Origin of the sequence: Halomonas stenophila (genome assembly GCF_014192275.1) — a bacterium.
In the GTDB taxonomy this organism is placed as follows: domain Bacteria; phylum Pseudomonadota; class Gammaproteobacteria; order Pseudomonadales; family Halomonadaceae; genus Halomonas; species Halomonas stenophila.
In genome coordinates this window covers 285,875-330,209 of record NZ_JACHXR010000005.1, presented here as the reverse complement: position 1 = coordinate 330,209, position 44,335 = coordinate 285,875, and the positions used below count along the sequence as shown (strand labels likewise).

The 44,335-nt window shown below is 65.3% G+C and carries 40 protein-coding genes (1 of these 40 only partly in view); 23 read left to right on the top strand and 17 right to left on the bottom strand.

What is annotated here, in order from left to right; genetic code table 11:
- From FHR97_RS11570 to FHR97_RS11520, 11 genes are all read right to left on the bottom strand, one after another.
- Positions 1-722: pyruvate kinase (locus FHR97_RS11570; RefSeq protein ID WP_246403953.1), on the bottom strand; the 722-nt coding region annotated here is incomplete at its 3' end.
- Entirely contained in the window at positions 719-2,029 is a 1,311-nt protein-coding gene (locus FHR97_RS11565; RefSeq protein ID WP_183383955.1) for a glycerate kinase type-2 family protein, read from the bottom strand. The genes FHR97_RS11570 and FHR97_RS11565, both read right to left, overlap by 4 nt.
- A gap of 181 nt (positions 2,030-2,210) precedes the next feature.
- Complete coding sequence (locus tag FHR97_RS11560) at positions 2,211-3,098, bottom strand: 2-hydroxy-3-oxopropionate reductase (protein WP_183383954.1); 888 nt, start codon at positions 3,096-3,098, stop codon at positions 2,211-2,213.
- Positions 3,099-3,391: 293 nt separating this feature from the next.
- Positions 3,392-4,168, bottom strand: coding sequence for a hydroxypyruvate isomerase (gene hyi, locus FHR97_RS11555; RefSeq protein WP_183383953.1), 777 nt, complete (start codon positions 4,166-4,168; stop codon positions 3,392-3,394).
- Between the two features lie 91 nt (positions 4,169-4,259).
- The gene (gene gcl, locus FHR97_RS11550; RefSeq protein ID WP_183383952.1) at positions 4,260-6,035 is read right to left on the bottom strand and encodes a glyoxylate carboligase; all 1,776 of its coding nucleotides are present in this window, start codon (positions 6,033-6,035) and stop codon (positions 4,260-4,262) included.
- 251 nt (positions 6,036-6,286) lie between these two features.
- Positions 6,287-7,051 (bottom strand): 2-keto-4-pentenoate hydratase, encoded by a 765-nt coding sequence (locus tag FHR97_RS11545; protein WP_183383951.1) that lies wholly within the window; start codon positions 7,049-7,051, stop codon positions 6,287-6,289.
- A 2-nt stretch (positions 7,052-7,053) separates the two neighbouring features.
- Positions 7,054-8,484 carry a dihydropyrimidinase gene (gene hydA, locus FHR97_RS11540; protein WP_183383950.1) on the bottom strand — a complete coding sequence of 477 codons (1,431 nt, stop codon included), beginning with the start codon at positions 8,482-8,484 and terminating at the stop codon, positions 7,054-7,056.
- 66 nt (positions 8,485-8,550) lie between these two features.
- Positions 8,551-9,852, bottom strand: a complete 1,302-nt coding sequence (locus FHR97_RS11535) for a TRAP transporter large permease (protein ID WP_183383949.1) — start codon at positions 9,850-9,852, stop codon at positions 8,551-8,553.
- The gene (locus FHR97_RS11530) at positions 9,849-10,475 is read right to left on the bottom strand and encodes a TRAP transporter small permease subunit (protein WP_183383948.1); all 627 of its coding nucleotides are present in this window, start codon (positions 10,473-10,475) and stop codon (positions 9,849-9,851) included. Before FHR97_RS11530 ends, FHR97_RS11535 begins: the two co-directional genes overlap by 4 nt.
- Before the next feature lie 52 nt (positions 10,476-10,527).
- Positions 10,528-11,571, bottom strand: coding sequence for a TRAP transporter substrate-binding protein (locus tag FHR97_RS11525; RefSeq protein WP_221187776.1), 1,044 nt, complete (start codon positions 11,569-11,571; stop codon positions 10,528-10,530).
- Between the two features lie 88 nt (positions 11,572-11,659).
- On the bottom strand, positions 11,660-12,427 hold the full coding sequence (locus FHR97_RS11520; protein WP_183383947.1) for a maleate cis-trans isomerase family protein: 768 nt from the start codon (positions 12,425-12,427) through the stop codon (positions 11,660-11,662).
- A 146-nt stretch (positions 12,428-12,573) separates the two neighbouring features.
- Here FHR97_RS11520 and FHR97_RS11515 point away from each other — a divergent pair, with 146 nt between their 5' ends.
- The 6 genes from FHR97_RS11515 (at position 12,574) to FHR97_RS11490 (ending at position 17,972) form a co-directional block, all read left to right on the top strand.
- A complete protein-coding gene (locus tag FHR97_RS11515) occupies positions 12,574-13,272 on the top strand; it encodes a GntR family transcriptional regulator (protein ID WP_183383946.1) in 699 nt (232 codons plus the stop codon).
- 182 nt (positions 13,273-13,454) lie between these two features.
- Positions 13,455-14,453, top strand: coding sequence for a TRAP transporter substrate-binding protein (locus FHR97_RS11510; protein ID WP_183383945.1), 999 nt, complete (start codon positions 13,455-13,457; stop codon positions 14,451-14,453).
- The gene (locus FHR97_RS11505) at positions 14,450-15,007 is read left to right on the top strand and encodes a TRAP transporter small permease (RefSeq protein WP_183383944.1); all 558 of its coding nucleotides are present in this window, start codon (positions 14,450-14,452) and stop codon (positions 15,005-15,007) included. The genes FHR97_RS11510 and FHR97_RS11505 overlap by 4 nt, the downstream gene beginning before the upstream one ends.
- Positions 15,004-16,284, top strand: coding sequence for a TRAP transporter large permease (locus FHR97_RS11500; protein ID WP_183383943.1), 1,281 nt, complete (start codon positions 15,004-15,006; stop codon positions 16,282-16,284). Before FHR97_RS11505 ends, FHR97_RS11500 begins: the two co-directional genes overlap by 4 nt.
- Positions 16,285-16,393: 109 nt before the next feature.
- Positions 16,394-17,158, top strand: coding sequence for an aspartate/glutamate racemase family protein (locus FHR97_RS11495; protein WP_183383942.1), 765 nt, complete (start codon positions 16,394-16,396; stop codon positions 17,156-17,158).
- 118 nt (positions 17,159-17,276) lie between these two features.
- Positions 17,277-17,972, top strand: a complete 696-nt coding sequence (locus FHR97_RS11490) for a GntR family transcriptional regulator (protein WP_183383941.1) — start codon at positions 17,277-17,279, stop codon at positions 17,970-17,972.
- Positions 17,973-18,273: 301 nt separating this feature from the next.
- Here the strand turns inward: FHR97_RS11490 and FHR97_RS11485 are convergent, their stop codons facing one another.
- On the bottom strand, positions 18,274-19,110 hold the full coding sequence (locus FHR97_RS11485; RefSeq protein WP_183383940.1) for a bifunctional allantoicase/(S)-ureidoglycine aminohydrolase: 837 nt from the start codon (positions 19,108-19,110) through the stop codon (positions 18,274-18,276).
- Positions 19,107-19,640: an ureidoglycolate lyase gene (locus FHR97_RS11480; protein WP_183383939.1), complete on the bottom strand. Its 534-nt coding sequence runs from the start codon at positions 19,638-19,640 to the stop codon at positions 19,107-19,109. Before FHR97_RS11480 ends, FHR97_RS11485 begins: the two co-directional genes overlap by 4 nt.
- Before the next feature lie 431 nt (positions 19,641-20,071).
- Between FHR97_RS11480 and FHR97_RS11475 the strand changes: the two genes are divergently transcribed.
- Positions 20,072-21,520, top strand: coding sequence for a YfcC family protein (locus FHR97_RS11475; RefSeq protein ID WP_183383938.1), 1,449 nt, complete (start codon positions 20,072-20,074; stop codon positions 21,518-21,520).
- A gap of 125 nt (positions 21,521-21,645) precedes the next feature.
- Here FHR97_RS11475 and puuE read toward each other — a convergent pair whose 3' ends face one another.
- Positions 21,646-22,584, bottom strand: coding sequence for an allantoinase PuuE (puuE, locus tag FHR97_RS11470; RefSeq protein WP_183383937.1), 939 nt, complete (start codon positions 22,582-22,584; stop codon positions 21,646-21,648).
- Between the two features lie 738 nt (positions 22,585-23,322).
- Between puuE and FHR97_RS11465 the strand changes: the two genes are divergently transcribed.
- From FHR97_RS11465 to FHR97_RS11445, 5 genes are all read left to right on the top strand, one after another.
- Positions 23,323-24,069, top strand: coding sequence for an aspartate/glutamate racemase family protein (locus FHR97_RS11465; protein ID WP_183383936.1), 747 nt, complete (start codon positions 23,323-23,325; stop codon positions 24,067-24,069).
- Positions 24,070-24,185: 116 nt separating this feature from the next.
- Positions 24,186-25,580, top strand: a complete 1,395-nt coding sequence (locus FHR97_RS11460; RefSeq protein WP_183383935.1) for an NCS1 family transporter — start codon at positions 24,186-24,188, stop codon at positions 25,578-25,580.
- Between the two features lie 116 nt (positions 25,581-25,696).
- Positions 25,697-26,485 (top strand): aspartate/glutamate racemase family protein, encoded by a 789-nt coding sequence (locus tag FHR97_RS11455; protein WP_183383934.1) that lies wholly within the window; start codon positions 25,697-25,699, stop codon positions 26,483-26,485.
- A 160-nt stretch (positions 26,486-26,645) separates the two neighbouring features.
- Positions 26,646-28,106, top strand: coding sequence for an NCS1 family nucleobase:cation symporter-1 (locus FHR97_RS11450; protein WP_183383933.1), 1,461 nt, complete (start codon positions 26,646-26,648; stop codon positions 28,104-28,106).
- A 150-nt stretch (positions 28,107-28,256) separates the two neighbouring features.
- Positions 28,257-29,171, top strand: a complete 915-nt coding sequence (locus FHR97_RS11445) for a MurR/RpiR family transcriptional regulator (protein ID WP_183383932.1) — start codon at positions 28,257-28,259, stop codon at positions 29,169-29,171.
- A 17-nt stretch (positions 29,172-29,188) separates the two neighbouring features.
- Here FHR97_RS11445 and FHR97_RS11440 read toward each other — a convergent pair whose 3' ends face one another.
- Positions 29,189-30,097 carry a DMT family transporter gene (locus tag FHR97_RS11440; RefSeq protein WP_183383931.1) on the bottom strand — a complete coding sequence of 303 codons (909 nt, stop codon included), beginning with the start codon at positions 30,095-30,097 and terminating at the stop codon, positions 29,189-29,191.
- Between the two features lie 449 nt (positions 30,098-30,546).
- On the opposite strand from FHR97_RS11440, the gene FHR97_RS11435 reads away from it, so the two are divergent.
- From FHR97_RS11435 to FHR97_RS11425, 3 genes are all read left to right on the top strand, one after another.
- Positions 30,547-31,059: a TRAP transporter small permease subunit gene (locus FHR97_RS11435; protein ID WP_221187775.1), complete on the top strand. Its 513-nt coding sequence runs from the start codon at positions 30,547-30,549 to the stop codon at positions 31,057-31,059.
- Positions 31,060-31,068: 9 nt separating this feature from the next.
- Positions 31,069-32,355, top strand: coding sequence for a TRAP transporter large permease (locus FHR97_RS11430; RefSeq protein WP_183383930.1), 1,287 nt, complete (start codon positions 31,069-31,071; stop codon positions 32,353-32,355).
- Between the two features lie 86 nt (positions 32,356-32,441).
- A complete protein-coding gene (locus FHR97_RS11425) occupies positions 32,442-33,491 on the top strand; it encodes a TRAP transporter substrate-binding protein (protein WP_183383929.1) in 1,050 nt (349 codons plus the stop codon).
- A 79-nt stretch (positions 33,492-33,570) separates the two neighbouring features.
- Here FHR97_RS11425 and FHR97_RS11420 read toward each other — a convergent pair whose 3' ends face one another.
- Complete coding sequence (locus tag FHR97_RS11420) at positions 33,571-33,849, bottom strand: hypothetical protein (RefSeq protein ID WP_183383928.1); 279 nt, start codon at positions 33,847-33,849, stop codon at positions 33,571-33,573.
- Between the two features lie 1,037 nt (positions 33,850-34,886).
- On the opposite strand from FHR97_RS11420, the gene FHR97_RS11415 reads away from it, so the two are divergent.
- From FHR97_RS11415 to FHR97_RS11380, 8 genes are all read left to right on the top strand, one after another.
- The gene (locus FHR97_RS11415) at positions 34,887-36,461 is read left to right on the top strand and encodes an ABC transporter substrate-binding protein (RefSeq protein WP_183383927.1); all 1,575 of its coding nucleotides are present in this window, start codon (positions 34,887-34,889) and stop codon (positions 36,459-36,461) included.
- A gap of 84 nt (positions 36,462-36,545) precedes the next feature.
- Positions 36,546-37,535 (top strand): ABC transporter permease, encoded by a 990-nt coding sequence (locus FHR97_RS11410; protein ID WP_183383926.1) that lies wholly within the window; start codon positions 36,546-36,548, stop codon positions 37,533-37,535.
- Between the two features lie 11 nt (positions 37,536-37,546).
- A complete protein-coding gene (locus FHR97_RS11405; RefSeq protein ID WP_183383925.1) occupies positions 37,547-38,482 on the top strand; it encodes an ABC transporter permease in 936 nt (311 codons plus the stop codon).
- An 11-nt stretch (positions 38,483-38,493) separates the two neighbouring features.
- On the top strand, positions 38,494-39,549 hold the full coding sequence (locus tag FHR97_RS11400; protein ID WP_183383924.1) for an ABC transporter ATP-binding protein: 1,056 nt from the start codon (positions 38,494-38,496) through the stop codon (positions 39,547-39,549).
- Positions 39,546-40,628 (top strand): ABC transporter ATP-binding protein, encoded by a 1,083-nt coding sequence (locus FHR97_RS11395; RefSeq protein WP_281380471.1) that lies wholly within the window; start codon positions 39,546-39,548, stop codon positions 40,626-40,628. Before FHR97_RS11400 ends, FHR97_RS11395 begins: the two co-directional genes overlap by 4 nt.
- 29 nt (positions 40,629-40,657) lie before the next feature.
- The gene (locus tag FHR97_RS11390) at positions 40,658-41,329 is read left to right on the top strand and encodes a flavin reductase family protein (RefSeq protein WP_183383923.1); all 672 of its coding nucleotides are present in this window, start codon (positions 40,658-40,660) and stop codon (positions 41,327-41,329) included.
- Positions 41,330-41,342: 13 nt separating this feature from the next.
- Positions 41,343-42,530, top strand: a complete 1,188-nt coding sequence (locus FHR97_RS11385) for an amidohydrolase family protein (protein ID WP_183383922.1) — start codon at positions 41,343-41,345, stop codon at positions 42,528-42,530.
- Between the two features lie 15 nt (positions 42,531-42,545).
- A complete protein-coding gene (locus FHR97_RS11380; protein WP_183383921.1) occupies positions 42,546-44,015 on the top strand; it encodes an amidohydrolase family protein in 1,470 nt (489 codons plus the stop codon).
- A 108-nt stretch (positions 44,016-44,123) separates the two neighbouring features.
- Here FHR97_RS11380 and FHR97_RS11375 read toward each other — a convergent pair whose 3' ends face one another.
- Positions 44,124-44,335, bottom strand: partial view of a hypothetical protein gene (locus FHR97_RS11375; protein ID WP_183383920.1) — the 3' portion only. Its footprint extends 361 nt past the window's final position; only the last 212 of its 573 coding nucleotides appear in the window; its start codon lies beyond the right edge, outside the window; it ends in the stop codon at positions 44,124-44,126.

The following is a 44,335-nucleotide window of genomic DNA, read 5'->3' as shown; positions in this document are numbered from 1 at the left end:
TCGGCCACCGCCTCGGCGCGCTCGAGCTTGGCCACCAGGCCGATCTCGGCGCCGGCCTCGCCGAGCAGCGCGCGGGCTTCCTGCATGTCGGCGGCATGGCGCGGGAAGGACACCGCCAGGTAGTCCACGCCGATAGCGATGGCGGTCTCGAGGTCGGCCTTGTCCTTGTCGGTCAGCGCCGGCGCCGAGAGGCCGCCGCCCTGCTTGTTGATGCCCTTGTTGTTGGACAGCTCGCCGCCCACCACCACGGTGGTGTGGATGGCGCTGCCGGCGACCCGGGCGACGTCGAGCACCACCCGGCCGTCGTCGAGCAGCAGGCGGTCGCCGGCCGTGACGTCGTCGGCCAGGGCCTGGTAGTCGCAGCCGACCCGCTCGGCATCGCCGTCCTCGCCATCGAGGGCCACGTCGATCACGAAGGGCGCGCCCTCGGCGAGGTCGACGGCGCCGTCGCGAAAGCGGGCGATGCGGATCTTGGGCCCCTGCAGGTCGCCCAGGGCGGCGACGCTCCGGCCCTGCCGGGCGGCGATCTCGCGCACCGCGGCGAGCCGGCGGCGGTGGTCGTCCGCCGAGCCGTGGGAGAAGTTGAGGCGCACCACGTCGACGCCGGCGGCGATCATCCGCTCGAGCACGCCCTCCCGGTCGCTGGCGGGACCCAGGGTGGCGACGATCTTGGTGCGACGGATCGGCTCGTGGATCGGAGCATGGGGGGGCAGTGTCGTCATGAGCTCCTCGGCAGTACCAGGATGGCACGAAAGTCGTTGACGTTGGTGCGCGTCGGCCCGGTCATGATCAGGTCGTCCAGCGCCTCGAAGAAAGTGTAGGCGTCATTGCGTGACAGATAGTCGTCGGGCTCGAGACCGAGCGAACACATGCGTGTCCAGCAGTCCGGGCCGAAGACGGCGCCGGCATTGTCCTCGGAGCCGTCGATGCCGTCGGTGTCGATGGCCAGGGCATGGATGCCCTCGGCGCCCTCGAGGGTGGCGAACAGCCCCAGCAGGAATTCGACGTTGCGCCCGCCGCGGCCGTCTCCCTTGACCGTCACGCTGGTCTCGCCACCCGACAGGATCACCAGCGGTCGCTCCAGGTCGTCCTGGGCGGCCAGGGCCATGCGGCCCTGGGAACGGCCCAGTTCGCGGGCCTCGCCCTCCAGATCGTCGCCCAGCAGACGCACCTCGACGCCGTCGCGCTCGGCGGCGGCCTGCCCGGCCGCCAGGGCATCCCGGGCGCGGGCCAGGATCTCGCTCTCGTCGCGGGCGAAGGCCGGATCCTCGGGGCGCGGCGCCTCGGTGTTGCCTTCCAACTGACGGCGTACCGCCGCCGAGACCTCGATCCCGTAGCGATCGAGGATCGCCAGGGCCTCGACCGGCGTGCTGGCGTCCGGCAGGGTCGGCCCGGAAGCGATCAGCGAGGCCTCGTCGCCGGGCACGTCGGAGATCAGCCAGGTCAGCACCCGAGCCGGATGGGCGGCGGCCGCCAGCCGGCCGCCCTTGATGGCCGACAGGTGCCGGCGCACGGTGTTGATCTCGCGAATCGGCGCACCGCTTCTCAGCAGCGCCTTGTTGATGGCCTGTTTCTCGGCAAGCCGGATACCGGGTGCCGGCAGGGTCATCAACGCCGAGCCGCCGCCGGAGATCAGGGCGATGACCAGGTCGTCCTCGCCCAGATCCTCGACGGCCTCGAGCATCCGGCGGGCGGCCTTCTCGCTCAGGTCGTCGGGCATGGGGTGCGAGGCCTCGAGGACCTCGATATGGCGACACTCGGCGCCATGGCCATAGCGGGTCACCACCAGGCCGGACAGCGGCGCCTGGGGATGGCGCGCCTGCCAGGCGCGCTCCAGGGCGGCCGCCATGGCGGCCGCCGCCTTGCCGGCCCCTACCACCAGGGTGCGGCCGGCCGGGGGATCGGGGAGCCGGTCGGGCAGCAGCGTGTCGGGATGCACGGCCTCGACGGCGATCTCGCCGAGCCGCGTCAGCCAGGCGCGCGCCGCCTCGGGCCGGTCGCAGGAAAGCAGGGGGGAAAGGGCATTCATTCGGGGGTCTCCTTCGAAAAAGGGCCCGATGACGAGCCGGGGAGCTACAGGGGAAGACTCGACACCGGGCAAGGGGCCGTCAAGCGACGACCCAGGCAGGCGACGACCCGACGCCTGCCATCAGGGAGCAGTCACCTCCCCTGTCCTCCGCCGGCCATCGGTGATGGCCGGCGGCACGGACTCAGCGGTTACCGACCTCGTGGTCGGAGAGCTTCTCCAGGGCACGGAGGATGCCGGCGTGGTCCCAGTCGGCGCCACCATGGGCGACACAGGCCTGGAACAGCTGCTGGGCGTTGGCGGTGCCGGGCAGCGCGAGGTTGAGGCTGCGCGCCCCTTCCAGTGCCAGGTTGAGGTCCTTCTGGTGCAGGCGGATCTTGAAGCCCGGATCGAAGGTGCGGTTGATCATGCGCTCGCCGTGGACGTCGAGGATCTTCGACTGGGCCAGGCCGCCGAGCAGCGACTCGCGGACCTTGGCCACGTCGGCGCCGGCCCGGGAGGCGAACAGCAGGCCCTCGGAGACCGCCTCGATGGTCAGGGCGACGACGATCTGGTTGGCCACCTTGCAGGTCTGGCCGGCACCGTGACCGCCGATGTGGGTGATGGTCTTGCCCATCACCTCGAGCAGCGGCTGGGCGCGCTCGAAGCCTTCCTCGGTGGCACCGACCATGATGGTCAGGGCCGCGTTGATGGCGCCGCCCTCGCCGCCGGAGACCGGGGCATCGACGTACTCGCCACCGGCCTCGGTGATGCGCTTGGCGAATTCCTGGGTGGCCAGCGGGGCGATGGAGCTCATGTCGATCACCAGGGTACCCGGCTTGAGCCCCTCGATGACGCCGCCCTCGCCGAACAGCACCTCATCGACGTCCGGGGTATCCGGCACGATGGTGATGATCACCTCGGAGGCCTCGGCGACCGCCTTGGGGTCGGCGAGCTCCTGCATGCCCTTGGAGGCCAGGGCCTCGTCCAGGGTGCCACGCTTGACGGTGGTCAGCTCGTGGCCGGCGTCCAGCAGGTGGCCCGCCATGGGACGGCCCATGATGCCCAGTCCGATAAAACCGATCTTGCTCATGGTTCTTCTCCTGTTCGTCTCTCGTGTCGTTGTGAACTCAAGCGTGCCGCAGCTGCCGTCATCGCTTGGGGCTGATCCGGCGGCAGGCCTACGAGGAGGCGCTGTAAACCCATCCCTGGGCGCTACCGATGCCATCCCTGGCATAGGACCTCCTCTTCGGCCTGCCCCCGGCGCCCCTCGCTTAGCGCTCACGACCTGTCTCTGGCGTCTATGATCGCGGGCAGTCAGGCAACGGGCTCCAGGTATCTTGTGTTGTCTCTGTCAGGGAAAAGCGGACCTCGAGAGCCAGGGCGTCAGCGCACGGCATCCAGCCAGCCCAGCCCTTCCCTGGTGCCCGCCCGGGGCTTGTACTCGCAGCCGATCCAGCCCTGATAGCCCAGGCGATCGAGATGGGCGAACAGGAAGGGATAGTTGATCTCGCCGGTACCCGGCTCGTGGCGACCCGGATTGTCGGCCAGCTGGACGTGGGCGATGCGATCGAAGTGCTTCTCGATGGTCGGCGCCAGGTCCCCTTCCATGATCTGCATATGATAGATGTCGTACTGCAGCTTCAGGTTGCCGCTGCCCACCTCGTCGAAGATCGCCAGCGCCTGCTCGGTGCGGTTGAGGAAGAAGCCCGGGATGTCGCGAGTGTTGATCGGCTCGGCGATCAGCAGGAGGCCGGCGGCCTCGAGCTTCTCGGCAGCGAAGCGCAGGTTGCTGACCAGGGTCTGGCGGGCCTCGTCGTCGCTCACGCCGGAGGGCTTGATGCCGGCCAGGCAATTGACCTGGGTGTTGCCCAGGACCCTGGCGTACTCGATGGCGCGGTCGACGCCGGCGCGGAACTCCTCGACGCGGTCCGGATGGCAGGCGATGCCGCGCTCGCCGGCACCCCAGTCACCGGCCGGCAAGTTGAACAGCACCTGGGTCAGGCCATTGTCGTCGAGGCGCCGCTTGATCTCGGCGGCCTCGAAATCGTACGGGAAGAGATACTCCACGCCCTTGAAGCCGGCCTCGGCGGCGGCCTGGAAGCGGTCGAGGAAGTCCACCTCGGTGAACAGCATGCTGAGATTGGCGGCAAACTTGGCCATGTGAATCTCCCTGTGTTGTCTCGTGTGTATCAGCGTACCTCTCGAGCCGCCCGGCCGCCGGTCCCCACCGGCGGTCGGGCGGTCGCCGTCCTCAGCGCAGGGCGGCGATGGAGGTCGGGGCGTCGGTAACGTTCTCGGCCAGGGCCTCGAACTCGTTGACGCCGCCCAGGTCGGTGCCCATGGAGATGTTGGTCACCCGCTCGAGGATGACCTCGACCACCACCGGCACGCGATGCTGCTTCATCAACTCGCGGGCCTGCTCGAAGGCCGGGGCGATCTGATCGGGCTCGGTGACGCGGATCGCCTTGCAGCCCAGCCCCTCGACCACGGAGACGTGGTCCACGCCATAGCCGTTGATCTCCGGGCAGTTGATGTTCTCGAACGACAGCTGCACCTGGTAGTCCATGTCGAAGCCGCGCTGGGCCTGGCGGATCAGCCCCAGGTAGGAGTTGTTCACCAGCACGTGGATGTAGGGCAGGTTGAACTGCGCGCCCACGGCCAGCTCCTCGACCATGAACTGGAAGTCATAGTCGCCGGACAGGGCGACGATCTCGGCCTCCGGGTCGGCGCGACGCACCCCGAGCGCGGCCGGGATGGTCCAGCCCAGTGGGCCAGCCTGGCCGCAGTTGATCCAGTGGCGCGGCTTGTAGACGTGCAGGAACTGGGCGCCGGCGATCTGCGACAGGCCGATGGTGCTGATGTAGCGGGTGTTCTTGCCGAACGCCTTGTTCATCTCCTCGTACACGCGCTGCGGCTTGACCGGCACGTCGTCGAAGTGCGTCTTGCGCAGCAGGGTGCGCTTGCGCTCCTGGCACTCCTCGGCCCAGGCGCTGCGGTCCTTCAGCCTGCCCTCGGCCTGCCATTCCCTGGCCACCTCGACGAACAGCTCGAGCGCCGCCCTGGCGTCGGAGACGATGCCGTAGTCCGGGCCGAAGATGCGCCCGATCTGGGTCGGCTCGATGTCCACGTGGACGAACTTGCGACCCTCGGTGTAGGTGTCCAGCGTGCCGGTGTGGCGGTTGGCCCAGCGGTTGCCGATGCCCATCACGAAGTCGGACTCGAGGAGGGTGGCGTTGCCGTAGCGATGCGAGGTCTGCAGGCCGACCATGCCCGCCATCAGTTCGTGGTCGTCGGGGATGGTGCCCCAGCCCATCAGGGTCGGGATGACCGGCACGCCGGTCAGCTCGGCGAACTCGGTGAGCAGGTCGCTGGCATCGGCGTTGATGATGCCGCCCCCCGCCACCAGCAGCGGCTTGTCGGCCTCGTTGAGCATGCCCAGCGCCTTCTCGATCTGGGCGCGGCTGGCGGCCGGTTTGTAGGCCGGCAGCGGCTCGTAGGTGTCCGGATCGAACTCGATCTCGGTCATCTGCACGTCGATGGGCAGGTCGAGCAGCACCGGCCCCGGACGCGAACTGCGCATGATCTGGAAGGCCTGCTGGAAGGCGCGCGGCACCTGGGCCGGCTCCCGCACGGTGATGGCCCACTTGGTGACCGGCCCGGCGATGGCCTGGATATCCACCGCCTGGAAGTCCTCCTTGTGCAGCTTGCTGACCGGCGCCTGGCCGGTGATGCACAGGATGGGGATGGAATCCGCCGAGGCCGAGTACAGCCCGGTGATCATGTCGGTGCCGGCCGGGCCGGAGGTGCCGATGCACACCCCGATGTTGCCCGGCTGGGTGCGGGTATAGCCCTCGGCCATGTGCGAGGCGCCCTCGACATGGCGCGCCAGCACGTGGTCCACGCCGCCGACCTTGCGCATGGCGGCGTAGAAGGGATTGATGGCGGCCCCGGGCAGCCCGAAGGCGACCTCGATGCCTTCCTTGCGCAGCACGTGAACGGCAGCTTCCGCAGCGGTCATGCGAGCCATGGCGATTCCTCCAGTGGTGGCTTTTATTCTTTGGAAAATATTTCTGTATACAGAGACTAGACCCGCCCGAGGAACGCCGTCAAGATTTTTTGGAAAACATTTCCAATCGATAGCAGACAAAAAAATACCCAAGCCATAACAGCAGCTTGGGGTATTGGAAAATTTATCCATGAATTCAAGGACCCCGGCGCCGGACGCCAACCCCCCGGAAGGGATAGGGACCGGCCCGGGCAAGCAACGCTCGTATACCCTCAGGGCTCGAGGCGCAGGCTCGCCTCGCCGATGCCGGCAAAGACCAGCCGGGCCTGCTGCCCGGCGAGCATCTCCACCACCCCGTCGAAGGTACCGGTAGTGATCACCTCTCCGGCAGCGAAGCCCTCGCCGTCCCGGACGAGGCGGGCATTGATCATCTCCACCAGCAGCGCAGCCGGGTCGCCGCCGGGATGACCACCCCGCCCGGCCAGGGCCACCTGGCCGTCGAGGGTCAAGCGGTACTCGGCATCGACCAGTCGATCCAGCGCCCCTGGCGCGACGCCGCTGCCGAGCACGAAACCGCCGTGGCTGAGGCCGTCCGCCAGCTGCCACAACGCCGGCACCTCGGGCCAGCTGTCGAAACGGCTGTCGACCACCTCGATGGCGGCATGCAGGCCACTGACCCGGGGGGCGATCTCGGCCAGGGTGTAGGGCGTGGCCCGGGCCGGGATCGCCTCACCCAGCACCACGGCGAGCTCCGGCTCGAGGAACACCACCTGGTGATCGCGGCGGTGGCAGACGCCGGGCGAGGCCTGGTTGAACTCGCGGAACAGCCGCGAGTAGCGCGGCGTCTCGCCGCGCACGATGCCACCGAGCTTCCAGCCGGCAGGAGTGCCCAGCGTCGCCGAGACCCGTTCCTGGATGGCGTAGGCATCGGCCTCCTCGGCCAGGGGGATATCGCTCGGTACCGGGGTCGGGCGACCCTGGCGGTGGGCCTGAATCAGGCGCTCGGCACCGGCGGCGATGATCTGGTCTCGTGTCATGCTCAGAACCCCTTGGCCGCGCCGCGCGGCCGGGCCGGCTGGGGCTTGTCGCACTTCAGGAACTGGCCATATCCCGGCTCGGCGCTGGGCCGGCCGTCCCTGGAGACCACCCGGCCCCGACACAGGGTCAGCACCGGCTTGCCGGTGAGCTCGAGTCCCTCGTAGGGGGTGTAGTCCACGGCATGGTGCAGGTCGGCGTTGCGCACCGTGGTGCGGGCGGCGGGATCCCACAGGGTCAGGTCGGCGTCGCTGCCGATGGCGATGGTGCCCTTGCGCGGATAGAGACCGTAGATCTTGGCCGGCTGGGTGGCGGTCAGCGACACGAAGCGGGTGGCGTCGATGCGCTCCTTGACCACCCCCTCGGAGAACAGGATCGGCAGGCGCGTCTCCAGCCCCGGGATGCCGTTGGGAATATGCGCGAAGCTGGCCGATTCACCGTGCAGCTTCTTGCCCTGGGGATCCTCGTAGCGGAAGGGTGCATGATCCGAGGAGAACACCTGGAAGACGCCGCTCTCCAGGGCCTCCCAGACCGCCTCCTGGGCGGCGGGATCCCGCGGGGGCGGGCTACACACGCACTTGGCGCCCTCGAAGCCCTCCCGGTCCAGGTCCTCGGCGGTCAGCATCAGGTACTGGGGGCAGGTCTCGCCGTAGACCCGCAGGCCGCGACCCTGGGCCCAGCGGATCTGCTCGATGGCCTCGGGGCCGGAGACATGCACGATCAACAGCGGCACGTCGATCAGCTCGGCCAGCGAGATGGCCCGATGGGTGGCCTCGCGCTCGGCGATACTCGAGTGCGCCACTCCGTGGTAGTAGGGCGCGGTCCGGCCCTGCTCCTCGAGCAGCTCGGTGAGATAGGCGATGCAGTCGGCATTCTCGGCGTGCACCATCACCATGCCGCCCTCGCGCCGGGCCATGGCCAGCACGCTGAGCACCTCGCGATCGTTGAGCTTGAGGTCGTCGTAGGTCAGGTAGATCTTGAAGGAGCTGTAGCCCTCCTCGATCAGCGCCGGCAGCTCCTCCTTGAGCACCGTCTCGGTGGGATCGGTGACGATCATGTGGAAGGCATAGTCGACGAAGGCCTTGCCCTCGCTGCGCCGGTGGTAGTCCCCCACCGCGGCGCGCAGACTGTGGCCCTTCTGCTGGGCGGCGAAGGGGATCACCGTGGTGGTGCCGCCGCAGGCCGCCGAGCGGGTGCCGCTCTCGAAGTCGTCGGCCATCACCGCGCCGTCGCCGAGCGGCTGGTCCAGGTGGCAGTGGGCATCGACGCCGCCGGGCATCACCCACAGGCCCCGGGCGTCGATGACCTCCTCGGCCTCGCCCAGGTCCTGGCCCAGGGCGACGATGCGCCCGTCCTTGAGGCCGATGTCGGCGGTGTAGCGGTCGGCCGCGGTGATGATCAGGCCGTTGGTGATCAGGGTATCGAAGCGTGACATGTCGTGTGCCTCGTCGGGAGTGTCAGGGTGTTGGGAAAGGAGTTCTAAACGGGCGTCAGGCATGGCCTAGCCCATGGCGTTGGGGAGCCATAGCACCAGGCCGGGCCAGAGCGTGATCAGCAGCACGAAGAGCAGCATGATGGCGAGGAACGGCAGGCTGCCGATCATGACATCGCCGATGGAGCCGCGGCCGCGTACGCCCTGGACCACGTAGAGGTTCATGCCGATGGGCGGGGTGATCAGCGAGATCTCCATCATGACCACCAGGAAGATGCCGAACCACACCGGGTCGAAGCCGAACTGCACCACCATGGGCACCACGATGGGCACGGTGGCGATCATCATCGACAGCGTCTCGAGGAAGCAGCCCAGCACCAGGTAGAAGATCACCAGCGCCAGGATCAGGCCCAGCGGCGACAGCCCCAGGTCGGCGACCCACTGGGTCAGGGTGTGAGGAATGCCGAGGATGCCCACGATGTAGTTGAGGAAGAACGCCGCCACGATGATCAGCATGATCATCGCCGTGGTACGGGCCATCGACAGGAAGCACTCGTGGAGCATGGTCAGGGTGAGCTTGCGATTCATCGCCGCCAGCACCAGGGCCGCGACCACCCCCAGCGCCGCGGCCTCGGTGGGCGTGGCCCAGCCGCTGTAGATGCTGCCGATGACGATGGCGAAGACGAAGGCCGGCGGCAGCAGATCCACCAGCGACGCCAGTCGCTCGCGCAGCGAGGCCCGCGGCTCGCGCTCGCCGGCCACGCCCGGGCGCAGCAGGCTGAAGGCCATGATCGCCAGCATGAAGGCCCCGGCCAAGGCCAGGCCCGGGAGGATCCCGGCGATGAACAGCTTGCCGATGGAGGTGTTGGTGATGGCCCCGTAGATGATCATGTTGATGCTGGGGGGGATCAGGATGCCCAGCGTCGCCCCGGCGGCCAGGGTGCCCAGCGCCAGGCGCTCGCTGTAGCCGCGCTCGGCGAAGGCCGGCAGTGCCACGGTGCCGATGGTGGCGGCGGTGGCCACCGAGGAGCCGGACATGGCGGCGAACACCGAGGAGGCGCCGATATTGGTGTGCAGCAGTCCCCCGGGCATGCGGTTCAGCCACACCGAGAGCGCGCTGTACATCCGCTCGGTGATGCCGCTACGCAGCAGCAGTTCCCCCAGCAGGATGAACAGCGGGATGGCGGTGAGGATGAAGTCGTTGAGCGTCCCCCAGAGGGCATCGCCGAAGGAGAACAGCAGCGGCGTGCCCAGGTACATCAGGGTGCCCAGGGCGGCCACCGAGAAGATGGCCACCGCCACGTGGATGCCGGCCGCCATCATGCCCAGCATGATGACAAAGCCCACCAGGACCTCGATTGCGGTGATCATGACGGATTCCCCTGCGGCGTGGTGGTCATGTCGTCGGCCTGATCCTGCCGAGCGTAGTCATGCCGGGCCTCGTCGAGCTCATCCCGGGCGCTGCGGGGACCGTAATCCCGGTTGAGCGCACGGAATCGACCGGTCACGAGCTGTCCCATGGCATGCAGGGCGAGCAGGCTGGTCAACACGGCGAAGACCCCCAGCCCCAGGACCCACAGGCTCTGCGGGATCCACAGCGGGGTCTGCAGCGGGGTGCTGGCGAGGCTGCCGAACTCCAGCGTCTCGTGCAGCGTCTCGACGGCCCGCCACAGCATGAACAGCGAGAAGCCGGCCAGCAGCAGCATGGCCGCGGCGTTGAGGGGGGCCTGGACGGGGCCCGGCAGACGTGACATCAGCACATCGACCCGGGTGTGGGCGCGATGCAGCAGGGCGTAGGCGAAGCTGAACGAGACGCCGATCGCCAGCACGTAGCCACCGATCTCGTCGACGCCCTGCAGGGAGAAGTTGAAGAGCTTGCGAGCGATCACCTCGAAGGTGATCAGCAGCGACAGGCCCAGCGCACCATAGCCGGCGGCGACGGCGGCGCCATGGGCCAGTCGGCGGGCGAACCAGTAGGGACTCCGGGATACCATCGGGCACCTCCACGGGCGCCCCGGCCACGGCCGGGGCGCGGGTTGACGACGCTTACTGGATGGTCAGGCCGGCGGCCTCGCCGACGGTGGCGTTCCAGTCCTCGACACAGGCGTCATACTGCCGGCTGCAGGTCTCGGCCCACACCGGCAGCACCGCCTCGCTGGTGATCGTCTCGACCAGCTGACGGGAGTCCGGGTCGATCTCTACCAGGTCCATGTCGTAGGCCTCGTGGCTGGCGCAGCTGTCCTGGCCGGTGTTGCAGGCGATGGCGTCATCGTTGACGTCGTAGGCCAGCTCCCACATCTGGTCCTCCAGGCGGGCGAAGGCCTCGGTGAGTTCGCGCTGCTGGGCCTCGCTGAAGCTGTTCCAGGTATCGAGGTTCATGAAGTGGCCCTGCACCGAGTAGGCCAGCGGCAGCGGCACGAAGGTGTCGGTGACCTCGGGCCACTTGCCGTTGTTGCCGGCGGAGGGCGCGGTCACGCCGCAATCGGCCACGCCGCGCTGCAGGGCCAGGTAGACCTCGCTGAACTGCAGGGTCACCGGTGTTGCCCCGAGCCCCTCCACCAGGCGGGACATGGAGGGTGTGAAGACGCGCACTTTCTTGCCTTCCAGGTCCTCGACGCCGTCGATGTCGCCGTTGCAGAACATCATCTGCGGCCCGAAGGGCCAGAGCGTCATCAGCTTGGCGTTGAAGCGTTCCTGCAGACGCGCATCGAACGTCTCGCGTACCGCGTCGACCGCCTCGCGCTGGGCATCGAGACCGGCGGCCACGCCCGCCAGGTCGATGCCCTCGAAGAAGGGCTCGTCCCGCGAGGCCATGCCGATCTGCACCGACATCACGTCGAAGGCGCCGGAGCGGATCAGGCGCAGGGCGTCGGCCGCCTCGACGCCGATGGCGTCCATGGGGTTGTAGACGACCGCCAGGTCGTCGCGGGCATCGAGCTCGCTGAAGAAGGGCCGCTCGACCTCCTCCACGTGGAGCTTGTTGCCGGAGAAGTTGCCGACCGTACGCAGCATGGTCTCGGCCTGGGCCAGCCCGCCGAGCAGCATGCCGCCGGCCAGCGACACGCCCAGTGCGATTGCCTTGGGAGTCATGGTTGGCATCGGGTCACCTCTTGATTGGGATTGTTGGTGGTCTTGCCGTTGCGTCTTGCCTGTCTCAGTGCCTGTTTCAAAATCGCATCTACGAGATACGCGTTAGCGCCTCCCGGGCCTGCGCCGCCAGGCGCGGGTCCTGGAAGAGTTGCCCCCAGCCCACGATCCGGGCGGGATCGACGCCGGCCAGGGCGAGCGTCTTCCATACCGTCACGCTGACCGAGTCGTAGATGGGGATGCCGAGCTCCCGCTCCAGCTCGGGCACGATGCGCGCGCCGCGCAGGTTGGTGCACAGAATGGTGATGGCCTGGGGCCTGGCCTTTGCCACTTCGCGCACCATCCGCGCCAGGGTGGCCTCATCGTATTCGGAGAAGGAGAAGTTGCCGCGATCGTTTAGGTGGCGCTCGGCGACCACCTCGATGCCCGCCTTTGCATAGTTGGCGACGATCGCCGCCTGGATGTCGTCGAGGTAGGGCGTCACCAGCCCCAGCCGGGTCACCCCGCTGCGTTCGAGCGCCTCGTTGAGCGCCAGCACGCTGGTGGTGGCCGGCACCCCGGTGGTCTCGGTGATGGCGGCGCACAGCTTGCTATCGGTCTCGAAGCCCAGCCAGCTGGCCGAGGTGCCGTTCCAGGCGATGACGTCCATACGCGCGTCGTTGAGCCGTCGGGCGGCCTCCAGCAGCGGGGCGGGATCGAACTGCGCGAGCGCCGCTTCGCTCAACGAGATCTCCTTGACCGTGAAGCGCTGGAAGTGGGCGGTCACCTCGGGCATCAGCTCGTGCAGCAGGGCCGCGGTGTAGGGCTCCAGCACGGTGTTGGAGGACGGCGTCAGCATGCCGATGAGGGTTCGGTTCATGGGCGAAATCCTTGTTTTTATCGTATCCTGCATTTTGAATTCAAAATACACGAACCCAAGCGTTGCACAAGTCCGAGATTTTGCAAGTACACTTTTCATCCCACGGCCCGCCCCCCACCTCGGCCGCGACACCCGCAGGAGATTCCATGGACGACACCACCGACCTCGCCACCCGCCAGGACACCCCGCCGCAGCCGCGACTACGGCGCCTGTCGCTCTACGAGGCGGTCGCCGAGCGCCTGCGCGAGATGGTGCTGGAGGGCGAGCTGCCACCGGGCAGCCGAATCTCGGAGAAACGGCTCTGCGAGACCTTCGAGGTCTCACGCACGCCGCTGCGCGAGGCGCTCAAGGTGCTGGCCAACGAGGGGCTCGTCGAGCTGCTGCCCAACCGCGGCGCCAAGGTGACCGAGGTGGAGCCGGGGGAAGTCGCCGACCTGTTCGAGGTCATGGTGGAACTGGAGGGGCTGTCCGGGCGGCTGCTGGCGAGCCGCGCCGGCGAGGCCGAGATCGCGGAGATCCGCGAGCTGCACCAGAGGATGATGGCGCACTACCGCCGCCAGGAGCGGCCGGAGTACTTCGCGCTCAACCAGCAGCTGCACCGGCGGCTGACCGAGATCGCCGGCAACGCCGTGCTGCTCGAGCTGGAGACGTCGCTGACGGTGAAGGTCACCCGGGCCCGCTATGCCGCGAACCTCCAGCTGGGACGCTGGGAGGAGTCGGCCCGGGAACACGGCGAGATACTGGCCGCCCTGGAGGCTCGCGACGGCGAGGCCCTGTCACGCGCCATGCGCGAGCACATGCGCCGGACCGGCGATGCGGTGATCCAGGGACTGGGCGGTGCCTGAGGGCGTGGTGCGGCACAGCGAGACGGACAATGCCGATAAATACAAATATTCAACTCTATGATTTTTATGTATTAATAAAAAAATCGTATTCTGTATTTTGTATTTATCCATATCCTGACCTATGGTTTTCCTTGACCGCGCCCCGGGCGCATCCACCGCCACCCACCGCGAAGGAAAACCGCATGACAACAACAACGCGCATCACCCGGATCTCCACCAGCCTGCTGCTCGCCCTCGGTCTCGGTTCGCCGCTGATGGCCAGTGCCGACACCCTGCGCTTCGGCGGCAACTTCACCGATGACCACTCCAGCAGCCGCGCCATGGCGATCTTCCAGGAGCAGCTCGCCGAGCGCACCGACGGCGAGCTGACCGCCCAGCTGTTCCCCAACATGCAGCTCGGTGGCGCCGGCGAGAACGTCGACCAGGTCGCCTCCGGCGCCATCATGGGCACCTGGATCGGGGTCTCCTATCTGTCGCGCACCGTACCGGAGCTCGAGGCCCTGAGCCTGCCCTTCGCCTTCGACAATCGCGAGGACGCCTTCGCGCTGATCGACGGCGAGATCGGCGAGCTGCTCGACGAGAAGCTCGCCGAGGCCGGCTTCACCGCCCTGGGCTACATGGAGCTGGGCTTCCGCCACGTCACCAACGACGTGCGACCCCTCGAGTCGCTGGAAGACTTCCAGGACCTCAAGATCCGCCTGCAACCCAACCAGACCCACCTGGACACCTTCCGCACCATCGGCGCCAACCCGGTCTCCATGGACATCAACGAGGTCTACGGGGCCCTGCAGCAGGGCGTACTGGACGGCCAGGAGAACCCCTACAGCATCATCAGCACCAAGCGGCTCGACGAGGTGCAGCAGCACCTCTCCGACACCGGCCACTTCTACGACTACATCGTGGTGGTCGCCAACCGCGACAAGTTCGAATCGCTGAGCGAGCAAGAGCGGCAGGCCGTGCAGGCCGCCATGGACGAGGCCGTGGCCTGGCAGCGTCAGACCGCCGCCGACGAGGACGAGGCCGCCCGCGAGACGCTGATCGAGCGCGGCATGGAGTTCACCCCCATCGACGACGAGACCCGCGGCGCCCTGCGTGAGGCCAGCCAGGGCGTGGTCGATGACCTGCGCGACAAGATCGGCGCGGACATCGTCGACCGGGTGCTCGAGGAGCTCGCGTCATGACACCCGTCTGGCACCGGCTGGAGGCGTATGCCTCCAGCCCCTTCAAGCGCCATTTCCTGCACGTCCTGGCGTTGCTCGATCGCAGCTCCTACTTCGCCATCCTGGTGGCCATGGGCCTGATGACCCTGCTGGTCTCGGCCCAGGTGTTCGCCCGCTACGTGCTCGGCACCTCCATCGACTCCGCCGACGAGCTGTCGCGCCTGTTCTTCGTCTGGGCGATCTTCCTGGCCATCCCCCACGGCATCAAGGTGGGCATCCACGTGGGCATCGACGCCCTGGTCAGCCTGCTGCCGAAGGCCCTCCAGGACCGGCTGGCGCAGTTGATGGCGCTGATCGCCGCCGTGTTCATGGCGGCACTGTTCTGGATCAGCCTCGGCGCCGTGGCCGACAAGTGGCAGGAGCTGATGCCGACCCTGCCGATCACCGCCGCCGTCTTCTACATCGCCGTGCTGATCTGTGCCGGCCACGGTTGCCTGCATCTGATCGCCCAGGCCGCTCGGCTCGAGCCGCTGTCCAGCGCGCCCCCCGGCCGTCAAGGAGGGAATGACTCATGACCCCCGCCATCGTCTTCACCTTCCTGGGCTTCGCCCTGCTGCGCATGCCGCTGGCCTTCGCCCTGGGGCTGGCCTCGCTGGTCGGCCTCTACATCGGCGGCATGGACTTCGCCGTGCTGCCCCAGCGCATGATGCACTCGGTCAACAGCTTCCCGCTGATGGCCATCCCGCTGTTCATGCTGGCCGGCGAGCTGATGGTCGCCGCCGGCATCCTGCAGCGCCTGGTGGACTTCGCCAACTCGCTGATCGGCCGCGTCCACGGCGGCCTGGCCCACGTCGCCATCGTCGCCGGCATGGTGCTGGCCGCGGTCAGCGGCGCCGCCGTGGCCAGCGCCAGCGCCCTGGGCAGCTCGCTGGTGCCCTCCATGCGCCAGCAGTACGACACCGGCTACAGCAGCGCCGTGGTCGCCTCGGCCGCCAACCTGGGCGCCATCATCCCGCCCAGCAACGCCATGATCGTCTACGCCCTGATGGCCGGTTCCTCGGTCTCGGTGGGCGGGCTCTTCATGGCGGGCGTGGTGCCCGGCGTCATCCTGGCGGTGGGTTTCATGGGCCTGGCCAGCTTCATCTCGATGCGCCGGGGCTATCCGCTGGCCGGCGGCGAGATCGGGCTCAAGCACGTCCTGGTCCAGACCTGGCGCGCCCTGCCGATCCTGCTGATGCCCATCGTGGTGGTCGGCGGCATCGTCGCCGGCGCCTTCACGCCCACCGAGGGGGCCGCCATCGCCGTGGTCTACGCCCTGCTGATCGGCTTCTTCGTGACCCGCCAGCTGCGCCTGTCGGACCTGCCCAAGGCGATGTTCCACGCGGCGGTGACCGCCGCCATGGTCGGAGCCCTGATCGCCTTCGCCTCGACCATGACCTTCGCCTTCACCATCGACCTGATCCCGATGCAGCTCACCAACTGGATCCAGGGCGTCACCTCCGATCCGCTGATGTTCCTGCTGCTGGTCATGGCCCTGCTGATCGGGGTGGGCATGTTCATCGAGTCCAACGCCGCCTACATCATGCTGGTGCCGCTGCTGGCACCCATCGCCCTGGCCTACGGCATCGACCCGCTGCTGTTCGGCTTCCTGTTCGTGATGAACCTGGTGGTGGGCATGATGACGCCCCCGGTGGGCGTACTGCTGTTCGTGATGTGCGGCATCTCCAACCTCAGCCTCAACGAACTGATGAAGAGTGCCTGGCCGTTCATCGCCTTCCAGTACGTGGTGCTGATCGCCTGCATCGCCTTCCCCGGCATCGTCACCTGGCTGCCCCGCGCCCTGGGCTACTGACCACCCCGAGAAACGAAAGAAAGACGACGCGCGTCCCCGCCCCACGGGTGGGGCCGGGCCCCTGCGCCTGGAACACCGACGCCAACAAGGAACGACAAGAGAACACGCCATGAAACTTCTGGTCATCAACCCCAACATCTCCGCGGACGTGACCCGTCTGATCGAGGCCGAGGCGCGGCGCAGCACCCGGCCCGGCACCGAGCTGACCATGGCCACCGCCCCCTTCGGCGTGGCCTATATCGAGACCCGGGCCGAGGCCCAGATCGGCGGCTATGCCGCCATGCAGGTCGCCGCCGAGGCCCATGCAGAGCACGATGCGGTGGTGGTCGCCGCCTTCGGCGACCCCGGCCTCACCGCGCTGCGCGAGATCCTGCCCATCCCGGTGGTGGGCATGACCGAGGCCGCCCTGGTCAGCGCCTGCCAGCAGGGCAGCCGCTTCTCGGTGATCGCCATCTCCCAGCGCATCCAGGCCTGGTATCGGGAGACCATCGCCGCCTACGGCTTCGCCGAGCGCCTGGCCAGCATCCGCGCCCTCGACGAACCGCTGGCCCATATCGGCCACGTCCAGGAGGACCAGGGCGAGCGCCTGGTCGCACTGGCCGAGCGCGCCGTGGCCGACGACGGCGCCGACGTGCTGATCCTGGCCGGCGCTCCCCTGGCGGGGCTGGCCCGCACGGTGGCGCACCGCCTGCCGGTGCCGGCCCTGGACGGGGTGACCTGCGCCCTCCACCAGGCCCAGGCCATGGTCGACCTGGCGCCCACCGCCCCCAGCGGCGGCAGCTTCGCCGCTCCCCCCACCAAGGACTGCCGGGGCCTGACCGACGCCCTGTCACGCCTGGTCGGCCGCCAGCCGCTCGCCACCCAGGGCGCCTGATCTCCGGCCCGCCGTCGCGGCGGGCCGGCGGCCTTCTCGGCTCGCGTCCGGACACCGTATACTGTACGCATCCTGGCCCTCGAGCCTCGCGACCCCTCGACCCAAGGAGACCATGCCCATGACCACGGACACCGAGGCGCCCGTCGCCGACGATACCGCCAACCGGCGACGCATCCAGACCACCTCGCTCGCCCAGGAGGCCTACCGGGTGCTGCAGCGGATGATCGTCCACGGCGAGCTGGCGCCGGGCGAGCGGATCGTCGAGCCGGCCCTTTGCGACCAGCTGGGCATCTCGCGCACCCCCTTGCGCGAGGCCCTGCGCATGCTGGCCAGCGAGGGACTGATCGCCACCCGCCGCAACCGCAACGCCGTGGTCACCCGCATCGATCCCCGGGAGCTCGAACACCTCTTCGAGGTGGAGGCCGGCATCGAGAGCCTGGCCGTGGCCCTGGCCGCCGAGCGCATGACCAACACCGAACTCAAGCAGCTCGAGGCCCTGCAGGAGCGCCTCGAGAAGCTCCACGAGAAGGGCGACCGGGACGCCTACTTCGAACTCAACCAGCGCATCCACGCCCAGCTGGTGGCGGGCGCCAAGAACCCGGTCCTCGAGGAGACCCACCGCCGCCTGCTCGGCCGTCTCGAGCGAGCCCGTTACCTGGCGCTGGACCGCATCGGCCGCTGGCAGGAATCCACCGACGAGCACCGCGCCATCCTCGAGGCACTCAAGGCCCGGGACGGCGAGCGCGCCCGGCGCCTGCTGGCCGACCACGTCCAGCACACCGGCGACTCCATCACCGATATCAATCGCAGCTGACGACGCCCCTCCCCCCTCTCCATGAACGACGACACCCGCCGAAGGGCGGGTGTCGCATATCCCAGGCAAAGCCTGAGAGCCTAAAGAAACATTTTGAGTAGTGCGGATTTATGTCGCGAGCGAAGAGAGGCTGGTCGCCGCCGGAGCACAGCCACCGGAGTGTAGCCTGCTACATGAGGATGGCGACGGTCCGACGCCTCGGCACCGCCGGCGGCCAGGATCGCTAGGCCCGTTCCGGACGGGCCAACGCACTTCCCACGTCCATGTGGGTCGTCGAGCGCAGCAATAAATCCGTGCTGACTCAACGACGCTTGCTGTAGGGCAGCGCCATATGCCGGTTGACGTCCTTGTAGAGCAGGTAACGGAAGGGGCCCGGGCCACCCGCGTAGCAGGCCTGCGGGCAGAAGGCGCGCAGCCACATGTAGTCGCCGGCCTCGACCTCGACCCACTGCTGATTGAGGTGGTAGACCGCCTTGCCCTCGAGCACGTAGAGGCCGTGCTCCATGACGTGGGTCTCGTCGAAGGGAATCACGCCGCCGGGCTGGAAGGTGACGATGGTCACGTGCATGTCGTGACGCAGGTCGTCCTGGTCGACGAAGCGGGTGGTGGCCCAGACCTCGTTGCAGTCCGGCATCACCGTCGGCGCGATGTCGTTCTCGTTGACCACGAAGGCCTCGGGCACCTCGATGCCGTCGACGAACTCGTAGGCCTTGCGGATCCAGTGGAAACGCACCGGGGCATCGGACTCGTTGCGCAGTTGCCAGTCGCTGCCCGGCGGGATGAAGGCATAGCCGCCGGGCTCCATGCGATGCTTCTCGCCGGCGATGGTCAGCACCATCTCGCCCTCCACCACGAAGAGCACGCCCTCGGCGCCCGGGTCGCTCTCGGGACGCTCGCTGCCGCCGCCGGGGGAGACTTCCATGATGTACTGGGAGAAGGTCTCGGCGAAGCCGGACAGCGGACGCGACAGCACCCACAGGCGGGTGTTCTCCCAGTGAGGCAGCTTGCTGGTGACGATGTCACGATAGACGCCCTTGGGAATGACCGCGAAGGCCTCCGTGAACATCGCGCGGTCGGTGGTCATCACCTTCTGGCCGGGGTGGCCACCCTGGGGGGCATAGTACTGACGCTGGCTCATGGGGTTTCCTCTTGTTCGCTGGTAGACGCGACGGCCAAGCCTTCCGGCAGGGTCACGCGGATGTCGATGGGGTACTCGTCGCAGTTGTTGCCCTCGCCGCCACGATCCACCACCAGGAACTCGCCCTCGCACCCCAGCACCGACTGGATGGCATGCCAGGTGCCGGCCCGGTAGTTGACGCCCTGGCGGCCGTCGGTGACGAAGGCACGTACCGCGTTCGGATCGATCGTGTCGCCGGGCGGCGCCACCACCACCAGGAAACGTTCCTCGTGCAGCGGCATGAAGGCCTGGCTGCCCTGGGGATGGCGCTCCAGGAACGACAGCTCGAGCGGCACCTCGATGGGCTGGCTGACGAAGATGCTGATCAGCGCCCTGGCCTGCTCGCCCAGGGTCTCGACCCTGGCCAGGTCGTGGTAGCGCCGGGTGCGACCGGCGTTGATATGGAAGTAGTCGGACGTGCGCGTATCGATCACGTCGCCGAACGGCGCGAAGGCCTCCGGGGTCAGGGGACGGGCCTCGAGTTCCAGCATACAACCTCCTCTCTGTGAGATGACCACCCCTCCCGGGCATGGCAGACGGTCCAGACGGACTGCCAATGGCGACGGGGGCCGAGCTCGAGGCGGAACCTCCCCAGCAACGGCCATTGACCTTCGGGTCAGCCCGTACGACCATCTTAGCCGTCGAAACGGAAATTTCAATATCGACAGATTGATGAAAAAATAATTGTGGAAATTCCTTCCACATTGAGCTTCAATCCGGCAATGACTCGACAGCCAAAGAGGAGGACGCACGACAACGCTCGCGACCCACAGCGTCGGTCGCGACTAATCAAGTGACCACTTCATTCGTGAGGACCGGCAACCCCTCAGCGACCGGTACCCACGCGATGTCCCGAGCCCATCCGCCCGGCAAGGGCGATGATGCGGCTCCCCCGAGATCCAACAACAACCCGAGGTCCCGCATGTCTCAACAACCTCAAGCCGGTGCAGCCGAAGTCGCCGACAACAAGCCCAAGCGAGCGCTTCAGATCCCCCACATCTATGTGATCCTGTTCTTTTTCATTGCTCTTGCGTCGATCGCCACCTACTTCGTGCCGGCCGGCGAGTACGAGCGCATCCCGGGGCCGAATGGCCGCACCACCATCGACGCCGAATCCTTCCAGTTCGTCGAGTCGACGCCGGTCGGGCTGACGGACTTCATGCTGGCGATCCCCAACGGCCTGATGAGCGCCGGCCAGGTGGTGTTCTTCACCTTCATGATCGGCGGCATGTTCATGGTGCTCAGGCGCACGGGCATCATCGAGATCGGCGTCGACAAGCTGAGCCGCAAGTTCGCCAACCAGCGGCTGCTGATGATTCCGGTCTTGATGACGGTATTCGCGGTGATTGCCACCATCATCGGCACCCAGGAACTGGCCCTGGTCTATGTGCCCGTCATACTGCCGCTGATGATCGCCCTGCGTTTCGACTCGGTGACGGCCGTCGCCGTGGCGCTTTGCGCCACCACCGCGGGCTTCACCACCGGCGTCCTCAACCCCATCAACACGGGGCTCGGCCAGCAGCTCGCCAACCTGCCGCTCTATTCCGGCTTCGGCCTGCGTGCCCTGGCGTTCGCCGCCGTGCTGGGCGCCGGCATCTTCTTCGTGATGCGCTATGCCCGCCGGGTTCAGCACGATCCGACCCAGAGCCTGATGCTGGATGACCCGGCCGAGGCCGAGAAACGCCATACCTATCAGCACGCCACCACCGAGGGCGCCCTGACCGCCTCGCCTCGCCAGAAGCTGGCCGCCCTGGCGACCTTCGCCTTCCTCGCCCTGCTGGTCTATGGCGTGCTGGCCCAGGGCTGGTTCATGATGGAGATGGCCGGGCTGTTCATCATCATGGGGATCGTCGTCGGCCTGATCGCCGGCCTGACCACCGTGGACATCTGCGAGGGCTTCAACAAGGGCTTCCGCGATGTGCTGGTGGGCGCCATGATCGCCGGCGTGGCACGCGGCGTCGCCGTGGTACTCGAGGATGGCCAGATCATGGACACCCTGGTCTTCGGGCTCGGCAACCTGGTCGGCGAGCTGCCCACCCTGCTGTCGGCCATCGGCATGTACTTCGCCCAGCTCGGCTTCAACTTCGTGGTGCCTTCCGGCAGCGGACAAGCCCTGGTCACCATGCCGATCATGGGACCGCTGGCCGATCTCATCGGCGTCACCCGTCAGACCGCGGTACTCGCCTACCAGCTGGGCGACGGGATCGGCAATATCCTCTACCCCACCTCCGGCTACTTCATGGCGACCCTGGCGCTGGCCGGTGTGCCCTGGCAGAAATGGGTCAAGTTCTTCTTCCCGCTGTTCTGCACCTGGGTGCTGATTTCCCTGGGCTTCCTGATGTTCGCCCAGGCCACCCAGTGGGTCGGCTGACGCCGCCAGGTCCCATGGGCTAGCAGACCCTGCCAGGCGCCGTGTCGGGCTCCGAAGTTCACCTCGGAGACCCGGCACGGCGCTTGCCGTTGGGATGAGCGCCCGCGCCGACATCTGTCTTTGCCTCAGCCCCGGGGAGCCGGATGGTGCTCGGCCCAGTGGCGGGCGATGTCCACGCGCCGGGTCACCCAGACGCGATCGTGAGCCTCGATATGGTCGAGGAAGCGCTGCAGCGCGCGGAAGCGCCCGGGGCGACCGAGCAGCCGGCAGTGCATGCCCACCGAGAGCATCTTCGGCGTGTCCTCGCCTTCCGCGTAGAGGACGTCGAAGGCATCGCGCAGGTAGGTGAAGAAGTGATCCGCGGTGTTGAAGCCCTGGGGCGCGGCGAAGCGCATGTCATTGGTATCCAGGGTGTAGGGCACCACCAGGTGCGACCGTGTCTGGCCCTGGCTGTCGGTCTCGCGGGTCCAGAACGGCAGGTCGTCGCCGTAGTAGTCGCTGTCGTAGAGGAAGCTGCCCTCGTCAAGCACCAGGCGACGGGTATTGGGGCTGTCGCGCCCCGTATACCAGCCCAGCGGCTTCTCGCCATAGAGCGACTCGAAGATCTCGATGGCCCGCTGCATGTGCTCGCGCTCGATGTGCTCGGGCACCTGCTGGTAGTGGATCCAGCGATAGCCGTGGCAGGCGATCTCGTGGCCGAGCTCCTTGAAGGCCTGGGCGACCTCGGGGTGACGCTCCAGGGCCATGGCCACGCCGAACACGGTCAGCGGCAGGCCGCGACGCTCGAACTCGCGCAGGATCCGCCACACCCCCGCCCGGGAGCCATACTCGTAGATGGACTCCATGCTCAGGTGGCGATCGGGATAGGCCTCGGCACCGATGATCTCGGACAGGAACTGCTCGGAACCACTGTCGCCATGGAGCACGCAGTTCTCGCCGCCCTCCTCGTAGTTGAGCACGAACTGCACGGCGATCCTCGCCTTGCCGGGCCAGTTGGCCTGGGGGGGCGTGCGGCCATAGCCGATCAGGTCGCGGGGGTAATCGTTGCGGGTCGGTGAGGTCATGGCGATGCGTCCTTCTTGTTCTGTGAGCGCTCGACGGCGCCGGGGCGCGAGGGTGAGCGACATCAACTGTATACAGAAATAGAATAGAGTGTACCCACTCCATGTTCAAGGGGGCATTCCGCCCTCCGCCAGGCGCATCGGCGCCAGGCTCTGAGGCAGGCCGGCGGCTGCCAGGGTGCGATCTCGCCGCGAGGCGGTAGAGGCACCGCGCGGCGGTCTCGGCCTGCACCTCGACCTGGTCGCCACAGAAGGCCCGGGCTCGTCCGGCGATCCAGTCGGTCCTGGCCTGGCTGGTATTGCCGTTGAGCATCAGCAGGCGCAGGCGCCCTCCTTTGCGGTGACTGTCTTCAGCCTCGTACTTTGTATACAAAAAATCAATCCCTCCCGCCAGCCGTTTTGTTATCCGGTCCCGACCGCCGCTGTCTCCTGGCCCGATGGCGGCCGCTCCCAAGGCGACCTCTGCCGTCACGGGCCGAAGCAGTCGGGCCCTTCAAAAGTGTATACATGTTTTTAGCCATTAATCTGCTTTATCATCGCAAAAATAGTCATCAATTAATGTATACAATATAGATTTTTCACTATTTATTCTTAGCCATTACGCAACCCATTGATTTCATGAGGAACCATGCGCCAGCACGCGATGGGGCGAGACCTTGATTTTTGGCGGGAGTCGCGCCTACTTTGTGTACAAAGACAAAAATCTTTGTTCACAAGAATAACCCCCCGACGGAGCTTTCCATGCACATACGCGTCATCAATCCCAACACCACCCGCGGCATGACCGAGACCATCGGTGCCGCCGCCCAGGGGATCGCCGCCCCCGGGACGGTGATCAGCGCCACCCAACCGGCCCATGGCCCGGTTTCCATCGAGAGCCATTTCGACGAGGCCATCAGCGCCGTGGGCGTACTCGAGGAGGTGATGGCCGGCGAGCGCGACGGGGCCGATGCCTATGTGATCGCCTGCTTCGGCGACCCCGGCCTGCTGGCGGCACGGGAACTGACCCGGGCCCCGGTCATCGGCATCGCCGAGGCCGCCTTCCATATGGCCGCCCTGATCAGCACCCGTTTCTCGGTGGTGACCACCCTGGGGCGCACCGGCATCATCGCCGAGCACCTGCTCGAGCAGTACGGCTTCCGCCATCACTGCCGCCGGGTGCGAGCCGCGGAGATCCCGGTGCTCGACCTCGAGGACGACGGCGACGCCGCCCTCTCCCGGATCATCGCCGAAGGCCGCCGGGCCCGGGACGAGGACGGCATCGGTGCCATCGTGCTGGGCTGTGGCGGCATGGCCGACCTCACCGACGAGATCGGCGAGGCGGTGGGCCTGCCGGTGGTCGAGGGCGTCACCGCCGCGGTCAAGCTGGCCGAATCGCTGGTCGGCCTGGGCCTCGGCACCAGCAAGCATGGCGATCTGGCCTTCCCTCGGCCCAAGCCCTTTACCGGCCGCTTCGAGCACCTGTCGGGCCTGACGCCTGGCGCATGATGGCAATGGCCGACCCGTACTGACCCATCGCCACGCGCGATACCGCAAGAGCACCCGCGCCCTGACCAGGCCGGACAACAACCACAAGTCAAGCAGACACTTGCGAGGACACCGAGATGAGCAATTCCACTCGCCACACTCCGGCCACCACGGCCACCCCGGCCATCCCGGCCGGCACCGCACCCCCGGAGGCCAGCTCGGGCCACAAGGCCCCCGGCCAGGAATCCCTCGCGCCCCAGCAGACCCGCATCATGGGGCGGGCCTCCTACTTCCTGGCCTGGTTCGGCGGCTGCGTCTCCATCGGCACCTTCGCCATGGGCTCCAGCGTGGTCGGCACCCTCAACCTGGTCCAGGCCACCCTGGCCATCGCCATCGGCTGCTTCGTGATCGGCATCGCCCTGGCCCTGAACGGCGCCGCCGGCTACAAGTACGGCATCCCCTTCATGGTCCAGGCACGCAGCGCCTTCGGCTTCGCCGGCACCCGCCTGCCGGGGCTGGTGCGCGCCGTGCCCGCCATCGTCTGGTACGGCTTCCAGAGCTGGATCGGTGCCGGCGCCCTGAACATGGTCTCGGCGACCCTGTTCGGCTTCGACAACCTGATCTTCTTCTTCATCACCTTCCAGTTCCTGCAGATCGGCCTGTCGGTGATGGGCTTCCAGGGCATCAAGTGGCTGGAGAACATCGGCAGCGCCTTCATCCTCGCCTCGCTGGTCTACATGTTCTATTCCACGGTGCAGCTCTACGGCGACGAGCTCTCCGCCAGCCTGCTGACCATGGAAGGCTCCTGGGGCATGCCCTTCTGGGGCGCCACCATGCTGTTCCTGGGCATCTACAGCACCATGATGCTCAACGTCAGCGACTATGCCCGCGAGCACAAGAAGGGCACCGGCACGGGGCTGCTCACCACCATCTACGCCATGTCCATCCTCCCCTGCACCCTGTTCATGGGCCTGATCGGCTTCATGGTCTCCGAGGCCACCGGCACCGCCGACCCCATCCAGGTGTTCACCAACGCCGTGGACAACACCCCGCTGCTGATGGCCACCCTGCTGTTCATCGCCTTCGCCCAGGTCACCACCAACGTGCTCAACAACGTGGTGCCGCCGACCTATGTGCTGATGGAGGTGTTCAAGATGAAGTTCCCGGTGGCCACCGTGCTTGTCGGCCTGCTGGCCTTCGCCACCTTCCCCTGGAAGCTGGTGCAGCCCGACTCCGCCGCCGGCCTGCAGCTCTTCGTGCAGACCTACTCGGCCTTCCTCGGCCCGATCTTCGCCGTCCTGGTGGTGGACTACTTCCTGATCCGTCGCCGCACCCTGGACCTCGACAAGCTGTATGACGAGAACGGCCCCTACCAGGGCGTCAACTATGCGGCCCTGATCGCCACCGCGGTGGGTATCGCCGCCGCCCTGAGCTTCTCGGCGGTCTCCTGGTACGCCAGCCTGATTCCGGCCGGCCTCACCTACTACCTGCTGATGAAGCATTGGGCCCCCTGCCAGCGCTTCCGCAGCTGATCGAGAGGCGCCCGGATAGCCGGGGCGCCGTCTCGGGACTTCCCCACCGACGGGCAGCTCGCTTCCCGTCGGTGGTTTCTCCCGACAAGAATGACAACGAACGGAGTCCTCCCAACATGCTCAAGCTCCCCTTCTCCACCGCAGGCCGCAAGCTGGCCACCTATGGCCTGCTGGGCGCCTGCCTCGGCGCCGCCGTCGCACCGGCCCAGCAGGTGAGCGCCGCGGATGACACCGAGGCCGACCGAGCCATCGTGCTGATCAACCCCAACTCGAATGCCGATGCCACCCGCTCGATGGCCGACCTCGCCCGGCTCGAGACGGAGGGCGTGGCGACCGTGATCGAGCGCAGCAACACCGGCGCCCCGGCCCTGCTGACCACGCCCCAGGACATGGTGGACGCCACGCCAGGCGTCGTCGCCATCGGCATCGAGGCCGCCCGCGATGAGCGGGTAGCCGCCATCATCGTCTCGGCCTTCAGCGACCCCGGTCTCGAGGAACTCAGGGCCGAAGTCGACCTCCCCGTCTTCGGTATCGGCGAGGAAGTGTTTCATGAGGCGGCGCGTGGTGATCGCGAATTCGGCATCGTCACCGTGACGCCTGACGAGGCGCTCATCGAGTCGTTCCGCCAGAAGGCCGCGTCCCTCGGCTACGAGCACCTCTACCGTGGCGTCAGGGTCACCCCCGGCGACCCCACCGAGCTGGTGCAATCGCCCGAGGCTCTCGATGCAGCCCTGGCCGAAGCGGTGCAGGCCTCCATCGACGAGGACGGAGCCCAGGCCGTGATCATGGGCGGTGGTCCGCTGTCGGCCTCCGCCCTCCGGCTGCAGCCCCGCTTCGAGGTCCCGCTGGTCGTCGCCGTCAATGCCGCGGCCCGCGCGGCCGTCGGAGCCATCCAGGGCGAGTGACCGACGCCCACCGGATGCCGGCAGGGCAGGTCGGCTCGCGGCACGCCCCGCCGGCGCATTCCCCCTACACTGAGGGTGATGGCATCACCCACTCCGCGGCCTTCCCCACCGGGAGGGCCTTTCCCGACAATAAGAAGGCAAGGCCTCTCTCATGACGGACATGACGGACAAAGAGCTGGAAATCCGGCACATCGACCATAGCCTCTACAACGACGACCTGGCACCGATCAAGAAAGCCAACCGCTCCTGGGGCTGGTTCGAGATCTTCAATGTCTGGTCGAACGACATCCAGAGCCTGTTCGGCTACACCCTGGCGGCCTCGCTGTTCATCTCCTACGGCCTCAACGGCTGGGCGGTGATGGCGGCGATCATCCTCGCCGGCTTCGTGGTCATGGTGCTGGTCAACCTGACCGGCAAGCCGAGCGTCAAGTACGGCGTGCCCTTCCCGGTGATGATCCGCTCCAGCATGGGGGTGCGCGGGGCCAACTTCCCGGCCATGCTGCGTGCCATCATCGGCATCTTCTGGTACGGGGTGCAGACCTACTTCGCCTCCACGGCGGTGGCGCTGCTGATCACCGCGCTCTTCGGCGACCCCGGCGGATCCTGGCTGGGCATGTCCGCCGTGGGCTGGGTGTCCTTCGTGATCGTCTGGTGCTTCCAGATGGCGCTGTTCTGGCAAGGCATCGACAAGATCAAGCACTTCCTCAACTGGGCCGGCCCCATGGTCTATGTGGTGATGATCGCCCTGATGATCATCGTCTGGCTCCAGGCCGGCAGCGAGCTGTTGCCCGCGGTGAGCACCATCTTCAGCGGCAGCAGCGAGTATGAAGGCAGCTCCGTGACCGCCTTCCTGGCGATCACCGGCACCATGATCGCCTACTTCGCCGCCGTGGTGATCAACTTCGGCGACTTCTCGCGCTTCGTCAGGAGCGAGCGAGAAATGAAGCTCGGCAACCTGCTGGGCCTGCCGCTCAACGTGGCCTTCTTCTCCTTCATCGCCCTGATCATCACCGCCGGCACCCTGGCGCTGTTCGGCGAGACCCTGACCAACCCCTCGGACATCATCGAGCGGGTCGACTCCCTGCCGCTGACGATCATCGCGGCGATCACCTTCTTCGCCGCCACCGTGGGCATCAACCTGGTCGCCAACTTCATCCCGCCGGCCTATGACCTGGCCAACCTCTTCCCGGGCAAGATCAGCTTCCGTATCGGCGGGTTGATCACCGCGCTGGTGGCCTTCTTCGTCGGGGCGCTGTGGGTCTCGGTGATCAGCCAGATCGGCATCGCCGGCTTCGTCAATGCCCTGGGAGCCATCGTGGCGCCCTTCTACGGGATCATCGTGGTGGACTACTACCTGGTGAAGCGCCAGCGCCTGAACATCCAGGACATGTTCACCGCCGATCCCGACGGGGCCTACTACTACCTCAAGGGCTGGAACAAGCGGGCCATCGGCGCCTTCGCCCTGGCCGCCCTGTTCTCGATCTCCTCGGTGTGGGTCCCGGCGCTCGAGGCGCTCGGCGGCTATGCCTGGCTGATCGGCGCCGCCCTGGGCGGGCTCTTCTACTATCTGCTGATGCGCGGTCACGGCACCGCGACGAAAGGCGCTCGCTTAGCGGAATGAGGCCAGCCCGTTCGCGCAAGGTGCACGGCGAATCCGAACCAATCAGACAGCCACGTTAGTCGCCGGCCCTGAAATTGAAATTTCAGGGCCGGCGCTTCTGTGTTAGGTTGAGGAAACGACGGGCGTGATGCCGTCTCCCGCGACAATCGCATGATGCACCACTACGCCTCGCTGCCAAGAGGACCGATGATGAACGGCAAGGCCCCGACCACCCCGGAAAGACCCCGTTCCCTGGAAGCCAGAATCCAGGAACACCTCTCCGAGCTACCCTCCAGCGAACGCAAGCTCGCCGAGCTGATCCTCGATTTCCCGGGCGAGCTATCGGCCTATAACGCCACCGAACTGGCCAGGCTAGCGGGAGTGTCCAAGGCCGCCGCATCGCGGCTCTTCAAGCGGTTAGGCTTTACCAACTTCGAGGAGGCTCGCCGCCTGGTCCGCGATATCAAGCAATGGGGCTCACCGATCTATCTGCATGAGCGTCAGCAGGACTCGTCGCCGCTGCCCTCGGAAAGCCAGTCGTTCCTGAGCGATCATGTCGCGGCTCTGACGCGGACCTTCGAGCAACTGAATGAGGCGGACATCGAGGCCGCCCTGCACCGCATCGTCGAGGCGCGCCGCATCTGGCTGGTCGGCTTTCGAAACAGCTATTTCATGGCCGCCTATGCGCGCTGGCAGTTCATTCAGTTCCGACAGCAGGTCCACCTGCTCCCCCATCCCGGGGAAACGTTCGGCGAGCATGTCACGGAGTTCGGAGAAGACGATCTCCTGATCGCGGTGGGCATGCGTCGCCGTGTCCCGGAGCTAGAGCGCGTCATGCACGCCGCCCATGAGCGAGGGGTGCCCGTGCTCTATCTGACGGACTCGCTGTCCAGCGACAAGAAACCCGTTGCCACCTGGACGCTCAGCTGCGACATCTCGAGCAGCTTCCTCTTCCATACCTATGTCGGCCCCATGGGGCTCATCCACTACCTCAGCGTCCAGGCGGTGCGACTGACCGGCAAGTCGGGCCGCGTTCGCCTGGAGGACATCGAGATCGCCCACGAGCAGGTCCGGGACTTCGACTGACCGGCGTCCCGCGACAACTAGCGCCTGCCATCGCGGACCGCGAGCACGATGCCCAGGATCACCAGGGGGGCGGCGACCAGCGTCCAGGGGCCCGGCAGTTCACCGAGAAAGACGACCGAGAGCGCCGCACTCAGGAACGGCACCAGGTAATAGACGTATCCGGCCTGAGCGGCACCGATCAGAGCCACGGCCCGGTTCCAGCAGACGAACGCCACCAACGACGCCGCGATGCCCGCATACCCGATGAGAAAGAGGTTCTGGCCACTCCATTCCGGCATGCCCACGACGGCGACTCGCCAAGCGAACAGCGGGAGCAGCAGCAAGGTTCCTGTCAGGAAGGAACTCCCGACCAGGACCATGAAGGGCAGCCTCCCGAGTAACCGCCGAAACATCACCGTGTAGATCGCGAAACAACTGGCCGCCAGGGTCATCCAAGCCAGCCCACGCCCCATGTCCACGGTCAGATCGGCGGAGCCTCCATCCCGCGCAGACAACAGGATGCCGCCGGCCGCCAGCAGCATGCCCAGCCCCCCTACCCAGGACACCCGCTCCCCGAGGAGACTCACCGACAGCAAGAGGATGAGGATCGGTGCGGCGGCGTTCACCAGGGACATATGGGTGGCACCGATATGGTTCCCGGCAATGTAGACACTCGTATTGAAGGCGGTGATGCCGAAGAAGGAGGCCATCACGATCCCTTTCCAGCTCACCGCCAGAGCCCGCCGAGCCGCAAGCAAACGGTTCGCCACGAACGGCAACAGCAATGCCGTGGCCAGGCTCCAACGCAGGAAGGAGAGAGCGATGGGATCGATGCTGGCCGAAGCGGCCCGAGCGGCGACGAAGTTGCCCGCCCAGATCGTGGTGGCCAGCAGCGCCAGCAGCCCTCCCTGCCAGATCCGGACGCGTTGATTCGACTCATCCTGCATTCATTCCCTCCCCTGGTGACCAGCCCAGTCGCCCGGCCGCCGCCGACTACAGGAAGGTTCCCTGGTGACAGGGTCATCATCCCTCTGATGCCGGATCGACGGGACGGCAAGGGCAACCATTCCCGATAGTACTATTTTTTCAATGATAGCTATCAAAGAAATTATTGTTTCATTAAATGTCGTATACCACTCGCCGGACGCTGCAAGGCACATCCTCATGCAGCTTCGTATACAAACATTTATTTAAAGACAAAAATTTTTTATATCATATAGTTAACAAGACCCTGCTCGATTCAGCAGTGATCGATTACGCCGGCAAAGTAACTGGACCGACACTGAAACAACAAGACCGAATACATTGACAATACGAAATTAATATTTTAAACCTGAAGCTACAACGACAACCAAAAGGTCCCGGCGAACCCTCGTCGTGTCCGAGGAGGAGAAAGGTGGAAAAGGTCAGCCTCAAGGCGCTGGCAATAAGCCGGTCCCTCAACCTCTGGGTCGAGCGGTTGTGCGTGGCCCTGGTGATCGTGCTGGTTCTCGATGTATGGCTGGGGATCCTGGCCCGTTACGTCCTGCCCTGGAATCTCACCTTCACGGAGGAACTGGCCCGCTACCTGATGATCTGGGTCGCGCTTCTCGCCATCTCGACCGGCATCTGCTATCGGCAGCACGTCGGCGTGCTCATCCTGTTCGACCGCTTCCCACGCCCGATGCGTAAACTCCTGGCCCTGAGCTTCGACGTGATCGGCTTTGCCTTCTTCGCCTTCATGTTCATCTATGGTCTGGGCTACGTGGAACGCGGTTTCTCGCAGTTGACGATGATCTTCGGCATGCCTCGGGGCTATCCCTACATCATCATTCCGGTGGCTTCGGGCCTGGCCTGCCTGCAATTCGTGATGGTCGCCATCTACGACTTCTTCGCCCCTGACCCGCACCCCGCGGCGGAACGCGCCTGAGGTAACGTCATGATCATCGTAGCCATCGTCTTCTTCGGACTCCTGATACTCGGCATGCCGGTAGGCATCGTGCTCGGCGTGGCCGGCCTGATCGGCATCATCGACATGGGCGGCGGCCATTTCCTGGCCATGGTGCCGGACCGCTTCTTCTCCGGGCTCAATCTCTTCCCGTTTCTCGCCATGCCCTTCTTCATCCTGGCCGGCGAGATCATGAACCGTTCGGGCCTGACCATGAATCTGGTCAACTTCGCCCAGGCCCTGGTGGGCTGGCTGCGCGGTGGGATGGCCCACTCCAACATGCTGGCCTCGGTACTGTTTGCAGGCCTCACCGGCTCGGCCACGGCGGACGCGGCGGCCTTCGGCAACACCCTGGTCCCGGCGATGAAAAAGGCCGGATACACCGGTCCCTATGCCTGTGCCGTCACCGCGGCGGGTTCGATCATCGGTCCGATCATCCCCCCCTCCACCCTGGCCATCATCTATGGCTCGCTGATGGGGGTCTCGATCGCGGGGCTGTTCGCCGCCGGCATCATTCCTGGCCTGCTTCTTTGCCTGGTGTGCATGTGCCTGATCGCCGCCACGGGCCGTCGGCTGAACCTGCCCAAGTCCGATCAACGGCCGAGCCTGACCCTGATCCTCAAGGAGTTCCGCGGCAGCCTGCTGGCCTTGATCCTGCCGGTCTTCATCCTCGGCGCCATCCTGACGGGGATCACCACCCCCACCGAGGCCGCGGCACTGGCGGTGCTCTATGCCCTGGTGGTGGGTGGCGTGATCTATCGCAACATCACCTGGAAGGACATGTACGAGATGCTGGCGCGCACGGCGCTGATCACCGGCGTGATCTTCCTGATCATCGCCTCGGCCACCATCCTCGGCTGGTGGATGACCTTCAACCAGATCCCCCAGTTGATCGCCGCCGGCTTCCTGTCCGTCTCCGAGAACCCGGCGGTGGTGGTGGCCATGATCGTCGCCCTGTTGCTGATCATCGGGCTGTTCATGGACATCAATGCCGCCCTGATCATCCTCGCCCCGGTGCTCGGCCCGCTGACCCTGACCATCGGCCTGGAGCCGGTGCATGCCGGCATGATCATCATCCTCGCCCTCACCATCTCGCTGATGACGCCACCGGTCGGCGCCTGTCTATTCGTCCTGGCCTCGGTCACCGGCGAGCGCATCGAGGCGATCACCAAGTCCCTGTGGCCCTTCATCCTGGTCGAGGTCGCGGTGCTGATAGCCGTGGCCTACTGGGAACCGATCGCCCTCACCATACCTCGCCTGCTGGGGCTGGCGAGCTAGGCGCCACCTGCCCGCCCCTGCCCGACCACGGGCGGGGCTTCTCCACCCACCCGCGACAGCAACAACAACACCGCAGGAGAGAGACCATGAAGACCCGCATCACCACGGCACTGGCCGGCCTCGGGTTGGCCCTGGGAATCGCCGGCGCCGCCTCGGCCGCCGAGACCACCATGCGTATCGCCCACGTCAATCCGCCGGAGGCCATGGCCAGCAACGCCGGCGCCATGTCGGCGGTGTTCAAGCAGCTCGCCGAGACCGCCAGCAACGGCGAGATCGAGGTCACCATCTATCCCGCCGGGCAGCTCGGCAAGGATGCCGAGGCCATCGCCCAGGTCCGCCACGGCATCATCGAATCGTCGATCTCGACCGCCGGCGGCGTGGCCGAGCACTATCCGAAGATCGGGGTGTTCGATATCCCCTTCGCCTTCCCGAACATCGGCGTGGCCAACGAGGTCATCTCGCTGGAGAGTGATTTCGGCCAGACGCTGGCCCAGGACATCAATGAGGAGACCGGGCTCAAGGTGCTCGGCCTGCTGGACAGCGGCGGCTTCTTCCAGTTCACCAACTCCCAGAAACCCATCTCCTCTCCCGAGGACATGGAGGGACTGCGGATCCGCACCATGACGCTGCCCACCCACGAGGCCATGATCAACTCGATGGGCTCCCAGGCCACGCCACTCGCCTGGGCGGAGGTGTATACCGCCCTGCAGACGGGGGTCGCCGATGGTCAGATGAACCCCATCCAGCAGACCGCCTTCGCCAAGTTCGACGAGGTCCAGGACTACCTGACGATCAGCAATCACCTGATCACGCCCTACGTCTGGTTCGTCAATCAGGACTTCTACGACGGACTGCCGGAGGACCATCGCCGCATCATCGACTGGGCCGCCAAGGTCGCCGTCGAGTCCGGCCGCGCCATGTCGCGGATCATCGAGGCCTCCGAGCAGGGCCTGCCCAAGCTCGCCGACTCCATGGAGGTGAACACCATCACGGCGGAACAGCGTGAGGCCTTCGCTGCCAAGTCCCAGCCGGCCGTACGCCAGGTGATCGAGGACAAGTATGGCGAGGAGGGTGTCGCCCTGCTCGAGGCGATGCTGGCCTCCATCGAGGAGGCTCGCGCCGCGCAACAGCAGTAACTCTGCCCCCGGCACCATCCAGCGGCGCGATCATGCCAACCAGCAAGCCAGTCGGCCAGAGCCGACTGGCTTGTTCCGGCTACCCTGCCGAATCGAGCGAGCGCAGGACCCGCTGCGCGCAGCTGGCATGCAGCCCCAGCAGCACCAGGGCGCTGACCAGGTAGACGATCAGCCAGCCAAGATAGCCCTGCAGGTACAGCAGGGTCGACGGGAAGGCCACCACCAGCAGATAGAAGACGCCCCAGAAGCCCCGGGCCACGGGGGCATGGCAGCGGCGGAACCAGCCAGGCCAGCCGGCCTCCGCCCACCCCTGAGGGGTCTCCCCACTCGGCCACCATGCGCCCCGTGCCACTGGCACGGGGCGCTTCCGTGCTGGCTCCCAGGGAAGAGACGGCCTCTCGCTATCATCGAGGGAAGGTGCGGCTCGTCACAGTATACCTCCAAGAACGTCCCCCCGTGCCGCCTTCCGGCCTGACCTCGCAGCCGATCAGCCAGTAACAGGGCATCTCTCGCTCAAGGGAGTATGCCCCCGTGTCCCCGACCGCACTTCCCTAGTCGCCATCCCCAGACAACCCGCCGGGCCTCTTCCCGCCGGCAGATCACTGCACGCGAGTCATGGCCTCACTCTCCCTGGTCCGCAATTTCGTCGTCCATAGAGATCCAAGAATGCTCAGGCATAAAATGTATACAATCAACATCAGAAAAGACGAACAATCCATAAATAAAAAAACAACTTCATTGTACACACTAAAAAGGCAAACAAGATCATCAAAAACACACTTCAATACATTGTTTTTAAAGGAAATATCATAATGGAATCAAGAAAGGCTCGACTTGCATACAAGGCAGAATCGAACTATTTTGTGTACATGGGAAATACACCTTGTCCACAAGAACAATTATCTCGATCGGGAGCCTTCTAGACGATGCCTATTCACGCACTCCTCCCCGGACTTTCGCCAACAAGCTGCACCTCCCAGGCACCTGAGTACCGTCTACCGTCCTGTGCCTCCCTGTCATGGATCACTCCCTGCGATCCCCCGCATTACCCTGCCAATACTCCCGACGGGAATACAGGGACATCCAGCGATCACCATGCCGTGATGGCCACCGGTATCTCAAGGGCCGATCCCAGCAGAAATTTCATAAATGAACCAGCCAGTTACAACAAGAAGGCATTCGAAATCATCTGGCACCATCCTCCACCATAAACTGGCCCTATGCCTTCGTCTACTCCTGGCTGATAACCTGTAATTCGGCGACAAAAGACACCATTAAACCAGCCATAACCCCTCACCTTGCGCACAAGGAGGGTAACGGACCCTATTTATCTAAAAACACAGTCAAGGTACGTTTTAAATCCCTAGATCACAACAACAAACCATGGAGAAACTCATGAATAATTTCGATAAAAAACTGGCAATTACCCTCCTCGCTACCTGCGTGTCGGCCGGCAGTGCCCAGGCCAATACCATCACATGGGCAGACACCTCCGATGTTTATTCGATGGACCCTCATGGGCAGGCGATCAGCCCGACCCTGGCCTTCCTTCATCATATCTACGAGCCTCTCGTTCGGTATAACAAGGACCTCGAGATTGAACCGGCCCTGGCCACCGGCTGGGAGGTCATCCGCCCTGACCTGTGGCGCTTCTCATTACGAGAGGGCGTCACCTTTCATAATGGAAACTCCTTCGATGCTGATGATGTCGTGGCATCTATCAAACGGGCCACCCATCAAGACTCACCCATTAGAGGAAACCTTCCTGCCGTTTCTGACGTCAGAAAGGTCGATGATAACACCGTAGAAATTCAGCTGAATGGTAGCTACCCACTGCTACTCAACGACCTGACCAATGTCTATATTCTCGACAAGGAGTGGATGACCGAACATGGGACGCTGAATCCCGTCGATCCGACCCAGGGGGATCAAAGTTACAGCACGACGCATACCAATGGCACCGGTCCCTTCGTTCTCGATACCCGTCGGCCCGATGCCGAAACCGTCCTCACCGTCAACGACCAGTGGTGGGATGAGGCCCAGCACAACCTGACCCGCATCGAGTTCACCCCCATCGCCTCCGATGCGACCCGGGTCTCGGCGCTACTCTCCGGACAGATCGACATGATGCTGGGTGTCCCCCTCCAGGACGTCTCTCGCCTGGAAAATGCCCCGGGTTATCGGGTACTCGAGACCTCGGGACTACGCACCATCATGCTGGCGCTTAACCAGACTCCTGACTCGCTCCACGAGGGCGACCTTGATAGCAACCCATTACGCGATCAAAGGGTACGCAAGGCACTCTACCAATCCATTAATATGGAGCTCATTCGTGACAGGCTTATGCGTGGAAAATCACGTAACACCGCCTTGCCCGTGGCTCCCGCCGTTCCGGGTTATGATGCATCGCTTGACGAGCGTTTCCCCTATGACCCGGAGGCCGCGCAGCAGTTACTCGCCGAGGCTGGCTACCCGAATGGCTTCACTGTGGGGCTAGACTGCCCCAATGACCGCTACGTTAGTGACGAGGAAATCTGTCAAGCAATTGCCGCCATGTGGGCGCGGGTCGGCATCGAGACTCGGGTCAACGCCCGAAACTCTAGCAACCACTGGCAAGTGGCCCTGAATGGAGGCTCGGATATCTGGATGACGGGCTGGGCAACGCTTCCCATGCTGGACTCTTTCAGCCTGCTTTCACAGATACTGTCCAGCCCTCACGACAGCTATGGTGCCTGGAACCCTGGGAGCTACCACAATCCCGAGGTCGACTCCCTTATCGAAAAAATCGCCGTTGCCCAGGACGAACAGGAGCGATTAGCGATGATTTCCCAGGCCTTCGAGCTTTCCCAGGCTGACATCCCGATGCTTCCTCTTCATCAACAACCGCTTATCTGGGCGGCCAATGACAATATCCAGATCCCGCAGACTCCCGACGGTAAGGTGCGGCTATGGTATACGACCGTCGAATAACCATTCGCCTCCGTCGTCAGGCGGTAGCCTGAGCCGGGCTGCCGCCATCCTGACACCTACCTTCCAATGGGAAAGGGCACAACAATGATTGCATTTCTGATACGCCGTCTCCTGCAAGGCGCTATGGTGATGCTCGCCGTCGCCTTTATTGCCTTTTCGATGTTTCGCTTCGTCGGTGACCCTGTCACCAATATGCTTCCGCAAGACGCGACACTTGAGCAGCGCGCCGAGCTACAAGAGCGGCTCGGACTGAACGCCTCGTTACCCGTCCAGTTCGGCAACTTCGTCACCAACGCGGTTCAAGGGAACTTCGGCGTCTCCTATCGCAACCAGCGGCCGGTATCGGATCTCATTGCCGAGCGCCTTCCTGCCACCCTGGAGATGGTGTTTGCCGCGGTAGTCATGTCGCTGGTGATCGGCATTCCGATGGGAGTCTATACGGCACTCCGACGAGACAGCTGGCTTAGCCACCTGTTCCAGGCCCTCTCCCTGACCGGCATATCCGTGCCCACCTTCGTGACGGGTATTCTGCTGATCCTGGTGTTCTCTGTATGGCTAAATTGGCTCCCCTCCTTCGGGAGAGGCGAGGTAGTGGAGCTCGGCTGGTGGAGCACTGGGCTGTTGACGGTCAGTGGCGTCAAGGCATTGATCATGCCGGTCATCACGCTGTCACTCTTCCAGATCACTTTGATCATGCGTCTGGTCAGGGCAGAAATGCTGGAGGTTCTCAAGACCGACTATATTCGCTTTGCCCGCGCTCGCGGGCTGACGAACCGTGTCGTCAACTTTGGCCATGCGCTACGCAATACCCTGATGCCCGTCATCACCATCACGGGACTTCAGATCGGTGCCTTGATTGCTTTCGCCATCATCACCGAAACCGTCTTCCAGTGGCCGGGGATGGGGTTGCTTTTCATGCAGGCCGTCAGCTTCGTCGACATCCCCGTCATGTCCGCCTATCTGGTGATGGTGTCGCTGATTTTCGTGGTGATCAATACCATCGTCGACATGCTGTATTTCGTGGTTGATCCACGGCTTCGTGTCGATACAGGACAGAACAAGACTGGCGCCTGAGGAGCTTATCCATGAGTACCACAACGCAAAGACTCGGCAACAGCTTGTACAGGTTCATCGACAGCGACCTGTTCTATAGCTTTCGCCGTTCACCGGTCACCATCGTCGCCTCCGTCGTGGTGGTCACGCTGATACTCGCCGCGATTCTGGCCCCCTGGATCGCGCCACACGATCCCTTCGATGTCAGCACCCTCAGTCTGTTGAACAGTGAACTTCCGCCGGCATGGGTCTCGGGGGGGGACAGTGCCTTCCTGCTCGGGACCGATGGTCAGGGCCGTGATGTGCTGTCGGCGATCCTGTACGGTGCACGAATTTCCATTCTGGTCGGCCTGGCGAGCGTGGCCTTCGCCATGGTACTGGGTGTTTGCCTGGGACTTCTGGCCGCCTATGTCGGGGGAGCGGTCGATGCCACGATCATGCGTATCGCCGACATCATGATCAGCTTCCCACCGATCCTGGTGGCATTATTGATCAATGGTGTCGCCAGGGGCGTCCTGCCACCGGAAATGCAGCATGATGCCGTCATCTTCGTGCTCATTCTCGCCATCGGACTGACCACCTGGGTGCAGTATGCGCGCACCGTACGGGGCTCGACCCTGGTCGAGAAGAACCGCGAGTATGTCCTCGCCGCCCGCGTCATCGGCCTGCGCTCCCGCGCGATCATGGCCAGACATATCCTGCCCAATGTGGTCGGCCCCATCCTGGTGGTCGCCACCGTCAACCTCGCCATCGCCATTCTCATCGAGGCCGCCCTGTCATTTCTGGGGGTCGGTATGCCCCCCACGGAGCCATCACTCGGCACCCTGATCAGGATCGGCAACGAGTTCCTGTTCTCCGGCGTCTGGTGGGTAGTCATTTTCCCCTCCATGGTGCTGGTGCTGCTCGTGCTGTCGGTGAACCTGCTGGGTGACTGGCTACGCGATGCACTCAACCCCAAACTTCGCTGAGGGAGACGACCATGACTGCACATGAGACAACCCCGGTCCTGGAAGTCAGTGACCTGCACATCGAGTTCGATACGCGACGCGGAGCCCTGAAGGCCATCGATGGCGTCTCCCTGCAGATCGCACCAGGCGAGATCCTCGGTGTCGTGGGCGAGTCCGGTGCCGGCAAGTCCTTGACCGGCACCGCGATCACGGGGCTGCTGGAAACGCCTGGACGCATCAGTGCCGGCCAGATCCGACTCGAAGGCAAACGCATCGACAACCTCTCCCAGGAGGAGATGCGCCGCCTGCGCGGCAGGGATATCGGCGCCATCTTCCAGGATCCACTGACCAGCCTGAACCCCTTGTATACCATCGGCCACCAGCTCGTGGAGACGATCCGCACCCACCTTCCGATGAGCAAGAAGGAGGCCCGCCGGCGCGCCATCCGCATGCTGGAAGAGGTCGGACTGCCCGCCCCCGAAACACGGATCGACCAGTACCCGCACCAGTTCTCCGGCGGCATGCGCCAACGGGTGGTGATCGCCCTGGCCCTGTGCGTGGAACCGAGGCTGGTCATCGCCGATGAGCCGACCACGGCACTGGATGTGTCGGTACAGGCCCAGATCATTGCGGTACTCAAGCGACTCTGCAGGGAGAAGGGCACGGCGGTCATGCTGGTAACCCATGACATGGGCGTCATCGCCGAGGCCGCCGACCGCGTCGCCGTGATGTATGCCGGTCGACTGGCGGAAGTCGGTCCGGTGACCGATGTCATCAAGCACGCGAAGCACCCTTATACGCGTGGGTTGATGAATTCCATCCCCACCATCCTTAACGATGTCGACCGGCTGGAACAGATCGAGGGCTCCATGCCACGCCTGGCGTCCATACCCGACGGGTGCGCCTTCAACCCTCGCTGCCCCCGTGCCTTCTCGCGCTGCAGAACCGAGCGCCCGGACCTGATCGCCGTGGAAAACAGCGACGCTGCCTGCTGGCTCGTCGAGGAGACGGCGATGACCGATCGCTCGCCCTGGCCCACGTCAGCCCCGTCACCCACCGCAGACCACCGCCGAGGAGCCAACGCATGAATATGACCCAGGAGATCTACAGCGCCTCGGCGACACAGACTCGCCCCCGGGAAGACGTCTCCGACATGCCGTCGGTGACTCCCGTCTTCCGTATCGCCAACCTGAAGCGTCATTTCGATGTCTCGCCCCCACTGCTCAACCGCCTGCTCGAGCGCAAGGAAAGACAGGTGGTCAAGGCCGTGGATGGCGTCAGCTTCGACATCTATCGTGGCGAGACCTTCAGCCTGGTCGGGGAATCCGGCTGCGGCAAGTCCACCATCGCCAAACTGGTGGTCGGCCTGAATGACACCACCTCCGGCAATATCGAGTTCGAGGGGGAGGATATCGCCACCCATAGCCGTCAGGACATGGACGCCATTCGCCATCGCCTGCAGATGATCTTCCAGGATCCCTATGCCAGCCTGAACCCCCGGTGGCGCGTTCGGAATATCATCGCCGAGCCGCTGACCGTCTTCGGCCTGCTCGACGGGCAGAAGGCGATCGATGAGCGCGTGGCGACACTCCTGGAATGCGTGGGGCTCAACGCGCAGGATGGCGAGAAGTATCCTCACGAGTTCTCCGGCGGCCAGCGCCAGCGCATCTCCATCGCCAGAGCCCTCGCCAGCAACCCGGAGTTCATCGTCTGTGACGAGCCCACCTCGGCGCTCGACGTCTCCGTGCAGGCCCAGATCCTCAACCTGATGAAGGACCTGCAGCGCGAGTTCGCGCTGACCTACCTGTTCATCAGCCATGACCTGTCGGTGGTTTACCACATCTCCGACCGGATCGGCGTCATGTACCTGGGGCGTCTGGTGGAGGTCGGCACCAAGCATGAGCTCTTTCGACGTCCCCAGCATCCCTACACCCGCATGCTGCTCGACTCCATTCCTGACCTGAAGATGACCGGTCGTGCCCGTACACCGGTTGGTGGCGAGGTGCCGAGCCCCCTCGACCCACCCAGCGGCTGTGCCTTCCATCCGCGCTGCCCACACGCCAACGCGCGCTGCAAGAGGGAAGCGCCCCGACCGCTCCACAATGTCGAGCGCGGCTTCGTTGCCTGTCATGCCGTCGAGGAAGGGCGACTCATCACCAGGGCCTGACCTGGCCCCAGACAACCGAAGGAATCCCGATGGAATTTGATTTCAGTCAGTTGAGCAAGCAGGAGCGCTACAAGCTCCTGGTCAGCTTCATCGTTCCCAGGCCCATCGCCCTGGTGACGACCATGGACCAGACGGGCGTCTCGAATGCCGGGCCGATGAGCTTCTTCAACGTCTTCGGCGACGAGCCCCCGATCCTCATCCTGGGCATCCAGCACCGTCCAGATGGGCGCTACAAGGACACCACCCGGAACATCCACGACAACGGTGAGTTCGTGGTCAACCTGGTCAATGAGCGCATCGCTCACCCGATGATCACCACCTCCCTGGACTTCCCCCCCGAGGAGGACGAGGTGTCCGCCGCGGGGCTGACCCTGGCCCCCAGCCGCACACTGCTCACCGGCCGCATCCTCGAGGCACCGGTGGCCATGGAGTGTCGCAAGACCGAATCGCTGGAATACCCCAACCGCTCGGTGATCGTTGGCGAGGTACTGCACATGCACGTGCAGGATGAGTTTATCGATCCCCGGACCCTCAGGGTTCGCCCCGAAGCCTATCATCCGCTGGCCCGTCTCCATGCCGACGCCTACCTGTTTGCCGAGACCCAGTTCGAGTTGCCACGCCCGAGCCTCGAGGCGTTTCAGGCCACCCGCGACCGGGAAGCCTGCGAAGACACGCTGTCCGTGGACGACGGCATCAACTGACAGGGAGACGATCATGACCGAATCCTTACTGTTGCAGAACGTACGCCCGCTCGAGGGGGACCGCGCCGATGTCCTGGTGATCGATGGCGTGGTGAAACGGGTCGGCGCCGGCCTCGAGGCACCGGGCATCAGGGTCGTCGATGGACGCAACGGCATCCTGCTTCCCGGCCTGGTGGATGCCCATACCCATCTGGACAAGACCCTATGGGGGCGGTCGTGGCACCGGCACAGTGCCGGGCCGACGATCCAGTCACGCATCGCGGACGAGCGCCGTGTCAGGAAGGCGCTCGGCTACTCACCGGAAGAGCAGTCGACGAACCAGGTCCGTCAGGCCATCACCATGGGCACGACCCATATCCGCACCCATGTCGATATCGATACGGAGATCGGCCTGGCCAATCTCGAGGGGGTCCTGGCCACCCGGGATCGCTTCCGGGAGGCGATCCACCTGCAAGTCGTGGCCTTCCCCCAGAGCGGCCTGCTGGTTCGCCCCGGGACCGAGGCCCTCATGGCCGAGGCGATCAGCATGGGAGCCGATCTGGTCGGTGGCATCGACCCGTCCAGCATGGACCGTGATCCGGTACGCCATCTGGACACCATCTTCGCCATCGCCGACCGGGCCGGCGTGGGCATCGATATCCACCTCCACGAACCCGGCATGCTCGGCGCCTTCGCCCTGGAACTCATCGCCGAACGCACGACGGCGCTGGGCATGCAGGGCAGGGTCACCGTGAGCCATGCCTTCTGTCTGGGCATGGTCGATGAGGCCTACCTCGAACATCTCACCGGACTGCTGATCGATAACCGCATCGCCATCATGACCCATGGCCCCGGCGACATCGCCTTCCCCCCCGTGCGGCGCCTGTACGAGGACGGTGTCACGCTGGGCTGTGGCTCCGACGGGATCCGGGATTCCTGGGGCCCCTACGGCAACGCCGACATGCTCGAGCGTGCCATGCTGCTGGCCTTCCGCAGCGGTTTCCGCCGGGATGAAGACCTGGAGCTGGTACTCGATATCGCCACCGGAGGCGGCGCACAGGTGATGGGCCTCGCGGATTACGGTATCGCCCCGAGCTGCCGGGCCGACTTCACCGTCGTAGCCGGCGAGACACGGGTCGAGGCGATCATGAATCGCGCCTCACGCATCGCCGTGGTCCAGGGCGGCCGTGTGGTCGCCGCCGATGGCGAATGCCTTGTCTGACGAAAGGAGACCTGGATGACCAGGACGATGATCACCGGCCGCTACGTCATTGGCTACGACGGTACCGGCCATGAAATTCTCCACAACGGTGAAGTCGTCTACGACAACGACACCATCGTGCATGTCGGTTTCGGCTACGACGGCCCCCTCGACCACCGCATCGATGCCGGCAATGCCGTGGTCGGGCCAGGGTTCATCGACCTGGATGCCCTGGCGGACCTGGATTCGACCGTGCTGGGCTTCGATAACGCCCCGGGCTGGCGTCATGGGCGCGTCTGGGCCAGTACCTATGTCGCACGAGGCCCCCGTGACGTCTACACACCGGAAGAGGAGGATGCCAAGAAGCGCTATGCCTTCGCCCAGCTTCTCCTCAACGGCATCACCACGGCCCTGCCCATCACCTCCTTGCTGTATCGGGAGTGGGGGGAGACCTATCAGGAATTCGCGCGTGCCGCGGCCATCGGTGCCGACTACGGCCTGCGCCTCTACCTTGGGCCGGCCTACCGGACCGGCGCCTCCGTGATCCACCCGGATGGTCGTTTCGATATTCATTGGGATGAACCGCGTGGCATGCGCGGTCTCGAGGAAGCCATCGAATTCGTCAAGGACTACGATGGCAGGGCCAACGGCCTGATCCGCGGGATGCTGGCCCCGGATCGTATCGAGTGCTGTACACGCGACTTGCTCGAACGCACGGCCGACGCAGCGAGATCCCTCGGCTGCCCCGTGCGCCTGCACTGTTGTCAGTCGCCCTTGGAAGTCGAGACCGTAGCGGCGCGCTTCGGTCAGTCCTCGCTCGCCCTGCTGGATGAGCTGGGGTTCCTGGACCGGCAAGTCCTGCTGCCCCACGGTATCTACCTGGGCGGCCAGGATCCCACGGATGACTCCGTGGAGCGGGATCTGGTGGCCCTGGAGCGCAGCAAGGCGACTCTCGTGCACTGCCCCCTAGTCAGCGCTCGAATGGGGCACTTCATGGACTCGTTAGCCACCATGCAGCGTCGCGGCATCAAGGTCGGACTGGGCACGGATACCTATCCCCCCGATATCGTCACCAACATGCATACCGGCATCATGGCTACCCGGATGATAGAGGGCAGCGAGAGCGCCTGCTCGGCGGCCGACTACTACAACGCCGCCACTCTGGGAGGGGCAAAGGCTCTGAACCGGCCGGATCTGGGCCGGCTTTCGCCGGGTGCCCGGGCCGACATCACCGTCTTCGACCTGAGCGGCTTCCACCTGGGCCAGTTCGTCGATCCGATCCAGACCATGATCATGAACGGCTCGGGCCGGGACTTCTCCCATGTCATCGTCAATGGCCGGACCATCGTGAAGGATCGGCAACTCCCCGGTGTCAACCTCGAGAAGCTGGCCGCCGAGGCACAGCAGCAGTTCGATCGACTGAGAGCCTCCTACCCCGAGCGCACCCACCTTCACCCCCCCGCGGCCGCCATCTTCCCGACCAGCTTCCCCAGCCGGTCGTTCTGAACGCTCACTCGAGCCATGTCGCCACCGATGGCCCTCGGCCCGGTGGCGATGGCACGACGGAGGCCCTCGGATCTCGCGCCGGACGCCCCGAGGAGGCAGCTTCGCTACTCACCCGAGCGAGCGCAGGACCCGCTGCGCGCAGCTGGCATGCAGCCCCAGCAGCACCAGGGCGCTGACCAGGTAGACGATCAGCCAGCCAAGATAGCCCTGCAGGTACAGCAGGGTCGACGGGAAGGCCACCACCAGCAGATAGAAGACGCCCCAGAAGCCCCGGGCCACGGGGGCATGGCAGCGGCGGAACCAGCCAGGCCAGCCGCCGG

What these genes read in the sequence shown, in the direction of transcription:
- FHR97_RS11565 (WP_183383955.1), bottom strand. Translation starts at nt 2,029, where the DNA reads ATGAATGCCCTTTCCCCCCTGCTTTCCTGCGACCGGCCCGAGGCGGCG.
- FHR97_RS11560 (WP_183383954.1), bottom strand. Translation starts at nt 3,098, where the DNA reads ATGAGCAAGATCGGTTTTATCGGACTGGGCATCATGGGCCGTCCCATG.
- hyi (WP_183383953.1), bottom strand. Translation starts at nt 4,168, where the DNA reads ATGGCCAAGTTTGCCGCCAATCTCAGCATGCTGTTCACCGAGGTGGAC.
- gcl (WP_183383952.1), bottom strand. Translation starts at nt 6,035, where the DNA reads ATGGCTCGCATGACCGCTGCGGAAGCTGCCGTTCACGTGCTGCGCAAG.
- FHR97_RS11545 (WP_183383951.1), bottom strand. Translation starts at nt 7,051, where the DNA reads ATGACACGAGACCAGATCATCGCCGCCGGTGCCGAGCGCCTGATTCAG.
- hydA (WP_183383950.1), bottom strand. Translation starts at nt 8,484, where the DNA reads ATGTCACGCTTCGATACCCTGATCACCAACGGCCTGATCATCACCGCG.
- FHR97_RS11535 (WP_183383949.1), bottom strand. Translation starts at nt 9,852, where the DNA reads ATGATCACCGCAATCGAGGTCCTGGTGGGCTTTGTCATCATGCTGGGC.
- FHR97_RS11530 (WP_183383948.1), bottom strand. Translation starts at nt 10,475, where the DNA reads ATGGTATCCCGGAGTCCCTACTGGTTCGCCCGCCGACTGGCCCATGGC.
- FHR97_RS11525 (WP_221187776.1), bottom strand. Translation starts at nt 11,571, where the DNA reads ATGACTCCCAAGGCAATCGCACTGGGCGTGTCGCTGGCCGGCGGCATG.
- FHR97_RS11520 (WP_183383947.1), bottom strand. Translation starts at nt 12,427, where the DNA reads ATGAACCGAACCCTCATCGGCATGCTGACGCCGTCCTCCAACACCGTG.
- FHR97_RS11515 (WP_183383946.1), top strand. Translation starts at nt 12,574, where the DNA reads ATGGACGACACCACCGACCTCGCCACCCGCCAGGACACCCCGCCGCAG.
- FHR97_RS11510 (WP_183383945.1), top strand. Translation starts at nt 13,455, where the DNA reads ATGACAACAACAACGCGCATCACCCGGATCTCCACCAGCCTGCTGCTC.
- FHR97_RS11505 (WP_183383944.1), top strand. Translation starts at nt 14,450, where the DNA reads ATGACACCCGTCTGGCACCGGCTGGAGGCGTATGCCTCCAGCCCCTTC.
- FHR97_RS11500 (WP_183383943.1), top strand. Translation starts at nt 15,004, where the DNA reads ATGACCCCCGCCATCGTCTTCACCTTCCTGGGCTTCGCCCTGCTGCGC.
- FHR97_RS11495 (WP_183383942.1), top strand. Translation starts at nt 16,394, where the DNA reads ATGAAACTTCTGGTCATCAACCCCAACATCTCCGCGGACGTGACCCGT.
- FHR97_RS11490 (WP_183383941.1), top strand. Translation starts at nt 17,277, where the DNA reads ATGACCACGGACACCGAGGCGCCCGTCGCCGACGATACCGCCAACCGG.
- FHR97_RS11485 (WP_183383940.1), bottom strand. Translation starts at nt 19,110, where the DNA reads ATGAGCCAGCGTCAGTACTATGCCCCCCAGGGTGGCCACCCCGGCCAG.
- FHR97_RS11480 (WP_183383939.1), bottom strand. Translation starts at nt 19,640, where the DNA reads ATGCTGGAACTCGAGGCCCGTCCCCTGACCCCGGAGGCCTTCGCGCCG.
- FHR97_RS11475 (WP_183383938.1), top strand. Translation starts at nt 20,072, where the DNA reads ATGTCTCAACAACCTCAAGCCGGTGCAGCCGAAGTCGCCGACAACAAG.
- puuE (WP_183383937.1), bottom strand. Translation starts at nt 22,584, where the DNA reads ATGACCTCACCGACCCGCAACGATTACCCCCGCGACCTGATCGGCTAT.
- FHR97_RS11465 (WP_183383936.1), top strand. Translation starts at nt 23,323, where the DNA reads ATGCACATACGCGTCATCAATCCCAACACCACCCGCGGCATGACCGAG.
- FHR97_RS11460 (WP_183383935.1), top strand. Translation starts at nt 24,186, where the DNA reads ATGAGCAATTCCACTCGCCACACTCCGGCCACCACGGCCACCCCGGCC.
- FHR97_RS11455 (WP_183383934.1), top strand. Translation starts at nt 25,697, where the DNA reads ATGCTCAAGCTCCCCTTCTCCACCGCAGGCCGCAAGCTGGCCACCTAT.
- FHR97_RS11450 (WP_183383933.1), top strand. Translation starts at nt 26,646, where the DNA reads ATGACGGACAAAGAGCTGGAAATCCGGCACATCGACCATAGCCTCTAC.
- FHR97_RS11445 (WP_183383932.1), top strand. Translation starts at nt 28,257, where the DNA reads ATGATGCACCACTACGCCTCGCTGCCAAGAGGACCGATGATGAACGGC.
- FHR97_RS11440 (WP_183383931.1), bottom strand. Translation starts at nt 30,097, where the DNA reads ATGCAGGATGAGTCGAATCAACGCGTCCGGATCTGGCAGGGAGGGCTG.
- FHR97_RS11430 (WP_183383930.1), top strand. Translation starts at nt 31,069, where the DNA reads ATGATCATCGTAGCCATCGTCTTCTTCGGACTCCTGATACTCGGCATG.
- FHR97_RS11425 (WP_183383929.1), top strand. Translation starts at nt 32,442, where the DNA reads ATGAAGACCCGCATCACCACGGCACTGGCCGGCCTCGGGTTGGCCCTG.
- FHR97_RS11415 (WP_183383927.1), top strand. Translation starts at nt 34,887, where the DNA reads ATGAATAATTTCGATAAAAAACTGGCAATTACCCTCCTCGCTACCTGC.
- FHR97_RS11410 (WP_183383926.1), top strand. Translation starts at nt 36,546, where the DNA reads ATGATTGCATTTCTGATACGCCGTCTCCTGCAAGGCGCTATGGTGATG.
- FHR97_RS11405 (WP_183383925.1), top strand. Translation starts at nt 37,547, where the DNA reads ATGAGTACCACAACGCAAAGACTCGGCAACAGCTTGTACAGGTTCATC.
- FHR97_RS11400 (WP_183383924.1), top strand. Translation starts at nt 38,494, where the DNA reads ATGACTGCACATGAGACAACCCCGGTCCTGGAAGTCAGTGACCTGCAC.
- FHR97_RS11395 (WP_281380471.1), top strand. Translation starts at nt 39,546, where the DNA reads ATGAATATGACCCAGGAGATCTACAGCGCCTCGGCGACACAGACTCGC.
- FHR97_RS11390 (WP_183383923.1), top strand. Translation starts at nt 40,658, where the DNA reads ATGGAATTTGATTTCAGTCAGTTGAGCAAGCAGGAGCGCTACAAGCTC.
- FHR97_RS11385 (WP_183383922.1), top strand. Translation starts at nt 41,343, where the DNA reads ATGACCGAATCCTTACTGTTGCAGAACGTACGCCCGCTCGAGGGGGAC.
- FHR97_RS11380 (WP_183383921.1), top strand. Translation starts at nt 42,546, where the DNA reads ATGACCAGGACGATGATCACCGGCCGCTACGTCATTGGCTACGACGGT.